The sequence below is a fragment of the Hyunsoonleella sp. J2K-J805 genome, assembly GCF_057167125.1.
The window spans coordinates 1,672,473-1,729,526 of sequence record NZ_CM169901.1 but is presented as its reverse complement, the minus strand read 5'-3'; the positions used below and the strand labels follow the sequence as shown (position 1 = coordinate 1,729,526).

General features: G+C 35.4%; 62 protein-coding genes and 1 pseudogene (2 of these 63 running past the window's edge). 45 read left to right on the top strand and 18 right to left on the bottom strand.

All coding sequences use genetic code 11. The features are described from left to right. From AC1B0Z_RS07605 to AC1B0Z_RS07595, 3 genes are all read right to left on the bottom strand, one after another. A protein-coding gene (locus AC1B0Z_RS07605; protein ID WP_483795006.1) for a T9SS type A sorting domain-containing protein crosses the window boundary here: on the bottom strand, positions 1–1,934 show its 5' portion. 1,579 nt of this gene lie to the left of the window's left edge; only the first 1,934 of its 3,513 coding nucleotides appear in the window; its start codon is at positions 1,932–1,934; its stop codon lies beyond the left edge, outside the window. A gap of 331 nt (positions 1,935–2,265) precedes the next feature. Continuing rightward, complete coding sequence (locus AC1B0Z_RS07600) at positions 2,266–3,318, bottom strand: N-acetylmuramoyl-L-alanine amidase family protein (protein WP_483795005.1); 1,053 nt, start codon at positions 3,316–3,318, stop codon at positions 2,266–2,268. A 93-nt stretch (positions 3,319–3,411) separates the two neighbouring features. Next, entirely contained in the window at positions 3,412–4,047 is a 636-nt protein-coding gene (locus AC1B0Z_RS07595; protein WP_483795004.1) for an MOSC domain-containing protein, read from the bottom strand. 160 nt (positions 4,048–4,207) lie between these two features. Between AC1B0Z_RS07595 and radC the strand changes: the two genes are divergently transcribed. The 6 genes from radC (at position 4,208) to AC1B0Z_RS07565 (ending at position 9,764) form a co-directional block, all read left to right on the top strand. After that, entirely contained in the window at positions 4,208–4,906 is a 699-nt protein-coding gene (radC, locus tag AC1B0Z_RS07590; protein ID WP_483795003.1) for a RadC family protein, read from the top strand. Positions 4,907–4,921: 15 nt separating this feature from the next. Next, positions 4,922–6,226: a polysaccharide deacetylase family protein gene (locus AC1B0Z_RS07585; protein ID WP_483795002.1), complete on the top strand. Its 1,305-nt coding sequence runs from the start codon at positions 4,922–4,924 to the stop codon at positions 6,224–6,226. Further along, positions 6,213–6,905, top strand: a complete 693-nt coding sequence (locus AC1B0Z_RS07580; protein ID WP_483795001.1) for a YjjG family noncanonical pyrimidine nucleotidase — start codon at positions 6,213–6,215, stop codon at positions 6,903–6,905. Before AC1B0Z_RS07585 ends, AC1B0Z_RS07580 begins: the two co-directional genes overlap by 14 nt. A 75-nt stretch (positions 6,906–6,980) precedes the next feature. After that, positions 6,981–7,493, top strand: a complete 513-nt coding sequence (locus tag AC1B0Z_RS07575) for a hypothetical protein (RefSeq protein WP_483795000.1) — start codon at positions 6,981–6,983, stop codon at positions 7,491–7,493. Next, positions 7,493–8,911, top strand: a complete 1,419-nt coding sequence (locus AC1B0Z_RS07570) for a DUF5723 family protein (RefSeq protein ID WP_483794999.1) — start codon at positions 7,493–7,495, stop codon at positions 8,909–8,911. Before AC1B0Z_RS07575 ends, AC1B0Z_RS07570 begins: the two co-directional genes overlap by 1 nt. Then, positions 8,901–9,764 carry a hypothetical protein gene (locus tag AC1B0Z_RS07565; protein WP_483794998.1) on the top strand — a complete coding sequence of 288 codons (864 nt, stop codon included), beginning with the start codon at positions 8,901–8,903 and terminating at the stop codon, positions 9,762–9,764. Before AC1B0Z_RS07570 ends, AC1B0Z_RS07565 begins: the two co-directional genes overlap by 11 nt. A gap of 17 nt (positions 9,765–9,781) precedes the next feature. Here the strand turns inward: AC1B0Z_RS07565 and AC1B0Z_RS07560 are convergent, their stop codons facing one another. Then, positions 9,782–11,065, bottom strand: a complete 1,284-nt coding sequence (locus tag AC1B0Z_RS07560; protein ID WP_483794997.1) for a replication-associated recombination protein A — start codon at positions 11,063–11,065, stop codon at positions 9,782–9,784. 230 nt (positions 11,066–11,295) lie between these two features. On the opposite strand from AC1B0Z_RS07560, the gene AC1B0Z_RS07555 reads away from it, so the two are divergent. Then, positions 11,296–12,027, top strand: a complete 732-nt coding sequence (locus AC1B0Z_RS07555) for a rhomboid family intramembrane serine protease (RefSeq protein ID WP_483794996.1) — start codon at positions 11,296–11,298, stop codon at positions 12,025–12,027. A gap of 9 nt (positions 12,028–12,036) precedes the next feature. Here AC1B0Z_RS07555 and rlmB read toward each other — a convergent pair whose 3' ends face one another. The 7 genes from rlmB to AC1B0Z_RS07520 form a co-directional block, all read right to left on the bottom strand. Beyond that, positions 12,037–12,774, bottom strand: a complete 738-nt coding sequence (rlmB, locus tag AC1B0Z_RS07550; RefSeq protein WP_483794995.1) for a 23S rRNA (guanosine(2251)-2'-O)-methyltransferase RlmB — start codon at positions 12,772–12,774, stop codon at positions 12,037–12,039. 70 nt (positions 12,775–12,844) lie between these two features. Further along, a complete protein-coding gene (locus AC1B0Z_RS07545; protein ID WP_483794994.1) occupies positions 12,845–14,617 on the bottom strand; it encodes a S8 family serine peptidase in 1,773 nt (590 codons plus the stop codon). Positions 14,618–14,815: 198 nt separating this feature from the next. Next, entirely contained in the window at positions 14,816–16,411 is a 1,596-nt protein-coding gene (locus AC1B0Z_RS07540; protein WP_483794993.1) for an aryl-sulfate sulfotransferase, read from the bottom strand. Positions 16,412–16,531: 120 nt separating this feature from the next. Next, positions 16,532–17,281 (bottom strand): hypothetical protein, encoded by a 750-nt coding sequence (locus tag AC1B0Z_RS07535; RefSeq protein ID WP_483794992.1) that lies wholly within the window; start codon positions 17,279–17,281, stop codon positions 16,532–16,534. A 5-nt stretch (positions 17,282–17,286) separates the two neighbouring features. After that, positions 17,287–18,780 (bottom strand): RagB/SusD family nutrient uptake outer membrane protein, encoded by a 1,494-nt coding sequence (locus AC1B0Z_RS07530; RefSeq protein WP_483794991.1) that lies wholly within the window; start codon positions 18,778–18,780, stop codon positions 17,287–17,289. Between the two features lie 11 nt (positions 18,781–18,791). Further along, a complete protein-coding gene (locus tag AC1B0Z_RS07525) occupies positions 18,792–22,076 on the bottom strand; it encodes a SusC/RagA family TonB-linked outer membrane protein (protein ID WP_483794990.1) in 3,285 nt (1,094 codons plus the stop codon). Between the two features lie 117 nt (positions 22,077–22,193). Further along, a complete protein-coding gene (locus tag AC1B0Z_RS07520) occupies positions 22,194–23,888 on the bottom strand; it encodes a POTRA domain-containing protein (RefSeq protein ID WP_483794989.1) in 1,695 nt (564 codons plus the stop codon). A gap of 177 nt (positions 23,889–24,065) precedes the next feature. Between AC1B0Z_RS07520 and rpsL the strand changes: the two genes are divergently transcribed. The 36 genes from rpsL to AC1B0Z_RS07340 all read left to right on the top strand — a co-directional run bounded on the left by rpsL (position 24,066) and on the right by AC1B0Z_RS07340 (position 47,121). Continuing rightward, entirely contained in the window at positions 24,066–24,440 is a 375-nt protein-coding gene (gene rpsL / locus AC1B0Z_RS07515; protein ID WP_042245171.1) for a 30S ribosomal protein S12, read from the top strand. 20 nt (positions 24,441–24,460) lie between these two features. Then, positions 24,461–24,937 (top strand): 30S ribosomal protein S7, encoded by a 477-nt coding sequence (gene rpsG / locus AC1B0Z_RS07510; protein ID WP_483794988.1) that lies wholly within the window; start codon positions 24,461–24,463, stop codon positions 24,935–24,937. Positions 24,938–24,940: 3 nt separating this feature from the next. Continuing rightward, positions 24,941–27,067 (top strand): elongation factor G, encoded by a 2,127-nt coding sequence (gene fusA, locus AC1B0Z_RS07505; protein ID WP_483794987.1) that lies wholly within the window; start codon positions 24,941–24,943, stop codon positions 27,065–27,067. Positions 27,068–27,078: 11 nt separating this feature from the next. Further along, the gene (gene rpsJ / locus AC1B0Z_RS07500) at positions 27,079–27,384 is read left to right on the top strand and encodes a 30S ribosomal protein S10 (RefSeq protein ID WP_007650482.1); all 306 of its coding nucleotides are present in this window, start codon (positions 27,079–27,081) and stop codon (positions 27,382–27,384) included. Positions 27,385–27,579: 195 nt separating this feature from the next. Further along, entirely contained in the window at positions 27,580–28,197 is a 618-nt protein-coding gene (gene rplC, locus AC1B0Z_RS07495) for a 50S ribosomal protein L3 (RefSeq protein WP_483794986.1), read from the top strand. Beyond that, the gene (gene rplD / locus AC1B0Z_RS07490) at positions 28,197–28,826 is read left to right on the top strand and encodes a 50S ribosomal protein L4 (protein WP_483794985.1); all 630 of its coding nucleotides are present in this window, start codon (positions 28,197–28,199) and stop codon (positions 28,824–28,826) included. The genes rplC and rplD overlap by 1 nt, the downstream gene beginning before the upstream one ends. Positions 28,827–28,833: 7 nt before the next feature. Continuing rightward, on the top strand, positions 28,834–29,124 hold the full coding sequence (gene rplW, locus AC1B0Z_RS07485) for a 50S ribosomal protein L23 (protein WP_092579375.1): 291 nt from the start codon (positions 28,834–28,836) through the stop codon (positions 29,122–29,124). A 5-nt stretch (positions 29,125–29,129) separates the two neighbouring features. Continuing rightward, positions 29,130–29,957 (top strand): 50S ribosomal protein L2, encoded by an 828-nt coding sequence (rplB, locus tag AC1B0Z_RS07480; RefSeq protein ID WP_483794984.1) that lies wholly within the window; start codon positions 29,130–29,132, stop codon positions 29,955–29,957. 3 nt (positions 29,958–29,960) lie between these two features. Further along, positions 29,961–30,239, top strand: coding sequence for a 30S ribosomal protein S19 (gene rpsS, locus AC1B0Z_RS07475; protein WP_042245192.1), 279 nt, complete (start codon positions 29,961–29,963; stop codon positions 30,237–30,239). A 6-nt stretch (positions 30,240–30,245) separates the two neighbouring features. Then, on the top strand, positions 30,246–30,653 hold the full coding sequence (rplV, locus tag AC1B0Z_RS07470) for a 50S ribosomal protein L22 (protein WP_483794983.1): 408 nt from the start codon (positions 30,246–30,248) through the stop codon (positions 30,651–30,653). A gap of 7 nt (positions 30,654–30,660) precedes the next feature. After that, positions 30,661–31,380, top strand: coding sequence for a 30S ribosomal protein S3 (gene rpsC, locus AC1B0Z_RS07465; protein WP_130965047.1), 720 nt, complete (start codon positions 30,661–30,663; stop codon positions 31,378–31,380). A gap of 20 nt (positions 31,381–31,400) precedes the next feature. Next, entirely contained in the window at positions 31,401–31,820 is a 420-nt protein-coding gene (gene rplP / locus AC1B0Z_RS07460) for a 50S ribosomal protein L16 (protein ID WP_042245202.1), read from the top strand. Positions 31,821–31,831: 11 nt separating this feature from the next. Beyond that, positions 31,832–32,020, top strand: coding sequence for a 50S ribosomal protein L29 (rpmC, locus tag AC1B0Z_RS07455; protein WP_483795272.1), 189 nt, complete (start codon positions 31,832–31,834; stop codon positions 32,018–32,020). A gap of 11 nt (positions 32,021–32,031) precedes the next feature. Next, complete coding sequence (gene rpsQ, locus AC1B0Z_RS07450) at positions 32,032–32,289, top strand: 30S ribosomal protein S17 (protein WP_483794982.1); 258 nt, start codon at positions 32,032–32,034, stop codon at positions 32,287–32,289. A gap of 2 nt (positions 32,290–32,291) precedes the next feature. Beyond that, positions 32,292–32,660: a 50S ribosomal protein L14 gene (gene rplN / locus AC1B0Z_RS07445; RefSeq protein WP_130937892.1), complete on the top strand. Its 369-nt coding sequence runs from the start codon at positions 32,292–32,294 to the stop codon at positions 32,658–32,660. Between the two features lie 13 nt (positions 32,661–32,673). Further along, the gene (gene rplX, locus AC1B0Z_RS07440; RefSeq protein WP_483794981.1) at positions 32,674–32,985 is read left to right on the top strand and encodes a 50S ribosomal protein L24; all 312 of its coding nucleotides are present in this window, start codon (positions 32,674–32,676) and stop codon (positions 32,983–32,985) included. Positions 32,986–32,987: 2 nt separating this feature from the next. Then, positions 32,988–33,539 carry a 50S ribosomal protein L5 gene (gene rplE, locus AC1B0Z_RS07435; protein ID WP_483794980.1) on the top strand — a complete coding sequence of 184 codons (552 nt, stop codon included), beginning with the start codon at positions 32,988–32,990 and terminating at the stop codon, positions 33,537–33,539. Between the two features lie 3 nt (positions 33,540–33,542). Further along, positions 33,543–33,812 (top strand): 30S ribosomal protein S14, encoded by a 270-nt coding sequence (gene rpsN / locus AC1B0Z_RS07430; RefSeq protein ID WP_092579393.1) that lies wholly within the window; start codon positions 33,543–33,545, stop codon positions 33,810–33,812. 100 nt (positions 33,813–33,912) lie between these two features. Beyond that, positions 33,913–34,311: a 30S ribosomal protein S8 gene (gene rpsH / locus AC1B0Z_RS07425; protein ID WP_130965052.1), complete on the top strand. Its 399-nt coding sequence runs from the start codon at positions 33,913–33,915 to the stop codon at positions 34,309–34,311. 18 nt (positions 34,312–34,329) lie between these two features. Then, the gene (gene rplF / locus AC1B0Z_RS07420) at positions 34,330–34,872 is read left to right on the top strand and encodes a 50S ribosomal protein L6 (protein ID WP_483794979.1); all 543 of its coding nucleotides are present in this window, start codon (positions 34,330–34,332) and stop codon (positions 34,870–34,872) included. 10 nt (positions 34,873–34,882) lie between these two features. Next, complete coding sequence (gene rplR, locus AC1B0Z_RS07415) at positions 34,883–35,239, top strand: 50S ribosomal protein L18 (RefSeq protein WP_483794978.1); 357 nt, start codon at positions 34,883–34,885, stop codon at positions 35,237–35,239. A 6-nt stretch (positions 35,240–35,245) separates the two neighbouring features. After that, complete coding sequence (gene rpsE / locus AC1B0Z_RS07410) at positions 35,246–35,770, top strand: 30S ribosomal protein S5 (RefSeq protein ID WP_483794977.1); 525 nt, start codon at positions 35,246–35,248, stop codon at positions 35,768–35,770. A gap of 12 nt (positions 35,771–35,782) precedes the next feature. Then, positions 35,783–35,962 (top strand): 50S ribosomal protein L30, encoded by a 180-nt coding sequence (gene rpmD, locus AC1B0Z_RS07405; protein WP_130937899.1) that lies wholly within the window; start codon positions 35,783–35,785, stop codon positions 35,960–35,962. 16 nt (positions 35,963–35,978) lie between these two features. Then, on the top strand, positions 35,979–36,431 hold the full coding sequence (gene rplO / locus AC1B0Z_RS07400) for a 50S ribosomal protein L15 (RefSeq protein ID WP_203258028.1): 453 nt from the start codon (positions 35,979–35,981) through the stop codon (positions 36,429–36,431). A 14-nt stretch (positions 36,432–36,445) separates the two neighbouring features. After that, on the top strand, positions 36,446–37,798 hold the full coding sequence (gene secY, locus AC1B0Z_RS07395; RefSeq protein WP_483794976.1) for a preprotein translocase subunit SecY: 1,353 nt from the start codon (positions 36,446–36,448) through the stop codon (positions 37,796–37,798). 10 nt (positions 37,799–37,808) lie between these two features. Beyond that, positions 37,809–38,024 carry a translation initiation factor IF-1 gene (gene infA, locus AC1B0Z_RS07390; protein ID WP_007094967.1) on the top strand — a complete coding sequence of 72 codons (216 nt, stop codon included), beginning with the start codon at positions 37,809–37,811 and terminating at the stop codon, positions 38,022–38,024. Between the two features lie 54 nt (positions 38,025–38,078). Continuing rightward, entirely contained in the window at positions 38,079–38,195 is a 117-nt protein-coding gene (gene ykgO / locus AC1B0Z_RS07385) for a type B 50S ribosomal protein L36 (protein ID WP_013305171.1), read from the top strand. Between the two features lie 126 nt (positions 38,196–38,321). Further along, positions 38,322–38,696 carry a 30S ribosomal protein S13 gene (rpsM, locus tag AC1B0Z_RS07380; protein WP_130965057.1) on the top strand — a complete coding sequence of 125 codons (375 nt, stop codon included), beginning with the start codon at positions 38,322–38,324 and terminating at the stop codon, positions 38,694–38,696. A 103-nt stretch (positions 38,697–38,799) separates the two neighbouring features. Then, on the top strand, positions 38,800–39,183 hold the full coding sequence (gene rpsK, locus AC1B0Z_RS07375) for a 30S ribosomal protein S11 (protein WP_483794975.1): 384 nt from the start codon (positions 38,800–38,802) through the stop codon (positions 39,181–39,183). 185 nt (positions 39,184–39,368) lie between these two features. Continuing rightward, a complete protein-coding gene (rpsD, locus tag AC1B0Z_RS07370) occupies positions 39,369–39,974 on the top strand; it encodes a 30S ribosomal protein S4 (RefSeq protein WP_130937904.1) in 606 nt (201 codons plus the stop codon). A 99-nt stretch (positions 39,975–40,073) separates the two neighbouring features. Continuing rightward, positions 40,074–41,066, top strand: coding sequence for a DNA-directed RNA polymerase subunit alpha (locus tag AC1B0Z_RS07365; RefSeq protein WP_483794974.1), 993 nt, complete (start codon positions 40,074–40,076; stop codon positions 41,064–41,066). A gap of 124 nt (positions 41,067–41,190) precedes the next feature. Then, a complete protein-coding gene (rplQ, locus tag AC1B0Z_RS07360; protein ID WP_483794973.1) occupies positions 41,191–41,664 on the top strand; it encodes a 50S ribosomal protein L17 in 474 nt (157 codons plus the stop codon). A gap of 231 nt (positions 41,665–41,895) precedes the next feature. After that, complete coding sequence (carA, locus tag AC1B0Z_RS07355) at positions 41,896–43,017, top strand: glutamine-hydrolyzing carbamoyl-phosphate synthase small subunit (protein ID WP_483794972.1); 1,122 nt, start codon at positions 41,896–41,898, stop codon at positions 43,015–43,017. A gap of 287 nt (positions 43,018–43,304) precedes the next feature. Continuing rightward, positions 43,305–44,597 carry a phosphopyruvate hydratase gene (gene eno, locus AC1B0Z_RS07350; RefSeq protein WP_483794971.1) on the top strand — a complete coding sequence of 431 codons (1,293 nt, stop codon included), beginning with the start codon at positions 43,305–43,307 and terminating at the stop codon, positions 44,595–44,597. 165 nt (positions 44,598–44,762) lie between these two features. Next, positions 44,763–46,049 (top strand): citrate synthase, encoded by a 1,287-nt coding sequence (locus AC1B0Z_RS07345; protein WP_483794970.1) that lies wholly within the window; start codon positions 44,763–44,765, stop codon positions 46,047–46,049. A gap of 157 nt (positions 46,050–46,206) precedes the next feature. Next, complete coding sequence (locus AC1B0Z_RS07340; RefSeq protein ID WP_483794969.1) at positions 46,207–47,121, top strand: dimethylarginine dimethylaminohydrolase family protein; 915 nt, start codon at positions 46,207–46,209, stop codon at positions 47,119–47,121. On the opposite strand, the gene AC1B0Z_RS07335 is transcribed toward AC1B0Z_RS07340, so the two are convergent. Continuing rightward, complete coding sequence (locus AC1B0Z_RS07335; RefSeq protein ID WP_483794968.1) at positions 47,107–47,883, bottom strand: FkbM family methyltransferase; 777 nt, start codon at positions 47,881–47,883, stop codon at positions 47,107–47,109. The two genes, AC1B0Z_RS07340 and AC1B0Z_RS07335, sit on opposite strands and share 15 nt — an antisense overlap. A gap of 162 nt (positions 47,884–48,045) precedes the next feature. On the opposite strand from AC1B0Z_RS07335, the gene ctlX reads away from it, so the two are divergent. Continuing rightward, a complete protein-coding gene (gene ctlX, locus AC1B0Z_RS07330) occupies positions 48,046–48,981 on the top strand; it encodes a citrulline utilization hydrolase CtlX (protein ID WP_483794967.1) in 936 nt (311 codons plus the stop codon). 23 nt (positions 48,982–49,004) lie between these two features. Here the strand turns inward: ctlX and AC1B0Z_RS07325 are convergent. The 4 genes and pseudogenes from AC1B0Z_RS07325 to AC1B0Z_RS07310 form a co-directional block, all read right to left on the bottom strand. Beyond that, a pseudogene (locus tag AC1B0Z_RS07325) lies at positions 49,005–49,244 on the bottom strand (CpcT/CpeT family chromophore lyase); the annotation flags it as partial. Between the two features lie 73 nt (positions 49,245–49,317). Then, a complete protein-coding gene (locus tag AC1B0Z_RS07320) occupies positions 49,318–49,494 on the bottom strand; it encodes a CpcT/CpeT family chromophore lyase (protein WP_483794966.1) in 177 nt (58 codons plus the stop codon). A 131-nt stretch (positions 49,495–49,625) separates the two neighbouring features. After that, positions 49,626–51,695, bottom strand: coding sequence for a tetratricopeptide repeat-containing sensor histidine kinase (locus AC1B0Z_RS07315; protein WP_483794965.1), 2,070 nt, complete (start codon positions 51,693–51,695; stop codon positions 49,626–49,628). 308 nt (positions 51,696–52,003) lie between these two features. Beyond that, entirely contained in the window at positions 52,004–53,119 is a 1,116-nt protein-coding gene (locus tag AC1B0Z_RS07310) for a glycoside hydrolase family 53 protein (RefSeq protein WP_483794964.1), read from the bottom strand. An 85-nt stretch (positions 53,120–53,204) separates the two neighbouring features. On the opposite strand from AC1B0Z_RS07310, the gene argS reads away from it, so the two are divergent. Further along, on the top strand, positions 53,205–54,986 hold the full coding sequence (gene argS / locus AC1B0Z_RS07305) for an arginine--tRNA ligase (protein WP_483794963.1): 1,782 nt from the start codon (positions 53,205–53,207) through the stop codon (positions 54,984–54,986). 14 nt (positions 54,987–55,000) lie between these two features. Here argS and AC1B0Z_RS07300 read toward each other — a convergent pair whose 3' ends face one another. Together AC1B0Z_RS07300 and AC1B0Z_RS07295 are read right to left on the bottom strand one after the other, a co-directional pair. Further along, the gene (locus AC1B0Z_RS07300) at positions 55,001–56,629 is read right to left on the bottom strand and encodes a DUF1501 domain-containing protein (RefSeq protein WP_483794962.1); all 1,629 of its coding nucleotides are present in this window, start codon (positions 56,627–56,629) and stop codon (positions 55,001–55,003) included. 11 nt (positions 56,630–56,640) lie between these two features. After that, positions 56,641–57,054: the 3' end of a DUF1800 family protein gene (locus AC1B0Z_RS07295; protein ID WP_483794961.1), read on the bottom strand. The gene runs 1,245 nt beyond the window's last position; 414 of the gene's 1,659 nt are visible here — the last part of the coding sequence; its start codon lies beyond the right edge, outside the window; its stop codon occupies positions 56,641–56,643.

Sequence of the window (57,054 nt, the reverse complement as noted above, 5' to 3'; positions counted from 1 at the left end):
ATAGTTCTGCCATCGGCCCCTGAACCTCCTCTAAAATTGATCTGTTCTCTTACAATATCAAAAGATACTTGTACTTGGTTGCCATTACCATCATCTCCAAATACAGGCATGGCTAAATACAAACATATAGCAGGATCCGCCGGACCGCCACCACCACTGTGTTTTCCTTTAGCTTGCATCAAATAGGTACCATCGTTGTTGGTTCCTGTAGTGTCACCAACTTCAAGAATTCTTAAAGTTCCCGTAAATCTTGCATAACTCCCCACGCCGGTTTCTCTAGATCTGGGCAAAGAACGTTCTATTCTGGGCTGCAACGTATTGGGGGCATCCCAATGGTTAGATCCAGCAGTAATATTATAAACACCCCAGGTATTTTCATATAGATTAACTTCTGAGTAATCGGAATAGCAACTTCTATCATCAACTGTTCCAACATTAACAGCGTCCTGTATATCAACATTTCGAGTATCATCGTTTTGGAATTCACCTGAAGCTGGACAAGCTAGGTCTGGGTTCGTATCTTCATCAGGAGCTGCCTCCACAGGAGCTTGCTCAACTAGTTTCCAATTACTTCTGTTATCAGTATTTGGGGCTACAGTATGTGTTACCGTTCCATCTTCATTTTGATACAAAAACCTACCGGCTGTATTTGACTCAAACCTGTAAGTGTCTGTTGTGGCATTATAAGATATTGTCCATATTTTATCTGTATCGGTTGCTGGCGGTGCTTTATTGGTACCCACAACTGCAAAATTAGCTCCACTACCAGTTGCACGTAGTATTCCAGTTGCACCGCTTTCACTTTCACTATCGATATTATATATTCCACTTTCACTTTCAGTTTCAACAAGTGTCCATTGTGTGTTATCAGCATCTCCTGTTTCTGACATGGTGACTGACGCATTACTTGTTCCAGCAGTGGTTAAGAATTCTTCTGTTTCTGCATTTTGAAACCTTAGTGTAACACCTACTGGTATTTGATTTTGCACCAGAGGAACAAGTTTCCAATTACTTCTATCATCTGTATTTGGGGCTGTATTATGGGTTACCGTTCCATCTTCTTCCTGGTACAAAAATCTGCCAGTAGTTCTAGAGCCGAATCTATACGTGTCACTACTTGCGTCGTAATCTATTGACCATGTTTTATCTGTATCGGCTGCTGGCGGTGCTTTTAGCGTACTTAAAACAACGTAAGCACCTGCAGAACTCCCAGCACCAGGTGCCCGAAGTATTCCGGTACCACCAGTGTCACTTGCACTATCTATATTATAATAGTCTCCACTTTCTACAAGTGTCCAATGTGTATTATCAGCTTCTCCTGTTTCTGACATGGTAACTGGCTGATTACTTCCTGATGCAGTTGTTAAGAATTCTCCTGTAGCAACATTTTGCAATCTAAGAGTTGTCTCTAAAGGAATTGGCGCCGTAAGCGGAACGAGTTTCCAATTACTTCTATCATCTGTATTTGGGGCTGTATTATGGGTTACCGTTCCATCTTCTTCCTGGTACAAAAATCTGCCAGTAGTTCTAGAGCCGAATCTATACGTGTCACTAATTGCGTCGTAATCTATTGACCATGTTTTATCTGTATCGGCTGCTGGCGGTGCTTTTAGCGTACTTAAAACAACGTAAGCACCTGCAGAACTACCAGCACCAGGTGCCCGAAGTATTCCAGTACCTCCAGTGTCACTTGCACTATCTATATTATAATAGTCTCCACTTACTACAATGGTCCAATGTGTATTTAGAGCTTCTCCTGTGGCCGACATTGTGACGGGCTGACTACTGCCTCCTGCGGTAGTTAGGAATTCTCCTGTGGCAACATTTTGCAATCTAAAAATATCATCAGATGGCAGTTTGTTTTGCGCTGTCAAAAAAAGCGAAAAGAGCGCAAAAATGCTAAATAATACTGTTTTAAGTTTGTTGGTTTTCATGTTATTTAAATTTAATTGTCGTTCAAGTTATTTTTTTTAGTTTTTGTAAGTATCCTGTACGATACTGGTTTTAAAAAAACTAACGTGTTCTTTTAATAAAAAAGAGTGAATTACTTACTCTTATGCACTATTTTATGATAAACTTGAATAATAAATTTAGACCCTTGAAGTAACTAAGCTGTATTTTGATGCTTTTTCTTACTGAAGAAAGCAGACTTACAGTAAATGAATTTCGGATATATGACGCTTTGATACTAAAATAAGTTTAGCACGGTTAGCTTATATCCGCCATTAAACTAAGTTGGCTGAAAATTTGTACACAGTCAAGCTCTTATTTATCCTCAAAATCCACCAAAAGCCCTTCATAAATCCATTTCGACAAGGCTTCTCTGTTTTCCCAATTCAAAATACGCCTTTGGTCTTTTTTGTTTTTAATATTGCCCAATTCAATATAAACCATGGCTGGTAGGGTGTTTTTGATAACATAGAGGTTTCGGGAGCTTACAGTCCCAGAATAGGTACGGTTGGGTTGGTGCCTGGTATATTTCTTTTTAAAGGTGTTGTGTATGTTTTGGGCTAGCTTTTTACCGCTTTTACTTTTATGATGATGGTAAAAGAACACATCAATATTTTCACCCTTGCTTCTGCTATCAATATGTGTAACAATTAGTCTTTGGTAAGCACCTTTATGCTTTAGATACAGGTTATTTACCGTTTCGGTACGTTCACGAAGTCGTAGTTTTTGATTTAAGGAGATAGAATGATTTGGATAATATACTTCATCATAATCTACCTCTAAAACACGTTTATCCCTAATGCCATCATTTTTATCCTTAATAATAATGTAAACCTTGGCATCATTGGCAAGGAGTTTCCGGGCAAGTCTTAAAGTAACGTCATAAGCATACTCATCTTCTGAAATAAGTTTGCCTGCATAGGTTTCAATGGCGCCAGGGTCTGGACCGCCATGTCCCGAAATTAAATAATATACAGCACCTTTTAAGATTTCACTTTCCTTTGGAAAATCTTTATGTTTTTCACCAAAAAGCGCATTGGTAATTGTTTTAATCTTTGGACCAACAATAGAATCTTTCGGTTTGGGTAGGAGAATGGTCGGGATACTATCTTTTACACTAATACTTTCCGCAGTAACAACAGTGTCTTGTTTTATAAGTGGCAGTAGATATGTTTTACCAATTAACAAACCGTTATCCGGTTTTAACTTGTCTTTATTAAGCTCAATAAAAGCGCTGAAACTTTCAGTAGGCTCTAAACCATGTTTTCGTAGTAGGGAATAAATACCATCTCCTTTTTCGGCAATAACCTCGTTTTCTGCCGTTTGAGACCCAACAGAAAAGGTAATTAAGAGTAATAAGTAAAGCAAGGTTTTTATAGTTCTAAGACTTTATGTAATAAACACTGTAATGAAAACGTATGTAGTTTTAAATTATTTTTCGATGGCTTAAACCGAAGTACCTTAAACAATAAATTGCTTCAATTTTTCCCGTTTCCGTTCTGGTAAAACATTTAAAGACACCGCTATTTTTAGCAGGTTTTGAGACTTTACTTTTGAAAATAACAAGTGATACAATTCTGCCACGGTAAGGCTTTCCTCTAAACGATCAACTAATTTCAATTTATCATTGGTATGTACTAAACCCTCTTCAATAACGCTTACGTAAGTTCCTGGAAAACCATGGCTAATAAATTGTTTCAAAATTTTTTGAGATCCAAATTTCACTCCAAATTTAAAACATGGCTCTCTGGGTTGGGTAACTTGCACTAAAGTTCCTCCAATTTTGTAAAGATCGCCTACCATCATTTGCATTTCGTTCATGCCGTTAATGGTAAGATTTTCGCCAAACATGCCCCAATTCCAGTTTAAATTGGGATATAATTTTTTCCAATAGGGATAATGATCTGAGGAGAATAAATAGCAGGCTTTAAAAGTGCCACCATGAACTTTTTTGTCGGCTACAAAATCGTTGTCGACGCCCTGTTTTCCTAAAAAAATAGGTTTTGGTGTTGGTACTTTAAAAATACCAGTGGATACTTCTTTGTTTTGCCATAAGATGGTTCTGGGTTCAGAGATATTGGTAGATTGTATGTACATAGATTGTTAGCCGATAAATTGTACTTAAAAGTAGCAAATTTTTGTGGTAATTACGTCAAGTAAACATACTTAGCAATAGATTAACGAATCATCAAAGCATAGTCAAACTTTTTGCTACAAAATACTATAGGTTTATCGTTACAATATTTATCTTTAACCAATGCAAGAGAAACCATCTTCGTTTTCAATTAAGAATTGGAGTCAGGACGATCAGCCTCGTGAAAAACTACTGTATAAAGGGAAATCGGCTCTCAGTGATGCTGAATTGGTGGCTATTTTAATAGGCTCGGGCAATAGAGAAGAAAGCGCCGTGGCATTGTGCAAGCGTATTTTGGCCAGTGTGGATAATAATTTAAGTGAATTAGGGAAACTTTCCATCAAACAACTTATGGCGTTTAAGGGTATTGGTGAAGCGAAAGCGATAACCATTGCTGCTGCTTTGGAATTAGGGAGAAGACGTAGGGGAGAAGAGGCACTTGAAAAGAAAAAAATTACGTCAAGTGCATCGGTGTTTGAGTTGATGCAACCTGTGATTGGTGAGCTGGAACACGAAGAATTTTGGATTATTTATTTGAACAATTCCAATAAAGTTATTCAGAAAAATCAATTAAGTAAAGGCGGCATCACTGGTACTTTGGTTGATGTTCGGCTGGTACTAAAAAATGCACTTGAAGTGGGCGCTACAGGATTGGTTTTAGCCCATAATCATCCATCAGGAACCTTAAAACCTAGTGAAGCGGACAAACAGATTACGCAAAAGTTGAAATCGGCAGCCTTAAGTTTGGATATTCGGGTTTTAGATCATCTTATAGTTACCGAAAAAGCCTATTTTAGTTTTGCTGATGAGAATATTTTGTAAAAGTTGAGAATCTAAATGTTACTAGTTTACACCCATAAAATAACACCACGATTAAAATATGTTTTCAAGCATATTTGTACGCGTATATTGGGCGTTAAAGTAGATTTTACAACTAAAATAGAGGATTTTATTGCGCACGACAGCTTAAAAATGTCTTATACAAAACAGCATTTAGGCAATGAGTTTTTTATAAAGAGCCATGAGATTTTGTTTGAACAAGGGCTTTCGGATATAGAAATAAATGTTTTAAAATGGGAAAACACCAAATGCTTTTTCTTCAACGGAGAAAAGAGTGCGATGCCATTTGATATTTTTGCTGCGTCTTTTTATATGCTATCTCGATATGAAGAATATTTACCGCAACGCAAAGACCAATACGGGAGATTTATGGCAACCGAAAGTTTGGGATATAAACATGGTTTTTTACAACAACCCGTTGTAGATATTTGGGCATATAAATTTAAAACTGCACTGCAAGCACAGTTTCCAGAATTTGAATTTCCGAAAAAACAATATCGTATCAAACCCATTATTGATGTTCCTAGTCCGTATAATTATAAATTAAAAGGAGTGATGCGATCTTTAGGAGGAACTCTTAAAGATTTTTTTAGATTTCGGTTCAGGGATTTGTATGTAAGGTACGCGGTACTCTTTGGCTTAAAACATGACCCATTTGATACATTTAAATATATCATCAATAAACAAAAACAAACACATTTTAAGTTTTTGGTGTTCTTTTTTATTGGTTCTTATTCCACTTTTGATAAAGGTATAAACATCAACAAGCGTAGGTACGTGTCGCTTATAAAGCATATAGCCGATTATTGCCACGTGGGCTTAAAAGCGTCCTATTTTTCAGTTAAAGATGTTGAACTGCTAAAAAAGGAAAAACGTCAAATGGAAGACGTTTTGAATACTGCATTGAGTGCATCCCGATTTTCGTTTTCAAAATTAAACCTTCCAGAATCGTACAGAAACTTGGTGCAATTGGAGGTAAAAGAGGATTATACCATGGGCTATGTAAACCACATAGGATTTAGGGCAGGTTCTTGTACGCCATTTTTATTTTACGATTTAGACTATGAGGTGCAGACACCGCTTCGGGTATGCCCATTTCATCTTATGGATTTTGCACTGTTAAAAACTGTGTCGTTATTAGATAAAAAGAAAGTATTAAATACCATTATCGACGAAGTAAAGCGAGTAAATGGAGAATTTGTGCCTGTATTTCATAATTATACCTTTATTAATTCTGCACGATGGAGCGGTTTTAAAGAACTGTTTAATATTATTTTAACCTCAGTGAATGAAAAAACTTAACGGTATTACCGACGTATTTTTCGATTTAGATCATACGCTATGGGATTTTGAAAAAAATTCTGCCCTAACTTTTGAAAAAATTTTTGAGCTTAATACTATTGAAGTAAGTTTAAATGATTTTCTAGAAAAGTACGTCCCCATTAATTTCAAATATTGGAAATTATACAGAGAGGAGCGCATTAAAAAAGAAGATTTACGGTTTGCGCGTTTAAGTGAAACGTTTGAAACACTAAACTTATCCGTTGAGGACGGTATGATTCGTAAATTGTCTGAGGATTACATTAAATACTTATCAACTTTTAATTTTTTAATGGAAGATACTAACATTATACTTGAGTATCTAAAATCTAAATACAAATTACACATAATTACCAACGGTTTTAACGAGGTGCAGTACAAGAAAATGGATAGATCAAAAATTACACCCTATTTTGAAACTATTACCAATTCTGAAATTGCTGGTGTAAAAAAGCCCAACCCCAAAATATTCAATTTTGCGTTGAATTTGGCCAAAACAAAACCAAAGCAAAGTATCATGATTGGAGATAGTTTGGAGGCAGACATTGAAGGTGCTTTGAACATTGGGATGGATGCTATTTTTTTTAGCTCAGATACAACCCTTTTAAAGGGTGAAATAAAAGCTGTTTCAAAACTAATGGAGCTGAAACAGTTTTTATAAAACAATACTTTAACAAAGCACAGCGTTTTTAGAAAGATGATGGCAAGTAGACTAAAATATTTATATTGGGTATTTATGGCGTTAATAGTTTACAACTGTACGAAGCCAGTCGATTTTGATCAGGCCAATGATTTGGTGTTACAACCTGTGATAGAGTCTAGTTTAATATTTTACTCAGCTTCAGCATCAGACTTTTTTGTAGGGGGAATCGAGCAGAATACCGCAGAGGATTTTGTTGAAATAGACTTTTTTAGTGGCAGTTTCATTCAGGATAATCTCGTAAAAGTGGAGTTTGTTTTTGAAATCGAAAACTCAATTAACCGAGCATATCAGCTGCGTCTCAATTTTTTTGATGAAAACAATCAGTTATTAGAAAGTTTCAATGTTAATACCGATCCATCGCCAAATAATCAAGTTATAGCATCAATACATACGGAAGTTTTTGAAGGAGAAGCACTGGAGCGTCTAAAACAATCTGAAATCATTGCCTTTACGCTTGTTATGCAACCAGGTGAAGCAATTAATCAGGACACTCCAGGGGAAATTAATGTAAAATCCAAAGGTATTTTTTCTTTAAATATTGATTAATGCGTCTTGTAAAGCTTCCTTTTTTTATGGTTTTTTTGGCTGGTTTTTGTTTTGGGCAGAACAAACAGGTGCTTTACGGATTTTCTGAAATACCTCAATCGTTACTGTTAAACCCTGGAGTGCAAATAGATAACAAAGGCTATTTTGGAATACCACTTTTGTCACATATTCATGTAAATGGAGGCTCCTCAGGGATTTCTCTATACGATCTTTTTGCTGAGGATGGCAGAGATTTTAATTCGAAATTGAGAAATGCAGTTAATACTTTAAGTGATAGAGATTTTTTTACAGCTACACAGCAGCTTGAAATATTTTCGGGAGGTTTTGCCTACGGACCATCTTATGATAAAAATCAATACCTAAGTTTTGGTTTATATCAAGAGTTTGATGGTATAGGTTATTTTCCAAAGGATTATGCGGTTTTGGCATTAGAAGGCAACCAAAGAAATATAGGGCGACGTTTTAATTTAAGCCATTTAAATTTTTCTGCAAGTGTAATTTCAGTGCTTCATGTTGGATATAATAAAAGGGTAAATTCCAAATTTACTTATGGTATACGAGGTAAAATGTATTCTAATGTGGCAGACATAAGCTCTAGTTCAAACAGTGGACAATTTATTACATTACAAGGTGACAATAATATCTACAGACATATCTTTAGTCTAAATCTTGAAGCTAGAACTTCAGGAATAGTTGATGTATTTGATGAAGGTAACTCTGGCGTTAGTGAAGGTCTCAGGAGGTTAAGACGGCGTTTATTATTTGGAGGCAGCCTAGGTTTAGGTTTTGATTTGGGAATAACATATCAAGTAAATGATCAATGGTACGTGGATGGAAGTATATTAGACGTAGGTTTTATTACACATTCAAAAAACATAAGGAACTATCAAATAAAGGGAGATTTAGAATTTGAGGGAATAGATCCTATTTTTCCAGAATCTAGCGGAAATCAAACGGCAGATGAATATTGGAGCCAAATTGAGGAAGATTTTGAAGACTTGTTTACCATTGATTCTACAACAACTCGATATACCACAACCCGACCAGTAAAACTCAATGCTTCAATTAATTATGCCTTTGGCGAGAAAAAGCATAGAGATTGTGATTGTCTAGCTGAAGATAGTGGTTATCTAAATAGAGTAGGTGCACAACTCTATGCCATAAAGAAACCTAAAGGTATGCAGGGGGCGCTTACGGCTTACTATTACCGACGTATTTTTAATGGATTAAGCGCCAAGGCCACCTATACCATAGATCCGTATAGTTTTAGTAATGTTGGTTTGGGAGTTTCAGCAAATATTTTTGGTTTAAATATGTATCTCATGGCTGATAATTTTTTAGCATATCAAAATATATATGATGCTCAACATGTATCTTTACAACTAGGACTTAATTATATTTTTAAAAATGAAAACTAAAGTAATCGCTTCCTTAATTACCTTTTTAATGGTTTGTAATTCGTTTGCACAGTCAAATCTTAACCATTACAAATATGTAATTGTACCCAATAAATTTGATTTTCTAAAAGAAGAGAATAAATATCGTTTAAACGAATTGGCTCAGTTTTTATTTAATAAAAACGGTTTTACAGCTTTAATGGAAGGGAGTGATTATCCTCAGGATCTCACGATTAATAGATGTTTGGCATTGCGATCTGATGTTACTAAACAACAAGGGATGTTTAAAACCAAGTTGAATGTAGTATTAAAAGATTGTAATGATAGAGTGGTTTACACATCAGAAGTAGGGGAGAGCAGAGAAAAAGAATTTAAAACAGCCTATAATATAGCATTAAGGGCTGCATTTGATTCTTTTAAAGCTTTAAATTATAAATACGAGCCAAAAAATACTTCTATGGCACCTCAACGAAACGAAGTTGTAGAGGAGGTAAATGCACAGACACAAGAAGAAATTAAAAAGTTGAAACAAGAGATAGAGATACTAAAAAAAGAACCTGCAAAGGTTGAAAAAAAGAGGGTTGAGGTAAATGAAACACCGCTGGTTATACCTAATGAAAAGAGGCTTGACGCACCAAATACCACTTCAAATATATCGCCATCTAACGTGTTGTATGCACAAGCAATTGATAATGGTTTTCAATTAGTGGATAGTTCACCCAAGGTTGTTTATAAGATTAAAAATACAGGAGTAAAAAATGTATTCTTAATTGAGGGTAAATCTGCTATAGTCTATAAAAACGGAAATATTTGGGTCCTGGAGTATCATACTGAAAATAAAAAAGTTGTAGAAGAATTAAATATAAAGTTTTAATCTTCAATCTTCAATCTTCAATAACCATATTTATTCTTCCAACGTTTTTTTAAAAATTCACGTTGTGCATTTTCTCGGGCATTGTTCCTGGGTTCGTAAAGGGTTGTGCCTTTAATTTCGTCAGGAAGAAACTCTTGGTCGGCAAAATTATCATCGTAGTTGTGGGCATATTTATAGTCCTTGCCATAACCCAGTTCTTTCATCAATTTTGTTGGTGCATTTCTGATTTCTAGTGGTACGGATAAATCGCCAGTTTCCCTAACCAATTGTTGGGCATCACCAATAGCTTTATAAGCTGCATTGCTTTTTGGTGAACAAGCCAAATACGTAGCGCACTGGCTTAAAATAATTCTAGATTCAGGAAAACCAATGGTAGAAACCGCTTGAAAGGTATTATTAGCAATAACTAAAGCGGTAGGATTGGCGTTACCAATATCTTCACTAGCAGAAATCAAAAGCCTGCGGGCAATAAATTTTACATCCTCTCCACCCTCAATCATACGAGCAAGCCAGTACACTGCTCCGTTTGGATCGCTACCTCGAATGGATTTTATAAATGCCGAAATAATATCATAATGTTGCTCACCAGTCTTATCATAACGCACCGTATTGTTCTGCACTCTCTCCAAAACAAAGTCATCAGTAATTATCATCTTCTCAGCATTACTAGAATTTATAATAAGCTCAAAGATATTAAGCAACTTTCTGGCATCACCGCCAGATAGCCTTAACAAAGCATCGGTTTCCTGTAATGTAATTGTTTTTTTAGATAAAATAGTGTCGTTAACAATAGCACGCTTTAAAAGCAGCTCTAAATCGTTTTTAGAAAATGCATTTAGCACATACACTTGGCAGCGCGATAATAAAGCAGGAATCACCTCAAAACTGGGGTTTTCAGTAGTTGCACCAATTAAAGTAATCCACCCCTTTTCTACGGCTTGTAGTAAGGAATCCTGTTGAGATTTACTAAACCTATGTATTTCATCAATAAATAAAATGGGGTTTTTAGTAGTAAATAACGCACCACTCTGTTTCGCCTTATCAATAACTTCTCTAATATCTTTAACCCCAGAATTTATAGCACTTAAGGTGTAAAAAGGCCGTTCAGATTCCGAAGCAATAATATTCGCCAGCGTTGTTTTTCCCGTTCCAGGCGGTCCCCAAAAAATCATAGACGCAATAAGCCCATGCTTTAATTGCTGTGAAAGCGCACCATCCTTCCCAACCAAGTGCGTTTGGCTCACATAATCGGCTAAACGCCTTGGGCGCAAACGCTCTGCTAAAGGTGCATTTGTATTCATCACTGTAAAATTAACTGATTTTTATTTAAATTTTGGGCGTGCCCCAGATAAAAATCTGGGTCGGGCTTTGCACTATATCTTTTTTAAAACTGCGCTGCGCTATTTTTAACCAAAATGTATTTTGGTTAAAAACCATTTTAAAAAAGGATGCCGTTGCAATCCCTCACGCGCTTATCTGCCATTTTAGCACATCATACAAAGCTGGTTAACTATTTGCTATATTTATGCTAATGAAACAAAATAAACATTTTGAATATACCACAGGCGTCATTGCTTACCCAATACTCTTTGTGCTTATTATTTGGTTAGTATTTTGGTTCGAAGTACGTTTCGGATTTAAATTTTCTAAATTCGGTGTATACCCACAAACCCTTTCAGGTTTAAGAGGCGTAGTACTAAGTCCGTTTTTACACGGCGATATTCAGCATCTTTACCATAATACGATTCCGCTGTTTGTATTATCCATGGCACTTTTTTATTTCTATAAACCCATAGCTTGGAAAGTTGTACTTTGGGGTATTTTATTATCGGGCTTTTTAACTTGGTGCATTGGAAGATCATCCTATCATATTGGTGCAAGCGGACTAATTTATGTGCTAGTTAGTTTTACATTTTTCAAAGGTGTTTTCGCAAAACATTACAGGCTTATTGCGTTATCATTGCTTGTAGTATTCCTTTATGGTAGTATGATATGGTATACTTTGCCCATTGAAGAAGGTATTTCATGGGAAGGCCACCTTTCAGGATTGATAACAGGACTTGTTTTTGCTTTCATTTTTAAAAGGCAAATTGCTAAACCTAAAAAATATGTCTGGGAGCAAGAGAATTACAACGAAGACGACGATCCTTTTTTAAAACATTTTGATGAAGATGGGAATTTTATCGAACAATTAGAACCTGAAACAGATCCAGAACAATTTCCAAAAATCACATATAAATTTAAGGAGGAGAAAAAAGACTAATATAAGAGTCTATTTTTGTCTTTGCCTAACTACCTCATATAAAAAAGCACCACAAGCAACAGAAACATTTAAGGATTCAATCTCTCCTAATAAAGGTAGTTTTGCCTTTTCATCAACAACTTTTAATAGAGAAGGATTTATGCCACGGCCCTCAGAGCCCATTACAATGGCGCAAGGTTCTTTAAAAGAGACATCATAGAGCAAATTATCTGTTTTTTCGGTAGCAGCAACCACTGTTATACCAGAAGCTTGCATGTAAAATACAGCATCCTTGATGTGGTCTACTTTACAAATGGGGATTTTAAAAACCGCTCCAGCACTAGTTTTAATAGTATCTCCGTTAACAGGAGCACCACCTTTTTTTTGTATTATGATGCCATCCACACCAGTACATTCGGCGGTTCTTATAATGGCACCAAAATTACGTACATCACTAAGCTGGTCTAATAATAAAAATAAAGGTGTTTTAGCAGATTCAATTACGTTTAAAACTAAATCTTCTAAACCATAGAAATCAATGGGCGAAATTTGAGCTACCGCACCTTGATGGTTCTTTTTAGTAAATCGATTTAATTTCTCTATTGGCACGTAAGAAGTATTAATGTCATTTTTTCTAACGATAGTTTCCAATTCAGAAAAAAGCTCTCCCCTAAGACCTTTTTGTAAAAACACTTTATCAATAGTTTTCTCTGAATTTATGGCTTCAATAATGGCTCTTATACCGAATATTAGGGTTTGGTTTTGCATGTGGTAAAAGTACTAAAACTAAAAAGCCCCATTTAAAAAAAATGAGGCTTTTTTAATTGTAATAATTATCTTATTCTATAATGATTTTTTTATTAATGCTAGAATTACCTTGAGTAATATTTAAAAAGTAAATACCATTTTTAAGATTATCTATGGCTATTCTACCCTGTACAAATTGAGCAAATTGTTTTTTAGTTTCGTTATAAACAGCGCGTCCTTGAACGTCAAACAATGATATTTTAATATTCGATGTGTTTTGAGGTTTAAAATTAAAGTTAACGTAGTCACTTGTTGGGTTTGGCCAAACATCAACGAACTCATTGCTCGAAAAATCATTATTGCTCAGAGTTAAGTTGGCTCCAGTTACAATTAAGGAGAAATCCTGACTTTGAGGAGAAAACGGCCCACCTTGGTTTCCTTGTAGAGTTCCTTTGTGTGTCACTACTAATGTATATACTCCAGCGGTTGGAGTTTCAATATCTATCCTTTCAATGTTATCTGTTATGTTATCACCTTTTGCGTTAGAGAAACCAGAAGAGCTATCAAATTCTAGTTTCCATGGAAAATAGGTAGTACCGTCTTTAGTTATACGTAAATCTAAATCATTTATTAACCTTGGAGTCATATCATTAGGGTTACTATCATCTACAACGGCTATACCAGGTAAATCGGTCCAGCATATTGTAGCAGATAATTTTCCTCCAGATTGGACTGTAAATGTTGTAGTATAAGTATTGCCATTTGTCAAGCTTAGCTCGTCTAATTTTGCAAAATTATTGTTAGCAGCTGTTATTGTTTCTGCAGATGCGCGAGCATCTAAAAACCCCCAACCAAAATTTGGGTCAGGGCCAGCAACTACATTATCATCAACAGCATGATGGCATGCTAAAGCTTTTAAAGTTGAAGATTTCATGTAATTACCATTTAATTGGTTGTAGTATTGTTGTAATAGCAATAAAGAGCCAGCAGTATTAGGAGATGCCATAGATGTTCCTGTATAAGAATCGTAGTTCCCATCAAGTACTGTAGAAAATACAGCAGTACCATCAGCAGAAATATCAGGTTTTATTCTTAAGTCGTCTGTAGGCCCTTGACTACTAGATGAATTTATTGAAAAACCAGCTAGATCGAAAGAAAATGGAGTTAGCGAAGGACTCGCATTTGCAACAACTAAGTTGTTTTTTGCATTTTTATCGGTGGTAAGTTTATCAAAGCCCGGAAACATGCCCCCTGAGTAAGAATCGTTACCAGAGTTTCCAGCAGATGTAACTATTAAATAGTTAGGGTGTTGTAAGGCTATATTATCAATAGATTGAGCAGACGAGGTATAAGCTCCCATTATCCAAGCATCAAGTAGTTCTCCGTCATCTTGACGTACTGGAATACCGTAAGAATGATTAGATATTAAAATAGGATTTTCTTGATCATTAACAGCAATAACCATTTCAGATTCGTCGTTGTTCCAATTATAAGATTTTACTGTTACACCTGGAGCCATTCCTCTCGCAGATGGATTTACACCAGAAGCAGCAATTGTACCTGTTACATGAGTGCCATGGTCGTCGTTACTAACAGTACCATCTACTGATGCAGTTTCCACTTGGATTATACGAGAATCAGATCCATTACTAAACTCGGTATGTGTATGTTCGGCAGGACCTTCATCCCATACTCCAATGGTCATTCCAGAACCATCAAGATTAAGATTAAGCGAACCACCTGGTTGTAAGTGAGTTGTTTTGGTTGCTCTAGCGGCATCCAAATTGTCTGCACTTCTATATATGGGCTTGCCATTCATTATATCATATAGATACATCGAAGCACCTTTAGTGTTTAATTTCATGGGATTATTAGGATTCAGAAAGGTGAAATTTTCAATTCTCTGAATTCTCTGGTCATTCTTTTGTTGTAGTTCTTCGAGTAAAATTTTCTTTTCTTCCGAAAGATGACTCAAATTTTGTGCTTGAGCGTAACTGGAAAAAAATATAAGAAATAGTGAATAATAAATATATTTCATTTTCATGTTTTTTTATCTAAGATATCATTCTTTTATGAATTTAAAAGAATAAATTATGTTATTTGATGTAACCTTGCAAAAGTATAAGTCAGGTTTAAGTAAACTTATGTTCAGAGTTTTTCTTTTTTGAAATTCAAGTAGCTTGCTTCCATTTATATTAAATACTTCTATTTTATCAATAGAGGTTGAAGTGCTTATGTTCAGTTCATTTTTTGCCGGATTAGGAAAAAATGATATGTCAGTCTCAAAATTAATTGTGGAGAGCGCAGTGACACATGATGCAGAGATTGAATTTGTGTTTTCAATAATACCAGTATTATTAAAGGTTACGTTATCAAAAGCTGGATAATTCTCTGAATATTTATGTGCTTTGAATGTAACATTATCATCATTTGGAGTATCAAATTGGTTATAATTTGTTCCGTTAGCAACAGGAATTTCATATACCCAGATAACATCACCATCTATAGTAACTTCAGAAAGCCTTCCTTTAGTAGTTTCTATAATAAGCGCGTTGCCATTGTCAGTTATTTGTGTACCAGATCTATTCCCAGCAAACATTGGTGTACCCATAATATTACCATCCCAAGACCAAAAATAGTCTTCTGGTAAAAATGACCCTTCGTGCGTATTATACATACCGTTGGAAAAGTTAGGTTCGATAATATGAACAGATGATGAAGTCGTATCAGAGCCATATCCATCATTATTAAATACTGATATTTTTCCAGTATTTGGGCCACTTTTAATCCATCTAGGATCGTGTTGTCTTCCTAATTTTCTATCTGATATGGTGCCATTATCATAGGTCATAGGATTTCCCCAACGCCATAAAAAATCGCCTCCTTTTCCGTATATGCCCCCTGAACTACTAGCGGCTTGCGCAGTTGTTGTACTGTGGTCAATAATAAAAATTTCGTTAAGATTCCTAGATGAAATAACTATCTGGTCTAAAGATGGATTATAGTCTATAGAATTTAAATGTATGAAATTTAGCGGGTCGGAAGACTCATAATTGATATCTAACAATTGTGGGTTTTCAGACACAACGCCGAAGTTAGGTTTGGTATTATCAAAATCTTGTACGATATGATCAAAAAACTTCCACTCCCAGACCACGCGAGCAGCGTTAGAACCCATTGGTTCAATTTCAATAACCTTTTCTAAGGCAATACTTGCGTCCTCGGGAAAAGAAGTATCCTTACCCTGGGCTATAATTTCGTCTCTTGTATAGAAATCCCTTATAAGCAATAAGTAGTTTCCATTAGGCAACGGTGTAATATCATGATGAGTAGTGGCACCTAATACTTCTCTGTGATCGATACTCCATAATAGATTATTATTCCAATCTCTGAGTTCAGATCTAAATCTATTGCTTTGTAGTAAGTTACCATTTTCAAGAAGGTAACTATTTACGCTGGTACCATCAAAAGTCCATTCGTTAACAACTTCTCCACAGTTGTTTATTAAAAAGACTCTTTCATCGGTAAGTGGGTTGAATAGCGTATAGCCACTAGATACTGAGGCATCTAAATCGATATAAATTAACCCAACTGTTTCTTGAGCGCAAATTAAAGTAGGGAGTATAATATACGCTAGGATAAAGTATTTCGTTTTCATGTAAAATTTTAATCTTTCTTTTTCTTTTTTTTTTTAATCTAGGGTTTAATCATGTAATATCTATTGAGAAAAAAACCGTCTGCGTGAGACGGTTTTTTAGTTTATAAAAATTGTGCGTATTTAGTCTATTGAAAATGTTGCTACGCCAAAAGTACCAGCTACACCAGCGCTTCCGCCAGGAACAATGCTTGAGGCTATTACCTCGCCATTAGCACGAACTTCAAAGCCATCACTAGTAATACCATCGCCCCATGAGTCATAAACTACTATGCCATAATCTCCTGTAGATAGACAAAACTGAGTTGTAATAGTTGTAAAGTCATCGGCTGGATTTGCAAATGGGCCACCTGAATTTAATAGAACTTGATTACCACCAGACAAATCATATAACTCCCAAGTGGTTTCATCTGGCCAATCATCAGTAAATAATAAAAAATCTACTATAGTATCTAAACATTCTTCGGTAACACTTAATGCAATAGGTCCACCATTACTAACACCAGAAACGTCTTCAAAATCTATAACTAAATTCTGTGATACAAAACCTAAGTTATTATTGTCAGTTATTGAAATGGTAATACTCCCTTCGTTAGAATTCGCTGGTATAGTTATTGAACTTGGTACGTTGAAAGGTGCCAATAAATTAGTTCCGTTAGTTGATACAAAAATATTATATGTCCTATCGCTGTTACTAATTTCTGAAGCATAAGCCTTTATTTCTACTTCCGTCGTACCATTGGGAGCTACAAGTACATCTATTGGATTAATTTCGAAAGCTACGAAATTGTTCAAGTCGGTACTTAATTCGTCCTCACATCCAAAAAAGGACGCAAAGCATACAAGAATTAATATATATTTATAAAATTTCATAATTTTTATTGATTTTGTGTTGAGATATTAGGATTATTGATAATTTCTGTCTCTGGAATTTGGAAAGAAATTTCATCATCGTCATAGGCAAAAGATTCTCCAGCTCTAAATACGTGATTAGTACCGCGTGTAACGGTTGCTTTGTTACGTTTCATTGCCAAATAACTCTTTCCTTCACCCCAAAGTTCAATACGAGTTTGTAAATAAATTTCATCTATCAAGCTTTGACCAGAGAAGGCATTTAAGTAAGCAGTTGCTTCAGTTCTTCCTCCTTCAAGCCTAATCTCTAATAAATCGGTTAAAAGGTTTTTAGCACTAGTATCGTCTCCAAGATTAGCAGATGCCTCAGCACTTAGCAGATAAAACTCTTCTACTCTCATGAAGATGTAATCTGTAGTAATCGCAAATTGTCCACCAGCTACTCTGTTTGGATCGAAAAACTTGTTTACAGGTTGAAGTTGAGCAGCGCCATCTCCAAATTGATTAGCTCTTATATCTGTAGAAGGTATTTGACTATACAATGCATCATCTATAGATTTTGTATCACCAGCCCACGCGTAACTATAAGTGAAGAAGTCCATTTGCCCCCACCAGTTTATTAATTGATGACCAAGATCAGCAGTGATATCAAATCCCCATACCCAGGATGGAGTTGTTGCACTGTTGAAACCTGAACCAGGACCAGGGAAAACTAATTGCTCTGCCGTAGTTAATGGATATTTTGCAATAACAGCATCTGCATAAATTTTGGCATTCGTATAATCGCCCATAGCCGCATATACATAAGCCAATAATCCTTCTGCTACAGATTGATCTACAGTACTAATTTGAGTTCTAGAAAAACCTTCTAAATTACGTATAGCAAATGTTAAATCACTGATCATTAGATCATAGATTTCAGATGCTGCAACTTTACCGTTTTCATTAACGTCTACACTATATAAAGGAAGTATAGGTTGTGTAGGATCATAACTCGGTTGGTACAGTTGCGTAAGGTAAAAATAAGCATAGGCTCTGTAAGCTTTAGCTTGAGCATTTATTCTTAACACATTAGCATCATCTGTTTGGGGGTCATTACCACCAGAACCCAAAATTACAGTATTGGCAATATTGATTATTCTATAATAAAAGTTCCATACAAGCTGATTTTCTTGTCTTGTAAAATCTGTTGTAACCAACATATTGGCAGTAGCGTTATACCATCCAAATGCACTGGCAGATAGCGAGGTGTCTCCGGATACAATATCTGTAAAGATATCTATTCCTTTTTGTCCAATATCATAATGTCTATTGGCATCAGTACCCAAGGTACCAAAAGGTTCGATTATTAAACCAGCAATTCCTTCTAATGTACCTTCAACTAACTCAGGGTTAGTTTCTACATTTTCGGCAAAATCTACATCTGTTATTACTGCCGTACTTCTAACAGGTTCTAAAAACTCACTGCTACAACCAAACATGATTAGTGCTAGTGACGTTAAATAAATTAATTTTCTCATAGTATTTCTTATTAAAATTGAATTTTAGTACCTAAACTGAATGTTGTGGCTGGTAAAAATATTCCAGAGTTGGTAGTTGCAATAGCTGTAGATGGGTTTAATCCATTTCTTCTACTTTGCATCATTAAATTGTCTCCAGATATAAATAAACTCATACTTTCTAGACCAATTCTGTCTAAAGCAGTCTTTGGTACTCTATATGTCATGTTAACGTTGTTAAGCGCAAGGAAATCTGCTCTAGTTAGAAAACGCGTTGAGAATGCATTTTGCAATCCATCTTGGTTGAAATTTGCTGATAGTCTAGGAACAGTGGTGATATCACCAGGTTGAGACCATGCATTTCTAATATCAGTATGAAAGTTATCAGCTCCTATAAGATTATTATCCATAAGGACAGCATAACCTGCATCGTACACGTAACCACCAATACTATAACTAAATTGAGCAGAGAAATCAAAGTTTTTAATACCTAAGTTCAGTCTAAAACCACCTCTCACGTCAGGTATAGCAGATTTGCCAACAAATACTTGAGTCGCGTCGGAGTATGTATTTGTTGTTGTTCTTTGAATATTAGCATTAGGATTAAGTTGGCGGTATTCAAATAATGTAGATGTAGTATTATCATTAGTACCATCATTATCTTCATCAAATTCAAAGCCCTCGGCATTTGTTATATCACCTGTATCTAAAACACCATTATTATTTACATCATCATAATATTGGTACCAAAGTGCTTCACCGTTTGCAGGGTTTACTCCAGCATATTCGCGCATAAACCAATCCCATTGAGATTTTCCTGCAGCTAAATTATCAGCATCATCAAAAATTAATGGTGTGTCAGATGATAAAGGCGTAGGCATTTCAGTAATCCTATTTTTAAATGTTTCACCATTTAGAGTAAGCGAAAACCTTAAATCTTCTTGATCTATAATTTTTGCGTTAAGTGTAAATTCTAAACCACTATTCTCTAGCTCACCACTGTTGTATCTTATATTAGAGAAACCACTAGATGGTGCCAAGTTTTCATCAAAGAAAAGGTTAGTAGTCCGTTTGTCATAGTAATCAACATCTAAACCAATTCTACCTTGCCAAAAGGTGCTTTCAAAACCAAATTGTAGGATATTAGAAGTTTCCCAAGTTAAGTCAGGATTAGCTTGAGTTATACTCTGAGTAAAGGAATAACTACCATCTGGTGTTTGGTTTATTGAAAAGAGTTGAAAACCATTCAATAACCCAGTACCTACATCACCTATAACACCGTAACTACCTTTAAGCTTTAAAAAATCTAAGAAAGATGAATTAGATAAGAAGTTTTCGCTTGAAATAACCCAACCTAAACCTACAGATCCAAATGTTCCCCATTTGTCATTTAAAAATCTAGATGAGCCATCACGTCTTAATGAAGCTGTCACATAGTACTTGTCATCAAAACTATAGTTTAACCCTGAGAAATAACTATCTAAAGTCCAACCGGTTCTAAAGCTTTCAGCACGTCCTAAAGGTGTTGTATATTGATTTAAGTCAATAGTATTTGGTAATATAGCCCTCTCCGCAGCACCACTGATAGTTCTGAACCTATTATCAGTAGTTTCATGCGCTGCAAATAGTTCAACATTATGTTTTCCATAGGTGTTTTTAAAACGTAAAAGCGTTAAAAAGTTTTGATTAGTAAATAGATCATCATCTAAAAATAAACTACCACCAGCATTGGATGCTCCACCGTAGAAGGGGTTATTTCTATTAGCGTTCAATCTTTGATCAAACTGACCACTATATCGTGTTTCAAACGTTAGGTAATCGGTAATATTTATATCAATATTAAAATTACCTAATAATGTCGTAATATCCGTTTGGTCTAGGTCATAAGTAGCTACGGCCACACCATTAGTAGCGTTCCAAGCACGTCTACCTGTTACATCACCATAATCGAACTGAGAACCACCAAAAATTGGGTCAGGCACTAAATTACCATTTAAATCTCTTAAAAATACATCATAGATTGCTGGCGTAGTGTAAAGTAATGCAAAAGGGTTTGCAGAACTTCCTGTGTCTCCTGCATTACCTGAAAAGTTACTTCGAGCACCACTCCATGCCATATTTCCTCCAATGGTCAGCCATTCTTTAACTTTATGATCTAATTTTAATCGTGTTGTATATCGTGTGAATTCTGAATTTACACCAATACCAGTTTGGTCAACATATCCAAAAGATGCCGAGTATTTGGTTTTCTCGTTTCCTCCCGATGCTTGAAGGTTAATTTCATTTCTAAAACCATCTTGTAAAGCAGCATCTCTCCAAAGTGTTGGAGTAAAACGTCTTTGTACATTAGAGTTAAATCTACCAGTAGATTGATTTATCAATTGGTTACCAGGAACATTCCAGATATTGTAAAGTTCGTTTATACCAGCAGCTGTTCCATAGAGATTATTACTTGCAAAATCATCTGGATTAGCCGCATTATTTAAAATAGCATTATTCCTAAGTGCCTGATAAGACAACTCAACATATTCTTCTGGTGAGTTTACAACATCGTATTCAGGTAAAAATAATGATTGGATACTTGTAGTAGCCTCAATAGAAATTCTAGCTTGTCCATTCTTTCCTTGTTTGGTTGTAATTAATATTACACCATTCGCACCTCTAGAACCATAAATTGATGTTGCCGCGGCATCTTTTAAAACCACCATAGATTCTATGTCTGAAGGATTGATAGATTGTAAAACATTTGTGCCAGAAAGTGGAGCACCGTCTACAATATACAATGGAAGAGAATTACCATTAATAGAACCAAAACCTCTAATCCTTACTTCAGCAGCAGCTCCAGGTTGTCCGCTTCTTTGTATCACGTTTACACCCGCTACTTCACCTCGTAATGCTTGTGTTACGTTTGATACTACCTTATCTTCAATTTCGCCGATGTCTACCACCGCGGCAGTACCTGTAAATGATTTTTTTGTAGTGGTACCATAACCCACAATTAGTACTTCTTCAAGTGCCGAGGCATCCTCCGATAAAGTAACACTAACAGTGTTTGATGAACCAACTTTAGCCTCTTGAGTTGCGTAGCCAACAAAGCTAAACACAAGCGTAGCTCCTTGATTCGCTTTAATTGAGTATTTGCCGTCAAAATCGGTAGAGGTTCCATTGGTTGTACCTTTTACTAAGACAGTTGTGCCTGGTAATGGTAATCCATTTTGATCATTAACCACACCAGTAACTGTCTTTTCTTGTGCAAAAGAAATATGCACAACAAACGCTAGTAGTAGCGTTAAAAATCCACTAAACTTTGTTTTCATTTTTTAATTATTTGAATTAGTCAATGTCAAAAATCATAATAAAAAGTTAATTAAACAATAATTTATGGTTAAAATTTGATTGTTTGGTTTAAATTTTATCAAAATGTCAAAATTTTACTAGAAATTTGCAACTAAACTAATATGAATCTTAGAATTCGATAATTTGAAATTCTGATTCTCATTTTTACCATTAGCATAATTAAATTTTAGTAGGCCTGAATTGGTAAGAATGCCAAAGCCAAAGCCGAATCCAAAAAGCTTTTCTTTTAGATTGGAAGATTTATCTTCAAAATAGGCAATATCTGTAATGGAGTGTATATATATGGAGTTGCTTAATCGGTATCTGTATTCGGTATTCAAAACTCCGAATAGCGAAGCAAACAAACTATTTTCTTCAAAACCTCTAATGGAGTTGATGCCTCCGAAGCGCAGCAGTTCATTTTCAAAATAGTTGTCTGAGATTAGATTTGAACCTTCAACATTCAAATAAATACTGTTTTTCCTATTGAGTTGAAAACTGTTAAACGCTTTTAGTGTGATTAAAGATTGCTCAGTTTTAATGTTGGAAGCTGTTCTGTTGCCAAAATTGGTTTCGATATAGAAATTTGATTTAATCGGAAATAGAAGGTCATAAAACTGAGGTTTGAGATATTCGTACGACACTGTGAAGTAATTAGAGTTATAATCTTGCAAGGACACAATTGAAGCTTCTGAACGTAGATTGTTGGATTCAATACTGGAAATTCCGGCTGATACTTTGTGTAAGGTGTTTATTTGATAATTGATACGAGCCTTTTGATCAATGGTGGTAAAGGAACTGTCTTTTCTAAATATCCTCAAATTTAAGTCTACTCCGATTGGGGAATTGAATAAATAGGGTAGTTCCAATCTTGCATCAAATGTATCTTGGTCTATTTCGTCACTTTTATAGAGTAAACTAAAAGTTTCACCATAGTTTAAATTGTTGATCAATCTTAAATTTAAAAATCCATCAAATTCTAATTTATTGGTCTCATCATTGGTGCCAAAACCTAAAAACCCATCAAAGGTGTTGCTTTTTGATTTTTCTACATAAAGATATAAGGATGTGGAATCTTCTTGAAACAAAACTTCGGGTGCTTTTACTTGGTTGGCGAATCGCAGATTGTTGAGTTGTTCAGTTTTCTTTTCAATTTCTGACAAATCAAAAGTTTGAGAGGTTTTCAATTTCAAATAATGTTTCAGAAAGGATTTTGGGAATTTTTCATACCCAACTATTTTGATGTCATCAATGGTTCTTTTTGTTTTATTAGAGCTAACAACTAAATCTGCTTTTAGGTTGATGCTATCTTTCTGCTTAATGTTTGAAAGTTTCAACTTTGAGAAAGGAGTGCCACTATTTGCTATTTCAGAATTCAGAAAGTTAAGACTATTTTCAATTGATGAAATATCAATGATGAAACAGGTATCGGTTACTTTTTTTGAAATTGAATTCAAAAGAGAAGTGTTCAAGTCATTTTTTGAATAGTATACATATACGGTGTTGAATCTTTGTTTTAAATGAAGTTTTGCATCAAAAACAGAATCGTTTTTCTTTTTGAGATTAATCAATCTGTTTTCAATGTAACCTTTGCTGTTAAGGACCATTCTAAGCGAGTCAACTTCAGATTTAACCGAAAGGAAATTTTTATGATTTTTTTGATAACCCACAGAGTCAATTATTTTCGTTTCAACCTCAGTTTCGCCATAAATATTCAACTGTAAATTTTGACCAAATACTTCAGAAGAAAAAAATGTATATATAATAAGGACAAGAAATGAAGTTTTGCGCACGCTGATTTCTGTGTATTTAAGTGTAAATCTAACGGAAAAAGAACACTTTTAATATGCTCTAAAAATTTAATTTCAAAAACTCTTCAAAATTAATGATTTAGGGTTTGAATAATTAATTTTAATTTCTACCTTTGCACGCCTCTAAATAGAGGTTAATAAAATTTTATATAGAAATATATGCCAACAATTTCACAATTAGTAAGAAAAGGAAGAGCCAAAATAACCAAGAAGAGTAAATCGGCTGCTTTAGATTCTTGTCCGCAAAGACGTGGTGTATGTACTCGTGTTTATACAACAACTCCTAAAAAACCAAACTCAGCAATGCGTAAGGTGGCAAGGGTTCGTTTAACAAACGGTAACGAGGTAAATGCATACATTGGCGGTGAAGGACATAATTTACAAGAGCACTCGATAGTATTGGTTAGAGGTGGAAGGGTAAAAGATTTACCAGGTGTTAGATATCACGTTGTTCGTGGGGCTTTAGATACAGCAGGTGTTGCTGGAAGAACCCAGCGTAGATCTAAGTACGGTGCTAAACGCCCTAAGAAGTAATTAAACTTTAAGAAGAAGACATGAGAAAAAGAGCAGCGAAAAAAAGACCACTTTTACCAGATCCAAGATTTAACGATCAGTTGGTAACACGTTTTGTTAATAACATGATGTGGGACGGTAAGAAGTCTGTGGCGTTCAAAGTATTCTATGATGCAATTGATATTGTAGATGCGAAAAAGACTGACGAAGAAAAATCGGCTTTAGAAATTTGGAAAGATGCTTTAGGAAATGTGATGCCTCACGTAGAAGTACGTAGTCGTCGTGTTGGTGGTGCAACATTCCAAATTCCAATGCAAATTCGTCCAGATAGAAAAATATCAACTGCCATGAAATGGTTAATTGGTTATGCTAGAAAGCGTAACGAAAAATCTATGGCGCAACGTTTAGCTTCGGAAATTTTAGCAGCAGCTAAAGAAGAAGGTGCGGCAGTTAAGAAAAGAGTTGATACACATAAAATGGCAGAAGCTAACAAAGCATTCTCTCACTTTAGATTCTAAGACATGGCAAGAGATTTAAAATATACTAGAAATATAGGTATTGCTGCGCATATTGATGCAGGAAAAACTACTACTACAGAGCGTATTCTTTATTATACAGGTGTTTCTCATAAAATTGGTGAAGTGCACGATGGTGCTGCAACAATGGACTGGATGGAGCAAGAGCAGGAGAGAGGTATTACAATTACTTCTGCTGCAACTACTTGTACTTGGCAATTCCCAATTGAAAATGGGCAGCCAACTTCTGAAACTAAAGGATATCACTTTAATATTATTGACACCCCGGGTCACGTTGATTTTACAGTTGAAGTAAACCGTTCATTACGTGTACTTGATGGTTTAGTATTCTTATTTAGTGCAGTGGATGGTGTTGAACCACAATCTGAAACTAACTGGAGACTTGCTGATAACTATAAAGTACCTCGTATCGGTTTTGTTAATAAAATGGACCGTCAAGGATCTAACTTTATAGGTGTTTGTCAACAGGTAAAAGATATGTTGAAGTCTAACGCGGTTCCAATTGTTTTAAACATTGGTGACGAAGCGGACTTTAAAGGTATTATCGATTTAGTAAAAAACCGTGCTATTGTATGGCATGATGAAACTCAAGGGGCAACTTTTGATGTAATTGATATTCCAGAAGATTTAAAAGAAGAAGCACGTAAGTACCGCGCACTTTTAATCGAAGAGGTTGCAACTTATGATGAGAACTTATTGGAAAAATTCATGGAAGATGAAGATTCTATTACAGAAGACGAAGTGCATGCTGCGCTTAGAGCTGCTGTGATGGATATGGCTATCATTCCGATGATTTGTGGTTCTGCTTTTAAAAATAAAGGCGTACAGTTTTTATTAGATGCTGTTTGTCGCTATTTGCCTTCTCCTTTAGATAGAGATAATATTGTAGGAACTAATCCAGAAACTGGAAATGAGGCGGTGCGTAAACCAGATGCTTCAGAACCTTTCTCTGCTTTAGCATTTAAAATTGCTACAGATCCTTTCGTAGGTCGTTTAGCATTTTTTAGAGCATATTCAGGACGTTTAGATGCTGGTTCTTATATTTTGAACAACCGTTCTGGTAAAAAAGAACGTATCTCTCGTATTTACCAAATGCACTCAAACAAGCAAAATGCTATCGATTTTATCGAAGCTGGAGATATTGGAGCAGCGGTAGGATTTAAAGACATTAAGACTGGTGATACTATGTCTGATGAAAAACATCCTATTGTTTTGGAATCTATGGATTTCCCTGATCCAGTAATCGGTATTGCTGTTGAGCCTAAAACCAAGGCAGATGTTGATAAATTAGGTATGGCTTTGGCTAAATTATCTGAAGAAGATCCAACATTTACTGCGAGAACTGATGAAGCATCAGGACAGACTATTATTTCTGGAATGGGTGAGCTTCACTTAGATATTATTGTTGACCGTTTGAAGCGTGAGTTTAAGGTTGAAGTAAATCAAGGGCAACCTCAAGTAGAGTACAAAGAAGCTATTACACAACGTGCAGAGCACAGAGAAGTTTATAAGAAACAATCTGGTGGACGTGGTAAATTTGCTGATATTGTGTTTACATTAGAGCCTGCTGAAGAGGGGAAAACAGGTTTGGAATTCGTTTCTGAAATTAAAGGTGGTAACGTTCCTAAAGAATTTGTTCCTTCTGTTGAAAAAGGATTTAAAATGGCAATGGTAAATGGACCGTTGGCTGGATACGAAGTTGATGCTATGAAAGTAACATTAACGGATGGTTCATACCATGATGTGGATTCTGACCAATTATCATTTGAATTGGCTGCGAAGCTTGGATTTAAAAATGCGGCAAAAGCAGCAAAAGCTGTTATAATGGAACCAATTATGAAACTTGAGGTAATTACACCTGAAGAAAACATGGGTGACATTGTAGGTGATTTAAATAGAAGAAGAGGTCAAGTAAGTGATATGGGTGATAGAGCTGGTGCGAAAACTGTAAAAGCTACTGTGCCACTATCAGAAATGTTTGGTTATGTAACTACATTAAGAACATTATCATCAGGTCGTGCGACATCAACAATGGAATTTTCACACTATGCTGAAACTCCTTCAAATATTTCTGAAGAAGTAATTAAGGCAGCAAAAGGCGTTGAAGCTTAAAATTTAAGAAAATGAGTCAAAAAATCAGAATAAAACTTAAGTCTTACGATCATAATTTAGTAGATAAGTCTGCTGATAAGATTGTAAAAACAGTAAAAAGTACTGGAGCTGTAGTAACGGGGCCAATTCCATTACCAACGCACAAGAAAATTTTCACTGTACTACGTTCTCCACACGTAAACAAGAAGTCAAGAGAGCAGTTTCAATTATCTTCTTACAAAAGATTATTGGATATCTATTCTTCGTCATCAAAAACCATTGATGCTTTGATGAAGCTTGAATTACCAAGTGGTGTTGAGGTAGAGATAAAGGTATAGATACGCGATTAATCGCGTATGTACAATGGCGCGAAATGCCAATGTACATAACCATTAAAATGTCCCACCGATGCGGTCGCGGGAAAAACGGATAAATACATTTCAGGGACGAAAGGTATTTTGTCCCTGAATTTTTTAGAGACGCGATTCATCGCGTCTAAAAAAAGAATAGTAATAATTAAATAAATAATAAAAATGTCTGGGTTAATTGGAAAAAAAATCGGTATGACCAGCATCTTCGATGAAAACGGGAAGAATATTCCTTGTACAGTAATCGAAGCTGGACCATGTATCGTTACCCAAGTCAGAACTGAGGAAGTTGATGGTTATAAAGCTGTCCAACTTGGTTTCGATGACGCGACAGAAAAAAGCGCTACTAAAGCAGACTTAGGTCATGCTAAAAAAGCGGGTACTTCTGTAAAACGCAAAGTTGTTGAATTCAAAGGTTTTGATGAGGAGTACAAATTAGGAGATGCTATCACTGTAGAACATTTTGCAGAAGGTGAATTTGTTGACATCGCTGGTACGTCTAAAGGAAAAGGATTTCAAGGTGTTGTAAAACGTCATGGTTTCGGTGGTGTAGGTCAAGCTACTCACGGTCAGCATAACCGTTTAAGAGCGCCAGGTTCTATTGGAGCTGCATCTTATCCTGCACGTGTTTTTAAAGGTATGAAAATGGCCGGAAGAATGGGTGGAGATAAAGTAAAAGTTCAAAATTTAAGAGTTTTAAAAGTAGTTGCTGATAAGAATCTACTTGTTGTTAAAGGGTGTGTACCTGGACACAAAAACGCTTATGTAACAATTCAGAAGTAATGAAAGTAGCAGTTTTAGATATAAACGGAAAAGACACAGGTAGAAAGGCAGACCTTTCTAAAGATGTGTTTGCTATTGAGCCTAATGATCATGCCGTGTATTTGGATGTTAAACAATATTTAGCAAACCAAAGACAAGGAACTCACAAGTCGAAAGAACGCGCTGAGATTTCTGGAAGTACACGTAAGATTAAAAAGCAAAAAGGAACTGGTACTGCAAGAGCAGGTAGTATAAAGAGTGGTGTGTTTAAAGGTGGTGGACGTATGTTTGGTCCAAGACCAAGAAATTACGGTTTCAAATTAAACAAAAGCGTAAAGCGTTTAGCTCGTAAATCTGCCTTAAGTATCAAAGCAAATGAAAAGGCCATTACAGTTTTGGAAGACTTCAATTTTGATGCTCCTAAAACTAAAAACTTCACTGCAGTTTTAAAGGCTTTAGAGCTTGAAAACAAAAAAACATTGTTTGTGTTGGGTGGGTCAAATAATAACGTATATTTGTCATCGCGCAATTTAAAACGTTCTGAAGTTATAACTAATTCAGAATTAAGCACTTACAAAATTTTAAATGCAAACCAAGTTGTGCTTTTAGAGAGTGCCTTAGAAGGAATTGAAACAAACTTAAGTAAATAAGAAACAGATGAGTATCTTAATTAAACCTATAATCACAGAAAAAGCGACAGCAGATAGCGAGTTAAAAAATTGCTATTGGTTCGCAGTGAACACGAAGGCGAACAAGGTAGAAATCAAAAAAGCGGTTGAAGCTGCTTATGGTGTTTCTGTTGAAAAAGTTCGTACTATAAATGTCCGTCCAGATCGTAGTACCAAGTATACAAAAACTGGTATTCAACATGGTAAAACAAATGCTGTTAAAAAAGCAATTGTACAACTGGCGGAAGGTGAGATGATTGATTTATATGCTAATATGTAATTAGAATGTCAGTAAGAAAATTAAAACCAATCACACCAGGACAGCGTTTTAGAGTAGTAAATGGGTATGACGCCATAACTACTGATAAGCCGGAGAAAAGTTTATTAGCTCCGAAAAAAAGGTCTGGTGGTAGAAACAGTCAAGGAAAAATGACCATGCGCTATATTGGTGGTGGTCATAAAAAGAAGTATCGTATTATCGATTTTAAGAGAGACAAAACTGGAATCCCAGCAGAAGTTAAATCTATCGAGTACGATCCAAATAGAACAGCTTTTATAGCTTTGTTGAATTATCAAGATGGTGAAAAAAGATACATTATTGCTCAAAATGGTTTACAAGTAGGGCAAAATGTAGTGTCTGGTGATTCAAGTGTTGCTCCTGAAATTGGAAATGCAATGCCATTGAGTGAGATTCCGTTAGGTACAATCATTTCTTGTGTAGAGTTACGTCCTGGTCAAGGTGCTGTTATGGCGCGCAGTGCTGGTGCGTTTGCACAGTTAATGGCGCGAGATGGTAAGTTCGCTACTGTAAAGTTACCTTCAGGTGAAACACGTTTAGTGTTAGTAACTTGTATGGCAACTATTGGTGTTGTTTCTAACTCAGATCATCAGTTAATAGTTGGCGGTAAAGCAGGTAGAACAAGATGGTTAGGTAGGAGACCACGTACAAACCCTGTTAGGATGAACCCAGTTGATCACCCGATGGGTGGTGGTGAAGGTCGTGCTTCAGGTGGACACCCACGTTCTAGAAATGGTATACCTGCTAAAGGTTATAGAACCCGTTCTAAAACAAAAGCGAGTAATAAATATATTGTAGAACGTAGAAAGAAATAAGACATGGCAAGATCATTAAAAAAAGGACCTTACGTTCATTATAAATTAGAGAGAAAAGTTGCTGCAAACGTTGAGAACAACAAAAAAACGGTAATTAAAACTTGGTCAAGAGCAAGTATGATAACACCAGATTTTGTTGGACAAACAATAGCAGTGCACAATGGCCGTCAATTTGTACCAGTTTATGTAACTGAAAACATGGTAGGCCATAAGTTAGGAGAATTTTCACCAACGCGTTCATTCCGTGGGCATGCAGGTGCTAAAAACAAAGGTAAAAAGTAGTAAGCTATGGGAAGTCGTAAAAAACAAATGGCAGACGCTATTAAGGAAGCAAAAAAACATGTTGCTTTTGCTAAACTTAATAACTGTCCTACATCACCAAGAAAAATGCGTTTAGTAGCCGATTTAGTAAGAGGTGAAAAAGTAGACAAAGCACTTAATATTTTAAAGTTTAACAATAAGGAAGCCTCTGGTCGTTTAGAGAAGCTGTTATTATCAGCTATTGCTAACTGGCAAGCTAAGAATGAAGATGCAGATGTTGAATCAGCTGAATTATTTGTTAAGGAGGTTAAAGTGGATAGCGGATCAATGCTAAAAAGATTGCGTCCAGCGCCGCAAGGTCGTGCACACAGAATCAGAAAACGTTCTAACCACGTAACACTAGTGGTTGGTGCTAACAATAACACACAAGCTTAAATAGAGTATGGGACAAAAGACAAATCCAATCGGAAATCGCTTAGGAATTATCAGAGGATGGGAATCTAACTGGTACGGAGGAAACGATTATGGTGATAAACTTGCCGAAGACGATAAGATTAGAAAATACGTTCACGCGCGTTTATCTAAAGCTAGTGTAAGTAGAGTAATTATTGAAAGAACTCTTAAGCTTGTAACCGTTACTATCACTACTGCTCGCCCTGGTATCATTATTGGGAAAGGTGGTCAAGAGGTAGACAAGCTAAAAGAAGAGCTTAAAAAGATTACTGGAAAAGAAGTTCAGATTAACATCTTTGAGATTAAAAGACCTGAACTAGATGCATTTTTAGTAGCATCAAGTATTGCGAGACAAATTGAGAATCGTATCTCTTACCGTCGTGCAATCAAAATGGCTATTGCTGCTACAATGCGTATGAATGCTGAAGGAATTAAAATCCAAATTAGTGGTCGTTTAAATGGTGCTGAAATGGCGCGTAGCGAGCATTATAAAGAAGGACGTATTCCTTTATCAACTTTTAGAGCCGATATTGACTATGCTTTGGTTGAAGCACATACTACCTACGGTAGATTAGGTGTAAAAGTATGGATCATGAAAGGTGAAGTATATGGTAAAAGAGAGCTTTCTCCTTTAGTTGGATTATCCAAACAAAAAGGAAAAGGTGGACGTGGTGGAAGAGATAACAGAAACCAACGTCGTAGAAAGTAATTTTTTAAAGAAAGCAAAAAATGTTACAGCCTAAAAGAACAAAATTTCGTAAACAGCAAAAAGGACGCATGAAGGGAAATGCCGGAAGAGGGCATCAACTTTCAAGTGGAACTTTTGGTATAAAATCACTAGACTCGAACTTTTTAACATCGCGCCAAATAGAAGCCGCACGTATTGCCGCTACGCGTTACATGAAAAGGGAAGGGCAACTTTGGATTAAAATTTTTCCAGACAAGCCTATCACTAAAAAACCTCTTGAAGTACGTATGGGTAAAGGTAAAGGTGCCGTTGAATATTGGGCAGCTGTTGTTAAACCTGGACGTGTTTTATTTGAAGTTGGTGGTGTGCCTTTAGACGTTGCAAAAGAAGCATTGCGTTTGGCAGCTCAAAAATTACCAGTGAAAACTAAGTTTATAATTGCTAGAGATTACGAAGCATAATTTTTAAGATGATGAAACAATCAGAAGTTAAAGAATTATCAGTAGCCGAGTTACAAGAAAAACTTGGTGAAGTAAAAAAGAGCTATTCAGATCTTAAATTATCTCATGCAATATCTCCTTTAGAAAACCCAATTCAGTTACGTTCTCTAAGAAGAACTGTAGCAAGAATTGCAACTGAATTAACTAAAAGAGAACAATAATTCTGCTGAATATGGAAACAAGAAATTTAAGAAAAGAACGTATAGGAGTTGTTACAAGTAATAAGATGCAGAAATCTATTGTGGTTTCTGAGGTAAAAAAAGTAAAGCACCCTATGTATGGTAAGTTCGTACTTAAAACAAAAAAGTACGTAGCGCACGACGAAACAAACGACTGCAACGAAGGAGATACTGTTAGAATCATGGAAACAAGACCTATGAGTAAATCTAAATGTTGGAGATTAGTTGAAATAATTGAAAGAGCTAAGTAATTATGGTACAACAAGAATCAAGATTAAAAGTAGCTGATAATACTGGTGCAAAGGAAGTTTTAACTATCCGAGTACTAGGTGGTACTAAAAGAAGATACGCTTCTGTGGGAGACAAAATAGTTGTTTCTGTGAAAGATGCTACTCCTAATGGAAACATTAAAAAAGGAGCAGTTTCTACAGCAGTGGTTGTACGTACTGTAAAAGAAGTAAGACGTCCGGACGGATCTTATATTAGATTCGATGATAACGCTTGTGTATTATTAAACCCAACGGGTGAAATGAGAGGTACACGTGTTTTTGGACCTGTTGCTAGAGAGCTTCGTGATAAACAATTCATGAAAATTGTATCATTAGCGCCTGAGGTGCTTTAATACAGAAATTAAGATGGGAAAGCTTAAAATAAAAACTGGAGATACTGTAAAAGTAATTGCTGGAGACCATAAAGGATCTGAAGGTAAAGTTCAACAGGTATTTACAGATAAGAACAAAGCGATTGTTGAGGGTGTAAACATGGTGAAGAAACACACTAAACCAAGTGCACAGAATCCTCAAGGTGGAATCGTAGAAAAAGAAGCACCAATCAATGTGTCTAACTTGTCATTGTTAACTTCAAAAGGAGAAACAACTAGAGTTGGATATAAAATGGAAGGTGATAAGAAAGTGAGATTTTCAGTAAAATCTAATGAAGTAATATAGTTATGGCATATTCACCAAGACTTAAAGAAGAGTATAAAAGCAGAGTAATTGCAGCTCTTACAGACGAATTTGGATATAAAAATGTAATGCAAGTTCCTAAGCTACAAAAGATAGTTATATCTAAAGGTGTAGGAGCAGCGGTTGCAGACAAAAAGTTAATCGACCATGCAGTGGAAGAGTTAACTACTATATCTGGACAAAAAGCTATAGCTACAATGTCTAAAAAAGACGTTGCATCTTTTAAATTACGTAAAGGAATGCCAATTGGGGCAAAAGTAACTTTACGTGGTGAGAGAATGTATGAGTTTTTAGACCGTTTAGTAACTTCTGCACTTCCACGTGTTAGAGATTTCAACGGAATTAAGGCTACAGGTTTTGACGGAAGAGGTAACTACAATTTAGGTGTTACAGAACAAATTATATTCCCAGAGATTAACATTGATAAAGTGAACAAAATCTCAGGTATGGATATTACTTTTGTAACTTCTGCTGAAACTGACAAAGAAGCAAAATCATTATTAACTGAACTAGGGGTACCTTTTAAAAAGAACTAAGTTATGGCTAAAGAATCAATGAAAGCCCGTGAGGTAAAAAGAGCTAAAACAGTAGCAAAGTATGCTGAAAAACGTAAAGCTTTAAAAGAAGCTGGAGATTATGAAGCATTACAAAAGTTACCAAAAAATGCTTCTCCTATACGTCAGCATAATAGATGTAAACTAACTGGTAGACCTAAAGGTTACATGAGAACATTTGGTATTTCTCGTGTTACTTTTAGAGAAATGGCTAACCAAGGGTTAATCCCAGGTGTTAAGAAAGCATCTTGGTAGAAACGCGATTAATCGTGTTTGTACAAAAAACGAATTATAAATTGGTAGAAGGTTCAATCTGAAAGACAGAATTGAAAACCATTACCGTAAATTAATAAATATGTATTCAGATCCAATAGCGGATTATCTTACGAGAGTTAGAAATGCAATTAGAGCTAACCACAGAGTGGTAGAGATTCCTGCATCTAACTTAAAGAAAGACATCACTAAAATATTATTCGAGCAAGGATATATTTTAAGTTACAAGTTTGACGATTCAACTGTACAAGGTACTATCAAAATAGCACTTAAGTACAATAAAGAAACTAAAGAGCCTGTAATCAAGAAAATTCAACGTATTAGTACACCAGGTTTACGTAAGTATGCCGGTGCTAAAGAACTACCTAGAGTACTTAACGGTCTTGGTATTGCCATTGTTTCTACATCTCATGGTGTAATGACAGGTAAGCAAGCACAAAGAGATAATGTGGGTGGTGAAGTGTTATGTTACGTTTACTAATATTAAAGCCAGAAAGAAATGTCAAGAATAGGAAATAATCCAGTAGCCATTCCAGAAGGTGTAACAGTAGATGTTAAAGATGGCGTTGTAACTGTAAAAGGAAAATTAGGAGAACTAACTCAAAACTTTGATTCGATTGAAATTAAAGTAGAAGATGGTAGTGTTTGGGTAACAAGATCTTCTGATACTAAAGATCAAAAAGCAAAACATGGTTTGTATAGATCTTTAATGCACAACATGATTGAAGGTGTATCTAAAGGATGGACTAAAGAGTTAGAGCTTGTAGGTGTAGGATATAGAGCATCAAACCAAGGACAGAAATTAGATTTAGCTTTAGGGTTTTCTCATAACATTGTAATGAGCGTTGCTCCAGAAGTTAAAATTGAAACAATTTCTGAAAAAGGTAAAAACCCAATCGTTAAATTAACATCTCACGACAAACAATTAGTTGGTCAAGTAGCAGCTAAAATACGCAGTTTCCGTAAGCCAGAGCCTTACAAAGGAAAAGGAATCAAGTTTGTTGGTGAAGAATTAAGAAGAAAAGCAGGTAAATCAGCTTAATAATTGAGTTATGGCATTAACAAAGAATCAAAGAAGATTAAGAATAAAAAGCAGAATCCGTAAGGTTGTTTCTGGTACAGAGGCTAGACCTAGATTAGCTGTTTTTAGAAGTAATAAAGAGATCTATGCTCAAATAGTTGATGACGTTTCTGGTAAAACCTTAAGCGCCGCATCTTCAAGAGATAAAGACATAGCGAAAGCTAAAGGAAATAAAAGTGAAGTTGCTGCTTTAGTTGGTAAATCAATTGCAGAAAAAGCTTTGAAGGCAGGTATAGAAACGATCTCTTTTGATAGAGGTGGTTATTTATATCACGGCAGAGTAAAATCATTAGCCGAAGGTGCTAGAGAAGCAGGACTTAAATTCTAAGAAATTATGTATCAAAAATATAAAAGCGCAGAATTAGTAAAACCAGGTGGATTAGATCTTAAAGATCGTTTAGTTGGTGTGCAAAGAGTTACTAAAGTAACAAAAGGAGGTAGAGCATTCGGTTTTTCAGCAATCGTTGTTGTTGGAGATGAAAACGGAGTAGTAGGCCAAGGTTTAGGAAAATCTAAAGATGTAGCTAGTGCAATTGCAAAAGCTGTTGAGGATGCTAAGAAAAATCTTGTTCGTATTCCTATAAGAAAAGGAACGTTGCCTCATGAGCAAAAAGGTAAATATGGTGGTGCAAGAGTAAACATTATTCCTGCAGCTCCTGGTACTGGTGTAATTGCTGGTGGTGCTGTTAGAACCGTTCTTGAAGCAGTTGGTATACACGATGTGTTGTCAAAATCTCAAGGATCATCTAACCCTCATAACGTGGTAAAAGCAACGTTTGATGCTTTATTGCAATTAAGAGATGCAAACGCTATAGCAAAGGATAGAGGTATTTCACTTGAAAAAGTTTTTAACGCTTAATAACTATCAACGATGGGAAAAATTAAAGTAACAAAGGTTAAAAGCGCTATCAATCGTACGCAAAGACAAAAAAGAACTTTAGAAGCTTTAGGTCTTAAAAGGATTGGACAAGTAAAAGAGCATGAGGCTACACCAAATATTCTTGGTATGGTAGCAAAAGTTTCACATTTAGTTTCTGTTGAAGAGGCTTAACATATAATACTGAAAAATGAATTTAAGTAACTTACAACCGGCAAAAGGATCGGTAAAAACACAAGGCAAGCGAGTAGGTCGCGGACAAGGTTCAGGTAAAGGTGGTACTGCTACACGTGGTCACAAAGGAGCAAAGTCACGTTCAGGATATTCTAAGAAATTAGGATTTGAAGGTGGACAAATGCCATTACAAAGACGTGTACCAAAGTTTGGTTTCACTAATATTAACCGTGTAGAATATCAAGCTATCAACCTTGATACATTACAAGCGTTAGTAGATGATAAAAAAGTAAAAGATACTGTTGATTTTGAAACACTATTTTCAAATAGATTAGCTGGGAAAAACGACTTAGTTAAAATATTAGGAAGAGGTGAATTAAAAGCAAAATTAAAAGTATCTGCTCACAAGTTTTCTGCTTCAGCAAAAGCTGCAATTGAAGCTGCAGGAGGAGAAGCGATAACTTTATAAGATTACATTAACGTATGAAATTTATAGAATCAATAAAGAATGTTTGGAAGATTGAAGAACTGAGAAACAGAATCATCGTAACGTTGAGTTTGTTATTGGTTTATCGATTTGGTGCGCAAGTGGTGTTACCAGGTATTGATGCTTCACAACTAAGTGGTTTAGCTGATAGTACTGATGGAGGGTTATTAGGTTTACTTAACGCCTTTACAGGTGGCGCATTTGCTAATGCTTCTGTTTTCGCACTTGGTATCATGCCTTACATTTCGGCTTCTATTGTTGTACAGTTAATGGGTATTGCTATTCCTTATTTGCAAAAGCTACAAAAGGAAGGTGCTAGTGGTCAGAAGAAAATCACACAGATAACACGTTGGTTGACCATTGCTATTTGTTTGGTACAGGCACCAGGATATTTAGCAAGCTTGCCAGCTTTAGGCATTCCACAATCAGCTTTCCTATTAGGAACAGGTGGATTATTTTATTTCTCTTCTGTAATTATCTTAGTTACTGGATGTATTTTCGCTATGTGGTTAGGAGAGAAGATTACGGATAAAGGTATTGGTAATGGTATTTCACTTTTAATTATGGTGGGAATCATTGCAACTATGCCTCAGTCGTTTGTGCAAGAGTACGCTGCTAGAGTAACGGAATCTAACGGTGGATTAATTATGATTTTAATTGAACTAGTGGTTTGGTTTGTAATCATATTGGCCTCAGTAATGTTAGTAATGGCAGTAAGAAAAATAGCTGTACAGTATGCAAGAAGAACTGCTTCAGGTGGTTATGAAAGAGCTGCAGCTGGTGGATCTAGACAATATATACCTTTAAAGTTAAATGCATCGGGTGTAATGCCAATCATTTTTGCTCAGGCAATTATGTTTGTACCTGGATTAATAGGAGGATCATCTTTCTTAAAAGATACCGCAGCTGGTTTATGGATGCAGACTAACTTTTCTGATATTTTTGGATTTTGGTACAATGTAATTTTTGCTTTACTGATTATTGTGTTTACCTATTTCTATACCGCTATTACCGTGCCTACTAACAAAATGGCAGATGATTTAAAGCGCAGTGGTGGATTTATTCCAGGCATTCGTCCAGGTTCTGAAACATCAGAATATCTAGATAAAATTATGTCGCAAATCACCTTACCGGGTTCAATATTTTTAGCATTAATTGCAGTATTTCCGGCATTTATTGTGAAGCTTATGAACGTAACGCAAGGTTGGGCATTATTCTTTGGAGGTACATCATTACTAATTATGGTGGGTGTAGCGATTGATACTATGCAGCAAATCAATTCTTATTTGTTGAATAGACACTATGACGGCTTGATGAAAACTGGTAAAAACAGAAAAGCAGTAGCTTAATAAAGATATTATGGCAAAACAAGCAGCAATAGAACAAGATGGAACAATTATAGAAGCACTGTCAAATGCTATGTTCCGTGTTGAATTAGAAAATGGTCACATTGTGACTGCACATATTTCAGGTAAGATGCGTATGCACTATATCAAATTATTACCAGGAGATAAAGTAAAATTAGAAATGAGTCCTTACGATTTAACTAAGGCTCGTATAACTTATAGATACTAAATTAACGTGGTGGCGAGGTTCTCGAAACCACAGTTAATTAAAAAACAAAGAAAGATGAAAGTAAGAGCATCAGTTAAAAAGAGAAGTGCGGATTGCAAGATTGTGCGCAGAAAAGGAAGACTTTACGTGATAAACAAAAAGAATCCTAGATTTAAACAAAGACAAGGTTAAAAAATAAAGTCATTAGTTTTTTAGACGTTAGATGAATCTGTTCGAAATCGAAAGGTTTAGGATTCTAACAACTAAAAGCTAACATTTAGCCCGAGGAAGCTCGAGGGGACAAAAACTAAAAACAATATGGCAAGAATTGCAGGTGTAGACATACCAAAACAAAAAAGAGGAGTTATCTCTTTAACTTATATCTACGGAATAGGTAAAAGTAGAGCACAAGAAATTTTAGCAACGGCTAAGGTTGATGAAAGCACTAAAGTACAAGATTGGACAGACGACGAAATCGGAGCTATCCGTGAGGCTGTTGGATCTTACACTATTGAGGGTGAGTTACGTTCTGAAACACAATTGAACATTAAGCGTTTAATGGACATCGGATGTTACAGAGGTATTCGTCATAGAGCTGGTCTTCCATTAAGGGGACAACGCACTAAAAACAACTCTAGAACAAGAAAAGGTAGAAGAAAAACTGTTGCTAACAAGAAAAAAGCAACTAAATAATAATTAGACATTAGTCATTAGTGTTTAGACGTTAGATGAATCTGTTCGAAATCGAAAGGTTTAGGATTCTAACAACTAAAGCTAACAACTAGAACAAAAGAATATGGCAAAGTCAAGTACAAAAAAACGTAAAGTAATAGTAGATGCTGTTGGAGAAGCGCACGTAACAGCGTCTTTCAATAACATCATCATTTCATTAACCAATAAGAAAGGAGATGTAATCTCTTGGTCTTCAGCTGGTAAAATGGGATTTAGAGGATCTAAGAAAAACACACCTTATGCTGCGCAATTAGCTGCTGAAGATGCTGCTGGTGTAGCCTTAGAAGCTGGATTGAAAAAAGTAAAAATGTACGTAAAAGGTCCTGGAAATGGTAGAGAATCTGCTATTCGTTCTATCCATAATGCTGGTATTGAAGTAACGGAAATCATTGATGTAACTCCACTACCACATAACGGATGTCGTCCACCAAAACGTAGAAGAGTTTAAGCGCTATTTGATAGTGTTTATCATAAGAAAAATTAATATCGTCTGATGGTCAGATGATATTAATTTTTTGCATAAATTTGCACACCGAAAAAATAAACAATTAACAAGTATCAACGAGAGGTTAACGGTTATCGAAGGATAAGATTAAGACCTTAATTCATAACTACTCTCAAAAACAATTAAAAATGGCAAGATATACTGGTCCTAAAACAAAAATCGCACGTAAATTCGGCGAAGCTATCTTCGGAGAAGATAAATCATTTGAAAAAAGAAATTACCCTCCAGGGCAACACGGAAACAACAGAAGACGTGGTAAAAAATCTGAGTATGCTATCCAATTAGCAGAAAAGCAAAAAGCAAAATACACTTATGGTATTTTAGAGCGTCAATTTAGAGGCTTGTTTAAAAAAGCAAGAGCTGCTCAAGGAATTACTGGTGAAGTATTATTACAATTATGTGAATCTCGCTTAGATAACGTAGTTTACAGAATGGGTGTTTCTCCTTCAAGAAGCGGCGCACGTCAATTAGTATCTCACAGACACATCACTGTTAACGGTGAAATCGTTAACATTCCTTCTTACCAATTAAAAGCGGGAGATGTTGTTGCAGTAAGAGAAAAATCAAAATCACTTGAAGCTATTGATAGATCATTATCAAACTCAAGTCACGTTTACGAATGGATTACTTGGAATAACGATACGAAGTCTGGTACTTACGTGTCTGTTCCTGCTAGAATCCAAATTCCAGAAAATATCAACGAGCAATTCATCGTCGAATTATATTCTAAATAATAAATTAACAACATTGGTATTTGGCCAAAGGGTTTATTCGTACTTCTTCAAACTTATAAACCGCGCAACCAAATAACAATTAAAACGAAGAACAACAATATGGCAGTATTTAATTTTCAGAAGCCCGACAAAGTAATCATGATCGATTCTACTGATTTCGAAGGAAAATTCGAATTCAGACCTTTAGAACCTGGCTATGGTTTAACTGTGGGTAATGCATTAAGAAGAGTATTATTATCTTCATTAGAAGGATTTGCAATCACATCAGTAAGAATCGAAGGTGTTGACCACGAGTTTTCTACAATTGCTGGCGTAGTTGAAGATGTAACCGAAATCATTTTGAACTTAAAGCAAGTACGTTTTAAGAGACAAATAGAAGATATCGATAATGAGTCTATCTCAATTTCAATTTCTGGACAAGAACAAATATTGGCTGGAGATTTCCAAAAGTTTATTTCAGGATTCCAAGTATTAAATTCAGAGTTAGTTATCTGTAATTTAGATCCTAAAGTGAGCATCAATATGGAAATCACTATAGAAAAAGGTAGAGGTTATGTACCAGCAGAAGAAAACAAAAAGCCTTCCGCACCAATGGGAACTATCTTTACAGATTCTATCTACACACCAATTAAAAATGTAAAATATAGCATTGAAAACTACCGTGTAGAGCAAAAAACAGATTACGAAAAGTTAGTTTTTGAAATCATTACTGATGGTTCAATAACACCACAGGATGCGTTAACTGAAGCTGCTAAAACCTTAATTCACCACTTCATGTTATTCTCTGATGAGCGTATTACTTTAGAAGCTGATGAAATTGCGCAAACAGAAACTTATGATGAAGAATCACTTCACATGAGACAGTTGCTGAAAACAAAGCTTATCGATATGGATTTATCCGTGCGTGCGCTTAACTGTTTAAAAGCTGCAGAGGTAGATACTTTAGGAGACTTGGTATCATTCAACAAAAACGATTTAATGAAGTTCCGTAACTTCGGTAAGAAATCTTTAACTGAGCTTGAAGAGCTTGTACACGTTAAAGGATTGAATTTCGGAATGGACTTAAGCAAATATAAATTAGACAAAGATTAAAACTTAGACCTGCGAGGTTTCCAAAACCTTGTAGGTCTTTTTTTGATAAATTAAATAAATAACTCCTCTATAATTTGCTCCTCAAAAGAGTTTGGTAGCAAGATAGAAGTTTAAAACAAAAGTCATGAGACACGGAAAAAAATTCAACCACTTAGGAAGACAAACAGCTCACAGAAAAGCAATGTTAGCAAATATGGCTTGTTCTTTAATAGAGCACAAACGTATTAATACAACTGTAGCTAAGGCGAAGGCCTTAAAGAAATTTGTGGAACCTTTAGTAACCAAATCTAAGGAAGATACAACGCACAATAGACGTATCGTTTTTAGTAAGCTAAGACAAAAAGAAGCTGTAACTGAGTTATTCAGAGATGTTGCAACTAAAGTTGGAGACAGACCAGGTGGTTACACAAGAATTATCAAATTGGGTAATCGTCTTGGAGATAATGCAGACATGGCAATGATTGAGCTCGTAGATTACAACGAAATTTACAACGCTGGTAAAAAAGCTAAGAAAACTACTAGAAGAAGTAGAAGAGGGGGTAGTAAACCAGCTGTTGCAGTTCCAGTTGAAACTAATGCATCAAACGAAGAAGAATAAATGTTAATAAGCATTTAATATATAAAGGATAAACTATTTTTAGTTTATCCTTTTTTTTTGGAATTTTGCGATGCACTGAGCTTAGTAGAAGTGTAAAACTTTTGGCGTTACCCTCTTATGGTCGGGTCGGGCTTTCGGGAGTCGCTCTCTCCTTTGTCGAGAGCTTCAACAAATCCTCAATCCCTGCCTGCCGGTAGGCAGGCCTAACGCGGAATAAAACAACGGAATTAAATGAAATATCAAAAGAAACAAAATGCCATCATTCTACTTGCAGATGGTACAATTTTTTATGGAAAAGCAGTAGGAGGAAAGCAGGGAACCGCTTTTGGTGAAGTTTGTTTTAATACGGGAATGACAGGGTATCAAGAGATTTTTACCGACCCTTCGTATTACGGACAACTAATGGTAGCAACAAATGCTCATATAGGAAACTACGGAACCAACGAAGATGAAGTAGAATCAGATTATATAAAAATAGCAGGTTTAATCGTAAAGAATTTCAGTTACGAATATTCGCGTCACGCAGCTGATGGTTCCTTGGAAGATTTTCTAAATAAGAATAACCTCCTAGCTATTTCGGATGTAGATACAAGAGCTCTGGTAAGTTACATCAGGGAGCATGGTGCTATGAATGCCGTTATTTCTACTGAAGTAGATAACATTGAAGGCTTAAAAAAGCAATTGGCAGAAGTACCAAGTATGGAAGGTTTAGAACTTTCCTCTAAAGTATCAACTAAAGAACCTTATTATTTTGGCGATAAAAATGCGAGCTACAAAGTTGCGGCACTAGATTTAGGTATTAAGAAGAACATCTTAAGAAATATTGCGCGTAGGGATTGTTATATAAAAGTATTCCCTTACAATGCAAAGTTTGAAGATTTGGAAGCCTTTGAACCAGATGGGTATTTCTTATCAAATGGTCCTGGAGATCCGGAACCTTTGGTTGAGGCACAAGTCGTGGCCAAAGAAATCATAAAAAGAGACTTACCGTTATTCGGTATTTGTCTAGGGCATCAGGTAATTGCTATTGCCAACGGGGTTTCTACTTATAAAATGTATAATGGGCACAGAGGTATCAACCATCCAGTGAAAAACTTAATCACAGGTAAGGGAGAAATCACCTCCCAAAACCATGGTTTTGCTGTAAATAGAGAAGAGACAGAAGCTAATGCTGATTTAGAGATAACGCATGTGCACCTTAATGATGATACGGTTGCAGGATTAGCTATGAAAAACAAAAATGTATTTTCAGTGCAATACCATCCAGAGGCGAGTCCTGGTCCACACGATTCAGAATATTTGTTCGACCAGTTTGTTGAAAATATTAAGAAAAGTAAATTGACAACAGCTTAAGCAGAATTGAAGTGTGCTGTTGGGATGACCACAGTTAGCGGATAGGTGCGTTAGGGATTGAAGAGGAAAGCCCACAACCCGACGCAGGAGGTGCGAGGACTTGTAACGGAAAGCCCGACCCTTTAGGGTAACGCCCAAATAATAGTAACATTTGGTTTTTAAAACGTTAAAAATGATTACTAAAACGTTATCGTTTTCTTTTTATCATTTTATGATAAAAGCCAGTTAATTAAACAAGATTAAGCATTAAATTTGCTGAGATTTAAAAGATTAAAAACAAACCAATTATGAGTATAATAGTTAGCGTACACGCAAGACAAATTTTAGATTCAAGAGGTAACCCAACGGTAGAGGTTGATGTAATTACCGAGAATGGAGTGTTAGGTAGAGCTGCAGTGCCATCTGGAGCATCAACAGGAGAACACGAAGCAGTAGAACTTAGAGACGGTGGAGATACTTACATGGGTAAAGGTGTTTTAAAAGCAGTTGAAAATGTAAATACTACCATAGCTGAAGAGCTGCTAGGTGTTTCAGTTTTTGAACAAAATTTAATAGATCAATTAATGATTGATTTAGATGGTACGCCAAATAAATCAAAGTTAGGAGCAAATGCTATTCTAGGTGTATCTTTAGCTGCCGCAAAAGCTGCTGCCAACGAATTGAATATGCCTTTATATCGCTATGTGGGAGGTGTTTCTGCAAATACATTACCGTTACCAATGATGAATATCATTAACGGTGGCTCTCATAGTGATGCACCTATTGCGTTTCAAGAGTTTATGATTATGCCAGTAAAGGCTAAGAACTTTACGCACGCAATGCAAATGGGAACTGAGATTTTCCATCATTTGAAAAAAGTATTGCATGATAGAAATCTAAGTACTGCTGTAGGAGATGAAGGTGGATTTGCACCAACGCTTGATGGTACTGAAGATGCTATTGAAACTATTGGTAAAGCTGTAGAAAATGCAGGATACAAATTTGGAGACGAAGTTAAAATAGCGTTAGATTGTGCATCAGCGGAGTTTTATGAAGATGGAAAATACAATTACGCGAAGTTTGAAGGAGATAAAGGTATGGTTAGAACCTCAAAAGAGCAAGCTGAGTATTTAGCAGAATTGGCCAATAAATACCCAATCATATCTATTGAAGATGGTATGGACGAAAATGATTGGGAAGGTACCAAATACTTAACCGAGTTAGTTGGAGATAGAGTACAGCTAGTTGGTGATGACTTATTTGTAACTAATGTAGAGCGTTTAGCAAGAGGTATCGAAGAAGGTATTGCCAATTCAATTTTAATTAAAGTAAACCAAATCGGTTCTTTAACAGAAACTATCGCAGCTGTAAATATGGCTCATAATGCCGGTTATACATCTGTTATGTCTCACCGTTCTGGAGAAACTGAAGATAATACAATTGCTGATTTGGCGGTGGCATTAAATACCGGACAAATTAAAACTGGTTCTGCATCTCGTTCAGATCGTATGGCTAAATACAACCAATTACTTCGTATAGAAGAAGAGCTTGGTTCTGTAGCGTATTTTCCAGGGGAAAACGCTTTTAAAGTGAAGCAATAAGAAGTATATAAATTTTCTAATGAAAAGCGGTGATTTTTTTAAAATCATCGCTTTTTTTTTATCAATTTTGGTGATATCCCAATTTACAAAACCTTTACCTGTACACTTCTTAAATCAACGGATATTTCGTAATTTAGCAATCCAATAAAAATAAACTAAAAATATATGTCAGATACGGCTATTCTAGATGTTAATGGAGAAAAATATGAGTTTCCTATAGTTAAGGGGACTGAGAACGAAGTTGCAATTGATATTTCTAAATTAAGAGCAAGTACGGGAGGTGTAATTACTTTAGATTCTGGTTATAAGAATACAGGTTCATGCCAAAGTGCAATTACTTTCTTAGATGGAGAAAAGGGAGTTTTAAGATATAGGGGATATTCAATCGAAGAATTAGCCGAAAAAGCAGATTTTTTAGAGGTAGCTTATTTATTGATTTTTGGAGAGTTGCCAACTAAAGAACAAAATGATAAATTTCACGATGACATTAAAGCCGAATCTGCAGTAGATGAAGATATAAAGAAAATATTAGATGCTTTTCCTAAAGCCGCACATCCAATGGGTGTAATTTCTTCATTAACAAGTGCTTTAACGGCGTTTAACCCTTCTTCAGTTAATGTTGATTCTGAAGAAGATATGTATAAGTCTGTAATAAGAATATTGGGTAAAATGCCTGTTTTAGTAGCTTGGACGATGCGAAAAAAGCAAGGTCAGCCCCTAGATTATGGTGATAATTCTCTAGGCTATGTTGAAAATCTTTTAAAAATGATGTTTTCAAGACCAAACAGCTGCTATGTACAAAACCCAATTTTAGTTGATGCCTTGGATAAGTTGTTGATATTACATGCTGATCATGAGCAAAACTGTTCTACTTCTACAGTAAGAATTACAGGGTCTTCTCATGCAGGTTTATTTGCATCACTTTCCGCTGGAATATCAGCGCTCTGGGGACCGCTTCATGGAGGAGCTAACCAAGCAGTACTAGAAATGCTAGAGGCTATTCAAGAAGATGGAGGCGATACTAAAAAGTATATGGCCAAAGCAAAGGATAAAAATGATCCATTTAGATTAATGGGATTTGGTCATCGTGTGTACAAGAATTTTGATCCACGTGCTAAAATTATAAAAAAGGCAGCGGATCAAGTTTTACATGATTTAGGAGTTGAAGATCCTATTTTAGAAATAGCAAAAGGATTAGAAAAGGAAGCTTTAGAAGATCAATATTTTGTGGATAGAAAATTATATCCTAATGTAGATTTCTACTCTGGAATTATTTATCGTGCTATGGGTATTCCTATTGAAATGTTTACTGTTATGTTTGCAATTGGTCGTTTACCTGGTTGGATAGCACAATGGAGGGAAATGCGTTTACGTAAAGAGCCTATTGGTAGACCAAGACAACTTTATATTGGAGAAACTAAAAGAGATTTTATTCCAATTAACAAAAGATAGATTTATTGTTTTTTTAAATAATTATCAAGCTTCATGTGTTTTTCATGAAGCTTTTCTTTTTTAACCCTGTTCTTTTTAAGAATAACATAAAGTAAGTCGTTTAAATTCTTAATTTTGCTTTTTTAAAAAGGAGCTAGCTTCAGTAATAAAAAAGGATATGATACAATTAAATGTTAAAAATGAAACGTCTAGATTGCGTTCTGTAATTTTAGGAACAGCTGAAAGCAATGGCCCTGTTCCAAAAATAGAAGATTGTTATGATCCTAAAAGTATCGAGCACATAAAAGCGGGTACATATCCAAAGGAAGCGGATATGATCAATGAGATGAATGCTGTTTTAAGGGTTTTCGATAAGTACGATGTGGAGATTTACAGACCAGAAATAATAAAGGACTGTAATCAAATATTTTCACGAGATATTGCTTTTGTAATAGATGATATAATGATAGAGGCTAATATTTTACCACATCGTGAAGAAGAGGTTCATGCCATTGATTATATATGGAATCAAGTAGCAGAAGATAAGCGTATTATTCTTCCTGAAGAATGTCATGTAGAAGGCGGGGATGTAATGCCTTGGAACGATTACCTTTTTATGGGTACATACTCAGGTAAGGATTATCCTGATTTAATTACGGCACGAACAAATCTTCAAGCTGTAAGTGCCATCCAAGATTTGTTCCCTAATAAAAAAGTGAAATCCTTTGAACTTAGAAAATCGAATGCAGATGCGCGTAACAACGCATTACATTTAGATTGTTGTTTCAATCCTTTAGGAAAGGGCAAAGCAATAATACATAAAAACGGATTTTTAATTGACAGTGAATACGAATGGTTATTGAATTTCTTTGGAAAGGAAAACGTTTTTGAAATTACCAAAGATGAGATGTATCACATGTATAGCAATGTATTTTCAATTTCAGAAGATGTTATTATTTCTGAGCAAAATTTTACAAGATTAAATACATGGTTGCGTCAACAAGGATTCATTGTTGAAGAAGTGCCTTATGCAGAAATTGGGAAACAAGAAGGGCTACTGCGCTGTACCACTTTGCCGTTATTTCGAGATTAAAATATACCAATCATCAAATAAGGAATGCTCTGTATGTAATCTTCGATAACCATTTGAGGTCAACAGCTTATATATTTTATCTCGTATCTCAGTGTAATTATGTTCAACTGTAATAACTCTAAATTTGTATTTCTTGAAGTTAAGACTATTTAAAATGATATACTCGCTTCCTTCTGTATCTATAGATAAATAATCAATTACTTCTGGGGCATTATATTTCAATAATAAATCATTTAATGAAATAGTCTTAACAGTATATTGGTTTCCAGTATTTCTGTTTTGTGAATGATAATCTTCATCACCGAAACCTACAATCGTAGATAGGGTTGAACTATCGGATTCTTGGAATTCAAGAGTCTCTCCGGTTTTGTGCCAAACACAATCTTTTTCAATTGGTCCAATTCTATTTTTCTCTAGTGCTTCATGCCAACATTTGGCTGGTTCTGCGAGAATACCTTTCCAACTGAACTCTTTTTCCAAAAGAAAAGTATTGCTCATTGAAATGCCATCTGTAGCTCCAAACTCAATAAAAAAACCATTGGCTTTAAAGTTCAATTCAGATAAAACAAACAAATCTTGTTTAATCTGAGACTTGGATTTGGCTCTATAATTAACATACTTAGCACCAATCTCAGCGGGATATTTTAAAATGAAATTATATTCTTTTGATGTCTGTTGGTCTTTTAACAGACTATTTAATGTTTGTTGTTTTATTATACTATAATTAAAAAGATTAAAGATTTTTTTTATAATTTTTTTCATTCTAGAAAATAAGTCAGGCTTAGCAAAATCAAGAACTTAAAGCTCTATAGTTTTAAAGGGACTAAGTTACCAGAATTTTTATTATGACTCTAATTAAAATTTTGGTAAAACAGCGTAGTACTAATTTAAAAATAAGATAATTTAGCCAAAAACTAAAATCATATGCCACAGACAACAAACACTATATTAATGGTACGTCCTGTTAATTTCAGGATGAATGAACAAACTGTGGTAAACAACTATTACCAGCACGAGGTAGAGGGGGTTTTGCCAGAAACTGTCAATACAAAGGCGCAGAGAGAGTTTGATACTTATGTAGAAAAGCTTCGTAGTATTGGCGTAGACGTAATTGTGGTGAATGATAGAATTGAAACGGATACTCCTGATTCAATTTTCCCAAATAATTGGGTGTCTTTTCATGAAAATGGAGATGTAGGTTTATATCCTATGTTTGCTAAAAATCGTCGTTTAGAACGACGAGAGGATATTTTAGATACTATAGAGTCTAAAGGTTTTAAAATTAATAATATTATAGATTATACTAGTGCCGAAGAGGAAAACATATTTTTAGAGGGTACGGGCAGTGTTATTTTAGATCGCGTAAATAAAAAAGCGTACTGCGCTTTGTCTCCAAGAGCTAATGAAGATTTGTTTATTGAGTTTTGTGAGGATTTTGAATATTTTCCAATTGTATTTATCGCAAATCAAACGGTGGATGGAGCTCGTAGGCCTATTTACCATACCAATGTGATGATGTGTATTGCGGAGACTTTTGCCGTGATTTGCTTAAGTAGTATAGATGACAAAAAAGAAAGAAAAAATATTATTAAACATTTAAAATCGAGCGGTAAGGAAATTATAGATATTACCGAGAAACAAGTCTCAAATTTTGCAGGCAATATGTTGCAGGTAAGTGGATATAAAGATGAATTGTATTTGATTATGAGTCAATCGGCTTACGATACATTAACCAAAGCCCAAATAAGTACCATTGAAAAACACTGTAAAATTATGTCAAGCTCTTTGGAAACTATAGAAACCTGTGGAGGAGGTAGTGCCCGGTGTATGATGGCTGAGGTGTTTTTACCAAAGGTTTAATCTAATTTTTTAAAGATATAACCTCATTTTTTAGCACACCAAATGTGTTTCCCTTCTGCGTCAAAACCTCTGTCCCAAGACATAATTTTGTCCTGAAACATTTCTACTTCGTTTGTAGCATAGGATGCGCCGTACAATGTGCTTTCGCATGTTTTCTCCCCGGTTGCTCCTAAAAAATACGCGTTATTTTTTCGTTTTAGTAGCACTTCACAGCCTGTTAGTGGTGTGATGTTTTCCAATGGAAGTGTTGTCAAAAGCTTTTTGAATTTTCCATTTCCATATCCAAAAGGGAATCATGTTTGATCGTATATGTCTCAGAACTAAAAGCGTTATCGTTTAATCTTGATACCTGATAGATGAGTTGTCATAGGGTTTGTTTTGTCTAGTGTTCAATGCCTGTTCTACATACAAATAATAGCCCTTCCCTTTCCAAATAGGATACATGTGTAGTGAGATATTAAAATATGTAGAATCTATTTTTGCTTGGTCTTCAGAATTAAAAGAACCTTGCATCACTTTAAATAGTACGATGAGTTCGCTGTCTTTATTTGGTTTATTTTGTCATGCATAAAAACTTGCGATGGTCAGTATTAACAATAAAACTATAGACATTGTTATGTGGTTTGCATTAAGATATTAAAATTTTAATCACCATTGGGTTTGGTTTTAGGCAACTGAACATAAAACGTACTTCCAATATTAATAGTGCTTTCTACCCAAATTTTTCCACCGTTAAGTTCTACTAATTCTTTACAAATGGAAAGTCCAAGACCTGTGCCTTTTTCATTGTTGGTGCCAATTGTAGAATAAGTATTGCTTTTAAAGAGTTTTTCTAAATTATGTTGTGGAATTCCAATCCCAGTATCTGCAATGCTTATAATGCAACTACCATTGCTTATATGGTTTGATACCGTAATTTTATCTCCTTTTTTAGAAAATTTTAAGGCATTTGCCAGAAGGTTTTGAATTACAATCTCGATCATACTTCTATCTGCATAGGCAAAATCCCGAAGGGAATGGTCCACAAGTTCGATGCCCTTACTTTCCAAACGTTGCTCCACAAGTTTTATCTTCTCTTCAAACACTTCTTGGATGTCAAACAAACTTGGGCTTGGTTTAAGCGATTGCATTTGAGATTTAGACCAGTTTAGCAAATTGAACAAGAGCAGCGAAGCGTTATTGGCATTTTCACTCAATTCTGGTATTAAGTTATCAAATTCCTCTCTTGATAAAGAGCCGTCCTTTAGCAAATCGATAAACCCATTAATTGAAGAGAGAGAATCTTTTAAATCATGTGAAACAATAGAAAACAATTTGTCCTTTACGTTATTAACGTTTTCCAAGTGTTGAGTTTGCTCAACAAATGCTTCATTTTGCAGTTGTATTTTAAGATTTTTTTCTTCAAGCTCTTGTGCATATTTTAAGCTGTTGTTTCGTTTCAAATAGATTAAAACTAGAAACATACATACGATAGCAAGAATACCTAAAAGAACATAGAAGAAGAGTTTGAACTTGCGAAGTTTATCTTCTTGTTCCGGATCAATCGATATGTTTGTACTAGGTTTTAGATTAGTGTTTTTCTTATCAAAATTAAGACTTAAATCGGTTGCGGCAACCTCAGGAATTTTTGAAACAGATGGTTTTCCGTTGGATTTGCTAATGCTATCTTTCAAACTGTAATAGCGACGCTGCCAAACGAAAGCCCTATCAAACCGTCTAGTTGTAGAATCTAGAGCTTTCATCAAACCATAATATTTTAACAGCTCGTCCGTATCATTTAATTTTTTTGCCAGAGCCCCTGCTTCAAATAATTGTTGCTCCGCTGTGCGCAGTCGTCCTTGATTTAAATTAAGTTTTCCAAGGTTGTTTAATGTAGTTACTAAGTTTGTCTCGTTTTTATTCCTTCTGTTAAGCGTTAGGCCTCGTATCAAATACTTTGCGGCAGTATCATAGTCGTTAAATTCTAAATACTCTCCCCCCAATTTTGGCAGGATATTACTTCTGACAGAGTCGGTCTTCCCTTCAACGCTATTTAATACTTTTTCATAAAATTCAATGGCCTTTCTATGCTCCTTGGATTTTGAATATAACTCTGCCAACAGTAAACTAGAATTGCTAACCCCTGTTGAATCATTTAATCGCTCTTGTATGTCAAGGGCTTTCAAATTATACTCTATGGATTTATCGACAGCGTTTAATTTGTAATATGCTTTTCCAAGACTTGCATATGCTGAACGCAATTCGGGATTTAAACCTCTGCGTTCTAATTCTTGTATTGCCGACAATGAATATTGAAGGCCTTTACTGAAGTTACCGCGCTCCATTTCAATTAAACCTATGCTATTATTAACTTTTGCAATGTTGAGAGTATCTTTAAGTTTATTGAATAGCCCTTTAGCCCTTGTGTAGCCATCCATGGCGTTAATGTAATCATCCTTTTCAGCATAAATCAGTGCCTTATAATATGTAATTTTAGCGATACCTAGTTCATAATTGATGTCAGATGAAAGCTTGTCGCTCAATTTTATGTATTGCATTGCACGTTCAAAATCTTTAGTTTCGTACAGTAGGTCAATTATTTTAAGAGAAGTATCAACTTTGAGGGAATCATTGGTTTCAAAACCTAAAGCTATAGATAGACTGTCCAGTTCTCTGGTTTGCGTAAAACCAAAAAATACATGAAAAAACAAAACGAGAGTAATAATTCTCCTCATACAGCGCCTAATTATAGCTTTTTACAAAGCCATTATCAAAAGAAGCTTGGTTGAGGGAGATCAAGGGGTTCTTTGGGGTGTTATAAAAATTCAATTCTTTGTTAATAATAGCTTCGGCAAACAAAAGTTGCAAAAAGCCTTTTTATATTCTAATTTATAGGTTTTTCTACCAAAAAATTAGATAAAAAGCGAGGTGTTTTTTTTGAAAAAATCGACGAATAGATTAAGTGCAGAAAACATAGAAAAACGGTACTTTTATCCATGAAATATAAGCCGTCATTTTGGTTAAGTCGACGTTGTAAGAATTTTTAGTTTCTTCCATAAATATCAAAAACTGGTAACGCCCTATGGTTAAAGTCGAAAATGCATTGGTTTTCCCACGCACTTCCCTGTGTAGATGTACTAGAATTACCTTCAAGTGCAACCCAATCAGGTGCCCAATAGCAAAACCCAATACCTCTGCTATCAGGGATTTTTTTTATAGTGTCTACCAGCCATTCTACATATGCTTTTTGCCCTTCTGGAGTTGCTGGAAATTCTCTTAGTATTTGGCTATCATCTCCAATATAATTCGTGCTGTTATCTCGCCAATCTAAAGAAAAAGGATATGCCACTTCCACCAATAGTATATCCTTTTTAAAATTTAGTGCTAATTGGTTTAATTTAAGTTGTACAAGGTTTAAATCTTTTATCTGGAATTGAGGATAATAAGATAATCCAATGATATCAAAATCAATGCGGTAAGGCGCTAACTTATTGAAAAAAAATACGGCGTTTTCCACGCTGGAATGGTGTAACATTATTTTTTGATTTGGATTTACTTCTCTTACCGCCCTTACAGCTTCTTTTACTAAAGCAACGTAGTTGCCCCAGTTGTTGTCAAATTCATTCCAAACTTTACCAAAGTCCCATAAAAATCCGCTGTCAGTTTCGTTTCCTATTTGTACAATCTCTGGTAAAGTATTCTGACTTTTAAGTGCTTCTAGGGTGTTTTTAGTATAGTTGAATATCGCTTCTCTAAGTTCTACTTGCGTCATGTTTTTCCATGCTTCAGGAGGATTTTGCTTTCCAGGATCAGCCCAATAATCGCTATAATGAAAATTTAATAAAAGGGATATATTATGGTCTTTAACCCGTTTTGCATAAGCCTTAACATCCGCTAAACTGTTTTGCCCATCTTTTGGTGTGTGCCATAATTTTAAACGAACCAAATTAGTGCCATTATCAGCAACAAAAGGAAGTAGGTCTACAGGGGTACCTTCTGCATCTCTATAAATCACATCATATTGTTCCAGCTCTGATTGAAAAGATAAATCCATCCCTTTATAGAATGTTTTCTCAGGAACACTCTCTGTATTTTCAGTATCGTCACTGCAACTAAAGAAAAGAGAGAGAATTAGTAGAATGATGACTTGTTTTTTCATAAACCGAATATAAATATTTCAAAAGTATAACGCTGTTAAACTTGATTTAAAAATTCTATCTTTGCCCACCTATTAAAGCGCAAAAATGAGTCTTCAAAATATATTATCAAACCATGTAAAACAATCTATTTCAGCGACATATGAGATAGATCTTGAATCTGTTGAGTTTCAAGCTACACGAAAGGAATTTGCAGGAGATATTACCGTGGTTATTTTTCCAATGTTACGTTTTATAAAAGGAAACCCAGTGCAAATTGGCGAAAACATTGGAAATTATTTAGTTAATAATGTTAATGAGGTGAAAGGCTTTAATGTGGTAAAAGGCTTTCTAAATATTGAAATTAATGATGTTTATTATTTAAATTTCTTTGAAAGCATTAAGGATGAAGAAAATTATGGCTTTGCAATGCCAAAAGAAGATGATAAGGCCATTATGGTAGAATATTCATCTCCCAATACCAACAAACCATTGCATTTGGGGCATATACGAAATAACCTTTTAGGATATAGTGTTGCTGAAATTTTAAAGGCCTCAGGAAAAAAGGTATACAAAACCCAGATTATTAATGACAGAGGTATCCATATTTGTAAAAGCATGCTAGCTTGGAAACGTTTTGGAAATAACGAAACACCTGAAAGTACTGGTTTAAAAGGTGATAAACTAGTTGGGAATTACTATGTGAAGTTTGACCAAGAGTACAAAAAAGAAATAGAGAAGTTAGTAGAGCATGGACAGACAGAAGATGGTGCAAAAAAAAATGCGCCAATTTTATTAGAAGCTCAAGACATGCTTCGCAAATGGGAAGCTGGAGATAAAGAAACTGTGGCACTTTGGAAAAAGATGAACAGTTGGGTATATGATGGTTTTGATGAAACTTACAAAAATTTGGGTGTTGATTTTGATACGTTGTATTATGAAAGTAATACCTATTTACTAGGGAAGGAATTTGTAGCTGAAGGCCTTAAATCTGGAGTATTTTATAAAGAGGCAGATGGTTCGGTTTGGTGTGATTTGACAGATGAAGGCCTTGATAAAAAAATAGTCTTAAGGGCTGATGGAACAGCGGTTTACATGACACAAGATATAGGTACTGCTATACAACGGGTAAAAGACTATCCTGATGTTGGAGGTATGGTGTATACTGTAGGAAATGAGCAAGACTATCATTTTAAGGTGTTGTTCTTAATTCTGAAAAAATTAGGGTTCGATTGGGCCAAAAACCTCCATCATTTAAGTTACGGTATGGTAGATTTACCTAGTGGAAAAATGAAAAGTAGAGAAGGAACGGTTGTGGATGCCGATGACTTGATAGTTGAAATGGCAACCACAGCAGAAGAGATTTCAGAAGAATTAGGTAAGCTTGATGGTTATTCTGGAGAAAAAAAACAACAACTTTATAAAACTATTGGTTTAGGAGCTCTTAAATACTACATTTTAAAAGTTGATCCAAAAAAACGTATTCTTTTTGACCCGAAGGAGTCTATCGATTTTCAAGGAAATACTGGACCATTTATTCAATATACCTATGCAAGGATTCAGTCTATTTTAAGAAAAGCACGCATAAAAATGTTAGAGCCAATAGATTCAAGCTTATCCCTTCATATCAAGGAAAGAGAACTCATCAAGCAAATACAATTATTCCCAGAAGTTATTCAAAATGCTGCGGAACAACACAGTCCAGCGTTAATTGCAAATTACACTTACGATTTGGTAAAGGAGTTTAATTCCTTCTATCAAAATGTTTCTATTTTGGGAGCAGATAACGATAACGAAAAACGTTTTAGGGTTCATTTATCAAACACAGTCGCCAATACTATAAAAAATGCGTTTCGTGTGTTGGGTATCGATGTCCCAGATCGAATGTAGTTAACAGAAAAGTATTATAGCTTTAATAGTTTATGAATTTCTTGAGTATTGCCAGTTTTAATAGAGCAAAAGTATACACCAGAGCTCAAATATTTTAAATTTAAGGTGAGCTTTCCGTGTATTAGATTATCAGTTCTATTCATTATTTCAACACCTGAAGCATTAAATAGTTTGTAGCTAACTTGAGTATTTTCATTTACGCTTGCAAAGTTGATGCTTTCGGTAAAGGGGTTTGGATAAATCAACCAATCTCTTTCGGCTTTTAATTGCTCTTCAGTGCTAAGACTTTGATAGCAATCGCTAGTTAGCGGGTTTTTCAAAATCTCGGGAAGTTTTAAATTGGTAAAACTATCATTGACGGTATGGTTGAAAAAAGTATTATCAATAACAGCATTTTGAGCACCTAAAAAATCTTGTAAAAGTGTGGTAAACGTTTGTCTGTAGTCATACTGCACCGTTTCTATTTGGTAATTATTGCTGCTTGTAGCTTCTGTTAAATCTGGATTTGTTCCGGAAACACCGCCTGCAACAGGTTTACCAAAGACAAACATTGGGGCAATTTCACCATGGTCTGTCCCTAGGTTGCCATTTTCGGCCGCTTTTCTTCCAAATTCAGAAAAAGTGACACCTACAATATCATCGGACAGATTTTGGCTGTCCATATCATCGACAAAGGCTTTAATAGCTCCAGACAATTCGTCAAGTAAAGGATAATGCCTTCCTAAAACATCTCCAGGAGCTTGTACTTGGGCATTATGAGTGTCGAAACCGGAAATACGTACCAAAAACACCTTTGACCCTATGTCTCCACTAATTAATCTGGCCACAGTTTTTAATTGATTTGCCAAATCAGTATCTGGATAAGTAACATTGTTTTGTCCAGAGTTAAATGAATTGGAGATAGCCTCTGCATAGGTGTTTGAAAGCGAGTCGGTGTTATTCAAGAACCTAATTTGGTCTCCATAATCAGAATCGGGAATATTTGCTGGTGGCGCACCGCCTAGTCCATTTAAGATATTGTAAAATCCAGCTGGATCTTGTCCTGTAATGTTAAGCGACATGCCATGAGCTTCTTCACCATGAAAACCCAGTGAAGTTTTATTGGAGCCAATTTCAACAGCTAATGGATAAGTCTCTAATAGAAAATCTTCATAAAACTGTTCCATAAATCGACCAATCCACCCGGTTTCAGCCCCGTTAAGCGTGCTATTGCCATCGTTTCCGCTATGGTATAAATCGGTAGATTTAAAATGACTTTTGTTTTGTGATGGATATCCAACCGATTGCAGGATTCGTAAAAACCCTGAGTCGTAAAGAGATTTAAATCCAGTAAGTACGGGGTGTAATCCTATTTGTTGGTTATCCGCCAAAGTGGTATCAAGGGTGATGTATTTATTTGTACCGCTTTCAGGTACTTTTATCGTTGGCCTTAAAGTACTGTAGGTGCCATATTGATTTAGAGGAACAATTGTGTTTAATCCGTCATTAGCACCTGCTAAATTCACTAAAACCAATTTTCTGTTTGAAATATTGGGGCACGAAGCATAAGGTAAAACCGATTTTAACGTAGCCTGCAATTCAAATGGTGTTAAACCAATGACGGATGCAGTCGCTGAGAGTTTTAAAAATTTTCTTCTTTTCATAATTTGAGTTCTTACATCAATTGAAACTCTGCCGCATTTACCATAGCGATAATTAGCGCGTCCAATCTTGTCTTTACTGTGGTTTTATCGTCTTCACTTTTTGTGTTCAGGTACTGGTTCCAGGCTCCTGTCCAATAATAGTCGTTAGCATCTTCGATAAGGAAAGCTTTAAAGTAATTTTTCCTGTCGTCGTCGACAGCTTCAGGATACAGCAACTCAGCAATCTTAACTACTAAACTATTCGGGTCTAATGCATCAGTAGTATTTATTTTGTTTTCCACAAAAGCAACGGTATCAAGAAGGGCATAGATATTGGCATTTGGAGTTATGGTATTTCGTCCGATGATCAAACTTTCTATTAATTTATATCTTCCTATTAATGTATTGGATGAAAACCAAATCCTATCAAAACTTGGTTCTTGGTA

Excerpts from the sequence above, each read along its gene's own strand:
- eno (WP_483794971.1), top strand. The coding sequence starts at position 43,305 with ATGAGTATAATAGTTAGCGTACACGCAAGACAAATTTTAGATTCAAGA.
- rplF (WP_483794979.1), top strand. The coding sequence starts at position 34,330 with ATGTCAAGAATAGGAAATAATCCAGTAGCCATTCCAGAAGGTGTAACA.
- rpsS (WP_042245192.1), top strand. The coding sequence starts at position 29,961 with ATGGCAAGATCATTAAAAAAAGGACCTTACGTTCATTATAAATTAGAG.
- rpmD (WP_130937899.1), top strand. The coding sequence starts at position 35,783 with ATGGGAAAAATTAAAGTAACAAAGGTTAAAAGCGCTATCAATCGTACG.
- AC1B0Z_RS07565 (WP_483794998.1), top strand. The coding sequence starts at position 8,901 with ATGAAAACTAAAGTAATCGCTTCCTTAATTACCTTTTTAATGGTTTGT.
- AC1B0Z_RS07575 (WP_483795000.1), top strand. The coding sequence starts at position 6,981 with ATGGCGTTAATAGTTTACAACTGTACGAAGCCAGTCGATTTTGATCAG.
- rpsN (WP_092579393.1), top strand. The coding sequence starts at position 33,543 with ATGGCTAAAGAATCAATGAAAGCCCGTGAGGTAAAAAGAGCTAAAACA.
- rplW (WP_092579375.1), top strand. The coding sequence starts at position 28,834 with ATGAGTATCTTAATTAAACCTATAATCACAGAAAAAGCGACAGCAGAT.
- rpsK (WP_483794975.1), top strand. The coding sequence starts at position 38,800 with ATGGCAAAGTCAAGTACAAAAAAACGTAAAGTAATAGTAGATGCTGTT.
- rlmB (WP_483794995.1), bottom strand. The coding sequence starts at position 12,774 with ATGCAAAACCAAACCCTAATATTCGGTATAAGAGCCATTATTGAAGCC.
- AC1B0Z_RS07340 (WP_483794969.1), top strand. The coding sequence starts at position 46,207 with ATGATACAATTAAATGTTAAAAATGAAACGTCTAGATTGCGTTCTGTA.
- AC1B0Z_RS07310 (WP_483794964.1), bottom strand. The coding sequence starts at position 53,119 with ATGAAAAAACAAGTCATCATTCTACTAATTCTCTCTCTTTTCTTTAGT.
- argS (WP_483794963.1), top strand. The coding sequence starts at position 53,205 with ATGAGTCTTCAAAATATATTATCAAACCATGTAAAACAATCTATTTCA.
- rplV (WP_483794983.1), top strand. The coding sequence starts at position 30,246 with ATGGGAAGTCGTAAAAAACAAATGGCAGACGCTATTAAGGAAGCAAAA.
- rpsQ (WP_483794982.1), top strand. The coding sequence starts at position 32,032 with ATGGAAACAAGAAATTTAAGAAAAGAACGTATAGGAGTTGTTACAAGT.
- fusA (WP_483794987.1), top strand. The coding sequence starts at position 24,941 with ATGGCAAGAGATTTAAAATATACTAGAAATATAGGTATTGCTGCGCAT.
- carA (WP_483794972.1), top strand. The coding sequence starts at position 41,896 with ATGAAATATCAAAAGAAACAAAATGCCATCATTCTACTTGCAGATGGT.
- rplC (WP_483794986.1), top strand. The coding sequence starts at position 27,580 with ATGTCTGGGTTAATTGGAAAAAAAATCGGTATGACCAGCATCTTCGAT.
- AC1B0Z_RS07555 (WP_483794996.1), top strand. The coding sequence starts at position 11,296 with ATGAAACAAAATAAACATTTTGAATATACCACAGGCGTCATTGCTTAC.
- rplQ (WP_483794973.1), top strand. The coding sequence starts at position 41,191 with ATGAGACACGGAAAAAAATTCAACCACTTAGGAAGACAAACAGCTCAC.
- rpsG (WP_483794988.1), top strand. The coding sequence starts at position 24,461 with ATGAGAAAAAGAGCAGCGAAAAAAAGACCACTTTTACCAGATCCAAGA.
- rpsH (WP_130965052.1), top strand. The coding sequence starts at position 33,913 with ATGTATTCAGATCCAATAGCGGATTATCTTACGAGAGTTAGAAATGCA.
- AC1B0Z_RS07535 (WP_483794992.1), bottom strand. The coding sequence starts at position 17,281 with ATGAAATTTTATAAATATATATTAATTCTTGTATGCTTTGCGTCCTTT.
- AC1B0Z_RS07570 (WP_483794999.1), top strand. The coding sequence starts at position 7,493 with ATGCGTCTTGTAAAGCTTCCTTTTTTTATGGTTTTTTTGGCTGGTTTT.
- AC1B0Z_RS07365 (WP_483794974.1), top strand. The coding sequence starts at position 40,074 with ATGGCAGTATTTAATTTTCAGAAGCCCGACAAAGTAATCATGATCGAT.
- infA (WP_007094967.1), top strand. The coding sequence starts at position 37,809 with ATGGCAAAACAAGCAGCAATAGAACAAGATGGAACAATTATAGAAGCA.
- AC1B0Z_RS07540 (WP_483794993.1), bottom strand. The coding sequence starts at position 16,411 with ATGAAAACGAAATACTTTATCCTAGCGTATATTATACTCCCTACTTTA.
- rplR (WP_483794978.1), top strand. The coding sequence starts at position 34,883 with ATGGCATTAACAAAGAATCAAAGAAGATTAAGAATAAAAAGCAGAATC.
- rpsM (WP_130965057.1), top strand. The coding sequence starts at position 38,322 with ATGGCAAGAATTGCAGGTGTAGACATACCAAAACAAAAAAGAGGAGTT.
- AC1B0Z_RS07595 (WP_483795004.1), bottom strand. The coding sequence starts at position 4,047 with ATGTACATACAATCTACCAATATCTCTGAACCCAGAACCATCTTATGG.
- secY (WP_483794976.1), top strand. The coding sequence starts at position 36,446 with ATGAAATTTATAGAATCAATAAAGAATGTTTGGAAGATTGAAGAACTG.
- rplX (WP_483794981.1), top strand. The coding sequence starts at position 32,674 with ATGGGAAAGCTTAAAATAAAAACTGGAGATACTGTAAAAGTAATTGCT.
- rplE (WP_483794980.1), top strand. The coding sequence starts at position 32,988 with ATGGCATATTCACCAAGACTTAAAGAAGAGTATAAAAGCAGAGTAATT.
- radC (WP_483795003.1), top strand. The coding sequence starts at position 4,208 with ATGCAAGAGAAACCATCTTCGTTTTCAATTAAGAATTGGAGTCAGGAC.
- rpmC (WP_483795272.1), top strand. The coding sequence starts at position 31,832 with ATGAAACAATCAGAAGTTAAAGAATTATCAGTAGCCGAGTTACAAGAA.
- AC1B0Z_RS07335 (WP_483794968.1), bottom strand. The coding sequence starts at position 47,883 with ATGAAAAAAATTATAAAAAAAATCTTTAATCTTTTTAATTATAGTATA.
- AC1B0Z_RS07300 (WP_483794962.1), bottom strand. The coding sequence starts at position 56,629 with ATGAAAAGAAGAAAATTTTTAAAACTCTCAGCGACTGCATCCGTCATT.
- rpsL (WP_042245171.1), top strand. The coding sequence starts at position 24,066 with ATGCCAACAATTTCACAATTAGTAAGAAAAGGAAGAGCCAAAATAACC.
- AC1B0Z_RS07580 (WP_483795001.1), top strand. The coding sequence starts at position 6,213 with ATGAAAAAACTTAACGGTATTACCGACGTATTTTTCGATTTAGATCAT.
- ykgO (WP_013305171.1), top strand. The coding sequence starts at position 38,079 with ATGAAAGTAAGAGCATCAGTTAAAAAGAGAAGTGCGGATTGCAAGATT.
- rplD (WP_483794985.1), top strand. The coding sequence starts at position 28,197 with ATGAAAGTAGCAGTTTTAGATATAAACGGAAAAGACACAGGTAGAAAG.
- AC1B0Z_RS07315 (WP_483794965.1), bottom strand. The coding sequence starts at position 51,695 with ATGAGGAGAATTATTACTCTCGTTTTGTTTTTTCATGTATTTTTTGGT.
- rpsE (WP_483794977.1), top strand. The coding sequence starts at position 35,246 with ATGTATCAAAAATATAAAAGCGCAGAATTAGTAAAACCAGGTGGATTA.
- rplB (WP_483794984.1), top strand. The coding sequence starts at position 29,130 with ATGTCAGTAAGAAAATTAAAACCAATCACACCAGGACAGCGTTTTAGA.
- rpsD (WP_130937904.1), top strand. The coding sequence starts at position 39,369 with ATGGCAAGATATACTGGTCCTAAAACAAAAATCGCACGTAAATTCGGC.
- AC1B0Z_RS07530 (WP_483794991.1), bottom strand. The coding sequence starts at position 18,780 with ATGAGAAAATTAATTTATTTAACGTCACTAGCACTAATCATGTTTGGT.
- AC1B0Z_RS07345 (WP_483794970.1), top strand. The coding sequence starts at position 44,763 with ATGTCAGATACGGCTATTCTAGATGTTAATGGAGAAAAATATGAGTTT.
- AC1B0Z_RS07525 (WP_483794990.1), bottom strand. The coding sequence starts at position 22,076 with ATGAAAACAAAGTTTAGTGGATTTTTAACGCTACTACTAGCGTTTGTT.
- rpsC (WP_130965047.1), top strand. The coding sequence starts at position 30,661 with ATGGGACAAAAGACAAATCCAATCGGAAATCGCTTAGGAATTATCAGA.
- rplO (WP_203258028.1), top strand. The coding sequence starts at position 35,979 with ATGAATTTAAGTAACTTACAACCGGCAAAAGGATCGGTAAAAACACAA.
- AC1B0Z_RS07545 (WP_483794994.1), bottom strand. The coding sequence starts at position 14,617 with ATGAAATTAAACACTAAAGGTGCTTCGATGTATCTATATGATATAATG.
- rplP (WP_042245202.1), top strand. The coding sequence starts at position 31,401 with ATGTTACAGCCTAAAAGAACAAAATTTCGTAAACAGCAAAAAGGACGC.
- rplN (WP_130937892.1), top strand. The coding sequence starts at position 32,292 with ATGGTACAACAAGAATCAAGATTAAAAGTAGCTGATAATACTGGTGCA.
- ctlX (WP_483794967.1), top strand. The coding sequence starts at position 48,046 with ATGCCACAGACAACAAACACTATATTAATGGTACGTCCTGTTAATTTC.
- AC1B0Z_RS07320 (WP_483794966.1), bottom strand. The coding sequence starts at position 49,494 with ATGCAAGGTTCTTTTAATTCTGAAGACCAAGCAAAAATAGATTCTACA.
- AC1B0Z_RS07585 (WP_483795002.1), top strand. The coding sequence starts at position 4,922 with ATGTTACTAGTTTACACCCATAAAATAACACCACGATTAAAATATGTT.
- AC1B0Z_RS07560 (WP_483794997.1), bottom strand. The coding sequence starts at position 11,065 with ATGAATACAAATGCACCTTTAGCAGAGCGTTTGCGCCCAAGGCGTTTA.
- rpsJ (WP_007650482.1), top strand. The coding sequence starts at position 27,079 with ATGAGTCAAAAAATCAGAATAAAACTTAAGTCTTACGATCATAATTTA.